The following is a 41,293-nucleotide window of genomic DNA, read 5'->3' as shown; positions in this document are numbered from 1 at the left end:
TGGAAACTTTTCGCACCTACAGATTAAATGATGAAGGTTATTTCCAGATAATTAAGGAAGAACAGAAAGGAGAATCTGAGTTTTAATAAGTATATTTTTTGTGTAAAAAAGTAAATAAAGAGAAAATGACATGCACCAAAATACATAATAATATTATACTTTTTTAAATTGGAATATGGGTTTAAAAATAAGTCAAATGAAGTTTTAATGAACGGCACTGTATGGTTTACATAACCATCTGTTTAGCAATCACCTTCGGTCGTTCCTTGCTACGACAAATGGAAAGCGAAAAATTTATGTATTTTTAACCGTCTGTAAAAAAGTCCGATTAATAGGGGTCCAATCCAGCCTTCGTTAATTGCTAAGCGTTATTAAATATAACCGAACCAAAATTTTATAAAATGGACAGCATTAAATTAAACGACATTTTACGTCTTGAAGAGCTTAATAATGTTAAGATCCGTTTCAATTTGGTGTTTCGCCAAAACTGGAATCCGATAGAACTATTTAGAAATGCTGATGTATCAGCGATGCTGGAAGGGCAGTATTGGAATTACAGCAAACAAAAATCCTACAAAGTTGGAGACATAACCATTGGTCTGGTTAAAATAAAGCCGAATGAAGATCTGTGGTTGTTGTTTCATGTTGGAAAAGTGACAAAGGACCTGAACAAACTCAATGGTGTTGGTTACGAATTTGAGGACTTGCCTGAGTACAAAAAATATATCGGGCGTCTGATTGTCAAATTTAAGAACAAGGCTCAGGCGTTGATCCGCAAAGCAGAATCTGTGATGGACGAATGTTATGTTTCGCAGATTTTACCCGACACGTTTGACAACGACATCTTCCCGGGGTACGAGAAGGTGCATTTAACCTGGGAAGAATTGAAACGGGTTTTGGACAAGGACAACTGGAAAACAGCACTGCAAAATCAAAAAGGTGTTTACCTGATAACGGACAAATCAAATGGTAAAATGTATGTTGGCTCGGCGTACGGAGAAAATATGATTCTGGGCCGATGGAAATCGTATATAGAAACAGGGCACGGTGGTAATGCAGGTCTGAAACAACTCTCCTTCGAACACATACAACAGAATTTTTGCTACTCAATCCTTGACATTTACAAGTCAACAACTGACGACCAGATAATAATTGAAAGAGAGACCTGGTGGAAAGAAGTACTGCAAACCAGAAAATTTGGATATAATGAAAATTAGTAAAAGGCAGTGATACTATTTGAAAAAAGCCAGAATAAGGGGGTCAAACCCTTATACAAGGGTTCTATTCTTCAAGCGGCATAGTTTCCAATTTGCGCTTAAAAGTTTTGCAGGGAATTGCTATTTTTGCCAGCACTAATTTCCCAATGCCATGAATGACAAAAAGAAAATCCGGTCGGCCCTGATTTCGGTATTTTACAAAGACGGGCTGGAACCGGTTGTTCAGTACCTTAAAGAACTTGGTGTTACCATATATTCTACCGGAGGCACCCAGACCTATCTTCAGGAGCTTGGAGTACCTGTTACTGCGGTGGAGAATCTTACCGGGTATCCTTCCATCCTTGGAGGCAGGGTGAAAACACTGCATCCGAAAGTTTTCGGGGGCATACTGGCCCGGAGGAACAACGTTTCCGACCAGAGGGAGATGAGCGATTACCAGTTGCCTTACATTGACCTGGTGATTGTTGATTTGTATCCGTTTGAAGAGACTGTCCTTTCCGGTGCCGGTGAGGCAGAAATTATTGAAAAGATTGATATTGGCGGGATTTCGCTTATTCGGGCTGCCGCCAAGAATTTTCAGGATGTGCTGGTTGTTTCTTCACGCAGTCAGTATGGTGAACTGCTCGAAATTCTGCAAAACGGGGAGGGGGAAGTTACTCTGGAAGAGCGCAGGCGGTTTGCCATCAGGGCATTCGATGTAAGTTCCCATTATGATACCGCAATTTATCAGTATTTTTCAAAGGAACTTGAACTGCCTTCGTTCAAACAAAGTATTCCTCAGGGGGTTTCCCTTCGGTACGGGGAAAATCCTCATCAGAAAGGATATTTCTATGGGGATTTTGAAAGAATGTTCGAAAAGCTCAACGGAAAGGAAATTTCGCACAATAATCTGCTCGACATTGATGCGGCCGTGAATCTGATCAGCGATTTTGAAGAAACCTCGGTAGCCATTATCAAACACAACAATGCCTGTGGTTTTGCCAGCCGTACCGATCTGGTGCAGGCTTGGAAAGATGCTCTGGCCGGAGATCCTGTGTCAGCCTTTGGCGGGGTGATTATTGCCAACCGGCGCATCGATAGCCTGACGGCTTCAGAAATTGACAAGATCTTTTTCGAAGTGATCATAGCTCCTTCGTATGATGAGGAGGCACTTGCCATCCTGCGGCAGAAAAAGAACCGGATCATTCTGGCCATGAAAAGTATTCTCCTGCAGGACGTGCAGTTCAGAACCGTGCTGAACGGAGTGCTGGTGCAGGACAGGGATAAGCACATTGAAACCCGGGAAGATTTGAAATACGTTACAGAAAAGAAGCCAACGGATGATCAGATTACGGATCTTCTGTTTGCCAACAAGCTGGTGAAGCATACCAAGTCGAATGCCATTGTGCTGGCCAAAAACAGGCAGATGCTGGCCTGCGGGGTGGGCCAGACGTCGCGGGTTGATGCCCTGCGGCAGGCCATTGCAAAGGCCCGTTCTTTCGGTTTCGACCTGAAAGGGGCTGTGATGGCTTCCGATGCCTTCTTCCCGTTTGCCGATTCGGTTGAAATTGCCCATGAGGCAGGCATTACTGCTGTCATTCAGCCGGGCGGGTCGGTGCGCGATAAGGATTCTATTGACTTCTGCAATGCCCATGGGCTGGCAATGATTTTTACAGGTTACCGGCATTTTAAACACTAATTTATCTTCCTGTGAACCAGAAAACATCAAAATTTTATTAACATTACAGCCAAATTGAGCCAATATGAGTTTTCTTTCCTTATTTCAGGAGATTGCGATAGACCTGGGAACGGCGAATACCATTATAATTCACAACGACAAAATAGTTGTTGACGAGCCGAGTATTGTTGCCATTGATCAGACCACCGGAAAGCTGATTGCCATCGGTGAGAAAGCCCGTCAGATGCACGGCAAGACGCATGAGAATATCAAAACCATACGTCCGTTGAAAGACGGGGTTATTGCCGACTTCAATGCCGCCGAACTGATGATCAGGGGCATGATTAAGATGATCAACCCCCGTCAGCGTTTGTTTACCCCCTCTCTCAGGATGGTGGTATCCATTCCCTCAGGAAGTACCGAAGTAGAAGTGCGTGCCGTGCGTGACTCGTCGGAACATGCCGGAGGCCGCGATGTTTACATGATCTATGAACCGATGGCCGCCGCCCTTGGAATAGGACTTGATGTGGAAGCTCCTGAAGGCAGCATGGTGGTGGATATCGGTGGAGGAACTACGGAAATTGCCGTAATTGCTCTGGGAGGAATTGTCTGCAACGAATCCATCCGGATTGCCGGTGACGGATTTACGGCCGACATACAGACCTACATGCGCCACCAGCATAATATCAAAATCGGCGAGCGTACAGCCGAAGATATCAAGATCAATGTCGGGTCAGCCCTTCCAGACCTCGATAATCCGCCTCCTGATTTTGTGGTGCGGGGGCCCAACCTGATGACGGCTATGCCCATTGAAATCCCCATCTCTTACCAGGAAATAGCCCATTGCCTCGATAAGTCGCTCTCCAAGGTCGAGTCGGCTATTATTTCGGTGCTGGAAAGAACACCTCCGGAACTCTATGCCGATATTGTAAGCAAGGGCATCTATCTGGCCGGGGGAGGTGCATTACTGCGCGGTCTTGACAAACGTCTTACCGATAAAATCAATATTCCGTTCCATGTTGCCGAAGATCCTCTGCATGCTGTGGCCCGTGGCTCGGGTATTGCCCTCAAAAACCTGGAACGTTTCTCTGCTTTTCTGATGCGATAAACCGCTATATTATGTTCTGAAAGAATGAGAGAGCTTTTCCTGATACTCAAACGCTTTTCGCAGGTATTTCTCTTTATTTTGTTTGAGTCGGCAGCTCTTGTAATTCTCTTCCAGAAAAATGATTATCACCGGCCTCTGGCAGTGAATGCACTGCAGAGGATGTCCTTTCGGTATTATTCCAGGGTGAACAGACTCCGCGAATATTTTGCATTGCGCGAAACCAACCGCCAGCTGGCGGAAGAAAATGCCAGACTGCGCAGTATGCTGCGAAGTGCCTTCCGTGAACCGGGCCGAGGGTTCATCCCGATGGCTGATTCGGGAAGCCTGCGCCAGTATGAATACATGCACGCAAGGGTTGTGAGCAATTCCGTTACCAGCCAGTACAATTATCTTACGCTCGACAAGGGAAGTGACGATGGAGTAGCACCTGATATGGCGGTAGCCACCGACAGGGGCGTTGTGGGGATCGTTGTATCGGTTTCCCCCCACTTTTCCCTGGTCATTTCGTTGCTGAACCGCGACCTGAAGGTGAGCGGAAGGCTTAAGGGCAGCCGCGAACCGGGTACGGTTGAATGGCCCGGACGTTCTTATAAAAAGGTGGTGCTGAAAGATATTCCTCACGATACCCGCATCATGCCGGGAGATACTGTGGTTACAAGCGGCCTTTCTTCCATTTTTCCTGAAAAGCTGTGGATAGGATTTGTTGAAAAATACCGGATTGAAGGAGGGAGCTTTTACTCGGTTGATGTATTGCTGGCCAATGATTTCAGAAAACTGCAATGGGTTTACATCATCAGGAACCGCTTGCGCAACGAACAACTTCAACTTGAATCATCTTTCGGGCGATGACACGAAACATCCTTTCATACGGCTTTGCGTTTATTCTGCTGGTTCTCGTTCAGGTATGGATTCTCAACAATATCCAGTTGAGCGGGTATATCAATCCGTACCTTTATATCATGTTCCTTTTGATTCTTCCTTTTGGCACTTCCTTCTGGCTGTTGATTCCCGCAGGTTTTCTGCTGGGTATTACGGTTGATATGTTCATGCATACGCCGGGCCTGCATGCTGCGGCCGCCGTTTTTGCCGCTTTTGTCAGGCCGGGTGTTCTTTCCCTTATTGCTCCGGGCGACGGATACGACAGCAGTCAGCGGCCCCATATAACCAACATGGGCATCGGCTGGTACCTGAGGTATGTTATCATTATGGTGCTGCTCCATCATGCCGTGCTCTTTTATCTGGAAGTTTTCCGGCTGACGGACTTTTTTTACACCCTGGCCCGGGTTCTGTTAAGTTCCCTGTTTACTGTGCTTCTGATAGTAATAACCGATACATTGGTTTACCGTAAATAATTATGGATCCGTTCAGCAACAGGAAGAAGTTTATTGTCATTCTTGCAGCGGCCGGATTCCTTGCCCTGTTCGGTAAACTGTTCTACATACAGATAATTGACAGTTCCTACAAGGTATCGGCTGAGAGCAACAGCCAGCGGATAGTAACCCGTTATCCTGCCCGCGGCTTGATTTACGACCGGGCAGGAAGGCTGATTGTCTCCAATCAGGCGGCGTATGACGTGCTGGTAAATCCGTCCCAGTTGCAGGCATTTGATACAGCGGCTTTATGCAATATGCTGGGAATCACGGTAGATGGGGCAAAACGCGCTATTGACAGTGCCTTTCGGTTTTCCCGCTACCAGCCATCGGAATTTGTACGGCAGATTTCCGTTCAGGAGTATGCGGTGCTTCAGGAACAGCTCTATAAGTTTCCCGGATTCTTCGTTCAGCCGCGAACCCTCCGTAAATACCATACCTCCGGTTCAGCCCATCTGCTGGGGTATGTGGGTGAAGTTGACAAATCCATAATTAAGAAGGACCCTTACTACAGGATGGGAGACTATATAGGCATCAGTGGAATAGAGAGGGCTTATGAAGAAGACCTTCGCGGCAGGAAAGGGCAGGAAGTTTTGCTGGTAGATGTGCACGGACGTGTGAAGGGTTCGTTTGCCGACGGGAAATTTGACCGTGAGGCGGTAGTGGGAGAAGATCTGTATGCTACTATTGATCTTGCCCTTCAGGAATATGGCGAAAAACTTATGCAGAACATGCGGGGCAGTATTGTGGCCATTGAGCCGCAGACAGGTGAGATCCTCGCTTTGGTTTCATCGCCGGGATATGATCCGGCCCTTCTGGTCGGAAGAGCCCGTGCCGGGAACTATGCCCGGCTGGCGAAAGATACACTTAAGCCACTTTTTAACCGGGCCCTTATGGCCAAATACCCTCCCGGTTCGACGTTTAAAATCATGAATGCTCTGATAGGGCTTCAGGAGGGTGTAATAAGCCAGCAAACCGAATTTGGCTGTAATATGGGGATACAGATAGGAGGGATGTTCAAACGGTGCCACAGTCATGCCTCGCCGCTTGCCCTGCGCGGAGCCATCCAGAACAGCTGCAATTCGTACTTCTTTTTGACGTTCCGGAATATCATCGAGAACCGGAATTACAAAAATTCGACCGAAGCTTATAATGCCTGGCGGAGGTATGTAACCTCGTTCGGATTTGGAAATGTTCTGGGGAGTGACCTTCCCAATGAGCTGGGCGGATTTGTGCCGGCTGAGGACTATTATAACCGGTATTACGGGAAAAACCGATGGAATGCCTATACCATCATTTCGCTGGGAATTGGTCAGGGAGAACTGGGTATTACGCCCCTGCAGATGGCAAATTATGCGGCCATCATTGCCAACCGGGGATTTTACGTCATTCCGCACAGTGTTAAGGCAATTGAAAACAAATCATTGAACAGGAAGTTCAGGGAAAGGCACTATGTAGCCATTGATTCATCCCTGTTCGGGCCTATAATTGACGGGATGCAGGGGGCTGTTAATGGCCCGGGTACAGGCACAGCACTGATTGCCAGGCTTCCTGATATCATCATTTGCGGGAAAACAGGTACTGCCCAGAATCCCCATGGAGCCGACCATTCCATATTTATTGCCTTTGCGCCCAGGGACAATCCGAAGATTGCCCTTTCGGTGTACGTTGAAAACGGCGGGTTTGGAGCAACCTATGCAGCTCCCGTTGCAAGCCTTATGATTGAGAAATTTCTTACTGATACCATTACCCGCCCCTGGCTTGAACAGCATGTATTAAACGCAAATCTTCTTTACTACAATGCCCCAAAGAGGAAAAATATGGTCGAAGATTGACTGGCTCACAGCAGCCATTTATCTGATCCTTCTGATAATAGGATGGCTGAATGTTTATGCGGCCGTGTACACCGAGAGCTACCATCCCCTGTTTGACCTTTCCACCCGGTACACCCGTCAGTTTCTGTTTATCCTGCTGGCTTTGTTCCTTGCCTTCTCGGCCGTTATGATTGAGGTCAACTTTTATACGTTTTTTGCCTACGTCATTTACGGGCTGGGGATGCTGGCACTTGCCGGTGTTCTGGTAGCCGGAAAGGAAATCAACAACGCCCGGTCGTGGTATTCGTTCGGATGGTTTAACATCCAGCCTTCGGAATTCGCCAAACTTGCGGTATGTTTTGGTTTGGCTAAGTTTTACAGCACCTTTAACCTGAAGCCCGATACGCTGAAGACAACACTGATTGCCGGAGCTTTGATCCTCCTTCCGATGCTCCTGATCCTTATGCAGCCCGATACCGGATCGGCAATAGTGTTTCTGGCATTCCTCATTCCCATGTACCGTGAAGGTATGCCTCCGTTCATACTGATCATTGGCATTCTGGCGGGAATGCTCTTTTTCCTGGCCCTGGTTCTGGATAAGCTGACCATTATATTGCTTCTGGCCCTCCTCTCGGCTGCCGGTTATTACTTCTGGCAGAAAAAATGGAGAGAAGTTGTTGCTGGCTTGTTTATCCCTGTTGTATTCTGGATCATCATTAGCCTGATCAACCGAATCGGACACCTGGGGATTTCTTCCTTCCTGCAATGGACTGTAAGCCTTGCGGCCGGACTGGTAGTAATTGCCTTTCTTGCCTTTCGCTACCGGCTCAGAAAAGTCTTTGTGGTTCTTGGTATCCTCGTTGCCTCCATCCTGTTTACCTTCTCGGTGGAGTATGTTTTCGACCATTTTCTGAATACCTACCAGAAGCAGCGTGTCCGCATTATGCTGAACCTTGAGCAGGACCCTCAGGGGGTAGGGTATAATCAGAACCAGTCAAAAATAGCTATTGGGTCGGGTGGATTTTTCGGGAAAGGTTTCCTTAAGGGTACGCAAAACAAAGGGGAGTTTGTTCCCGAGCAGAGTACCGATTTTATTTTCTGCACCATAGGGGAAGAGTGGGGCTTTCTGGGATCACTAATAGTGCTTGGTTTGTATGCAGTGCTGATTTTTCGTCTTTTTCAGATGGCCGAGAAGCAGAGGTCGCGTTTCGGGCGTTTCTTCGGATATAGCGTTGCCTCGGTGTTCCTGTTGCATGTTATTGTAAATATAGGAATGGCTATAGGCCTGCTTCCTGTGATAGGAATACCCCTTCCCTTTATCAGCTATGGGGGATCTTCGCTCTGGGCATTTACCATGATGTTGTTTATTTTCCTTCGTCTGGATGCCAGCCGTCTGGAGATGCTGCGCTGAGGCTGGTCAGGCGCGGTTTTCTTTTGGGGAGATAATCCCTACCGAAAAGTTGTTTTCCACATAATTGATCAGATCGGGGAAGAATTCGAAAAACTCGTCGGCAATCTGGTCGCTTTGTGTGCGCAACAGGTTCATGGCAAAATCGGTTTCATCGGGCAATGAGGTTTTCATGCTCATTCCCCGCAGGACCCGCTCAATGCCCGGGAGGGTGCTGTAGGCCATCAGCCAGTCGTTTTTCAGCAGGGAAGTGATAAAACCCTGCATTCCCCTGGGCAACTGATTGAACCGGGATTCGACCAGGTAATAGAAGCGTTCTGTGTACCAGGTAAGCTCTTCCGGATAAAACTTGTTCCAGTTTACCGCAAGAATGTGATCGTACAGAATATCGACGATGACGCCGGCATATTTATGGTAGGCATTGGCAAAGCGCAATTTGCTGCGGCGCACCACCGGATGGCTGTCGGTGAAAAAATCAATGGCACGGTGCAAGAGGATACCTTTCCTTACTTCGCTGGAGTAATGGTTATAGTCGGCTCCTTTAACGTAATCCCCGATAAAGTTTCCGAATTTTACGTCATCCGAATCACCCGATAAGTATATGTGCGCCAGAAAGTTCACCTGTGGCTTTTATTAAAATACGCAAAAATCATACCGTAATTAACAAAGGTAACATAGTCTGTTTATTTATTAAACTGCTTTTTTCTTTTTTACGTTGCGTTCCATAATATGTTTCTTAACATGAAGGAGATATTGTCAAGTTTTATTGTGAACGCCTATTTTTGACGACTGTTCAAAAGTGCTAAACATATGAAGGCAAGAAATGTAATCATTATTGGAGCCGCAGGCCGCGATTTTCATAATTTCAATGTATTGTTCCGCGATCATGAGGCATACAGGGTCAAAGCGTTTACGGCAGCCCAGATTCCCGATATTGACGGGCGCAAATATCCTGCTGAGCTGGCAGGGAAACTCTACCCGGAAGGAATTCCGATTTACCATGAGTCGGAACTTCCCGAACTGATCAAGAAACTCGATGTTGATGTATGTCTTTTTTCATACAGTGATGTGCCCTATACAAGAGTTATGTCGCTGGGTGCAATTGTCAATGCAGCCGGCGCTGATTTTGTGCTGGCCGGATGGAAAGAAACCATGCTGCCTTCCTCCAAACCTGTTATTGCGGTTGGAGCGGTAAGGACAGGGTGCGGAAAGAGCCAGACTTCCCGCAAGGTTATTGAGATTCTGATGAAAAAGGGATTGCGGGTTGTGGCAGTGCGGCATCCTATGCCTTACGGCAATCTGGCAGAGCAGAAGGTGCAGCGTTTTTCCTTGCTGGAAGACCTTGAAAAGCATCATTGCACCGTGGAGGAAATGGAAGAATATGAACCGCATATCATCAGGGGGAATGTTATTTATGCCGGTGTGGATTATGAAGCTATTCTGCGTGCGGCTGAAAATGACCCGCAGGGATGTGATGTTGTGCTCTGGGACGGAGGGAATAATGACTTCCCCTTTTACAGGCCCGATCTGATGATTACTGTGGCTGATCCCCTGCGTGCCGGCCATGAGGTATTGTATTATCCGGGCGAAGTAACATTGCGGATTGCCGATGTTGTGGTAATCAACAAGATCGACACCGCTGATCATCAGGATGTGCTTACTGTGCGCAGAAACATAGAAAAGCTGAATCCACGGGCGGTTGTGGTGGACGGTGCTTCGCCCATCCGGGTTGATCATCCGGAGATGATCAGAGGAAAGCGTGTTCTGGTGATCGAGGACGGGCCAACCCTGACGCACGGTGAAATGAAAATTGGCGCCGGAGTGGTAGCCGCCAGGCGTTTCGGTGCTGCCGAACTGGTTGATCCAAGGCCTTACATCGTTGGCAAGCTCAAAGAAACCTTTGCTACCTACCCCGGCATAGGAACCCTGCTTCCCGCCATGGGATACGGGAAACAACAGCTTGCTGATCTGGAAGCTACCATCAATAAAACCGATTGTGACAGCGTTGTTATCGCAACTCCGATTGATCTGAACCGGATTATTAAGATAAAGAAGCCCAGTACACGGGTTTACTACGACTTACAGGAAATCGGCAAACCCGATCTGGAAGAAGTCATCACAGAGTTTCTTACCCGGAAAGGACTTTTAAAGTGAGAGGTTTTCACTGATTTGCGGGAAGGTGCCAGGCAAAAAGGCACTTTCCCTGCAATTTTACAACCTCTTTTTCAGGAGCTTTGATAATTCTTCGAATCCCGGTTTCCCCAGCAGGGCAAACATGTTTTTCTTGTAGGCTTCCACTCCCGGCTGATCAAACGGGTTGACACCCTGCAGGTAACCGCTGATTCCGCAGGCAATTTCAAAAAAGTAAATCAGCTCGCCGACAGAAGCCTCATTGAGGGCGGGGATGGAGATACGGATATTGGGGACTCCGCCGTCAACGTGAGCGAGCAGGGTGCCGAGCTCGGCCATTTTGTTTACCTGGTCGATGCGTTTGCCGCTGATGTAATTCAGTTCGTCAAGGTTTGTCTCGTCGCGGGGTATGAAAAGTGTTTTCCCGGGATTCTCCACTGTTATAACCGATTCAAATATCGTGCGCATGCCTTCCTGCACGTATTGCCCCATGGAATGGAGGTCGGTTGTGTAATTTACGCTGGCGGGGAAAATTCCTGTATTGTCTTTTCCTTCGCTCTCTCCGTAGAGCTGTTTCCACCATTCGGCAAACCAGACGAGTTTATGATGGAAGCTGGCCAGGATTTCAATGGTTTTGCCATGCCGGTACAAGGTATTCCGTGTGGCGGCATACAAAGCGGAGGGATTGTTCTCAAAGGCTGTATCGGGCGAAGTGGCCTTTTCCATGAGGCGTGCCCCGTTTACCAGGGCATCAACATCATGCCCGGCAACTGCCAGGGGAAGCAGTCCCACCGGCGTGAGGACCGAATACCTTCCTCCCACATCGTCAGGAATGACAAAGGTTTTGTAGCCCTGGGAATCGGCCAGCTGCTTCAGCGCTCCTCTGCGTGCATCGGTAATGGCAACAATGCGGCGTGCAGCAGCTTCTTTTCCCGCCTTCTTTTCCAGATGCTCTCTGAGAATGCGGAAGGCAATGGCAGGTTCGGTTGTAGTGCCTGATTTGGAAATAACCGCAATCGCGTATGACTTGTCTTCCAGAATTTCAAGAAGTTCGGCCATGTAGTCCTCACTGATGTTTTGCCCGGCATAAACCAGACGCGGAAAACCGGTTTTTTTCAGCCAGGGTTGAAACGAATGGGAGAGGGCTTCATCAACAGCACGGGTGCCAAGATACGATCCGCCGATCCCGGTTACTACCAGAATTTCAGCTTCGTTACGAAGTATATGGGCTGATTCTTTGATTTCCTGCAAATGCTTGTCGGTAATGGAAGAGGGAAGGTGCACCCATCCCAGAAAATCGTTTCCTTTGCCGGTTTTGTCGTACAGTGCTTTCAGCGCTTTCAGTGCTTCGTTGCTGCGGCTGAAAACAAGACGTTCCGGCACATAGTCAAAAACCTTGCTGATGTCAATCTTCAGTGTTGTTGTCATATGGCGTGAATTTTACAAATACAAAGGTAGGAAATTCATCCTGATTCGAACAGCCGTGGAGCCCTTCGCGTCAGTAAAGCATGCGGGCGCGAATGGTATGTTTAACCGCTTTCAGTTCCTTCAGAATGGTGTCATCAATCTCACTGTCCGTATCGATAATGGCATAGCCAACATAGGCATCCGTCTGAAGGTACTGGGCGGCAATATTTATGCCATGGGATGTGAAAACGTGGTTAATTTCCTGCATAACTCCGGGCAGGTTCCGGTGGATATGGAGGAACCGTTGTTTGTTTCCGTTGGGGGGGAGGGAGATTTCGACGAAATTAACTGCACCGATGGTGGAACCGGTATCGCTGTATTTAACCAGTTTTTCGGCCACTTCGGTGCCGATGTTGGCCTGGGCTTCGGCGGTGCTTCCTCCGATGTGGGGTGTGATAATGGTATTGGGGAAGTGTTGCAGTTCGCACCGGAAGGGTTCTTCCTCCGAGGAAGGTTCTTCAGGGAAGACGTCTGCGGCGGCGCCCAGAAGATGGCCTGATTCAAGGGCTTTTGCCACTGCCTTGTAATCCACCACATCGCCCCGGGAGGCATTGATCAGGTAACTGCCTTTTTTCATGCGGGCTATCTGAGGGGCGCTGATCATTTTATGGGTCAGTTCGGTAGAAGGCACATGGAGGGTGACAATGTCGGCCTGGGCGAGAAGTTCATCGAGTGATGCAACCGGACGGGCATTTCCCAGGCTGAGTTTTTTCTCAATATCGTAGTAAATAATGTTCATTCCCAGAGCTTCGGCCAGTATAGAAACCTGAGAGCCTATGTGTCCGTATCCGATGATTCCCAGTGTCTTTCCCCGTATTTCGTAACTGTGTTTTGCACTTTTTACCCATTTCCCCTGGCGGGCCAGGTGGTTTTTTTCAGGAATTCTCCTGATCAGCATAATGGCTTCGGCAATCACCATCTCGGCCACTGAACGGGTATTGGAAAAGGGAGCATTAAATACCGGAATGCCGGCAAGGCGGGCGGCCTGAAGATCAACCTGATTGGTGCCGATGCTGAAACAGCCGATGGTAATAAGTTTGCGGGCTTCGGCAATGATGTCGGCGGTGAGCTGGGTACGGCTCCGAATGCCGATAATATGTACATTGCGGATTTTTTCCCTGAGTTCCTCTTCTGACAGGGCCGTTTTAAGCCAGGTTACATTGGAATAACCCGCATTCTGAAAACAATGAACGGCATTTTCGTGAATTCCTTCCAGCAGAAGGACTTTAATTTTGGACTTGTCGAGTGAATATTTATGCATTCAGTATGATAGTTTTTGCAAAGTTTACCCGGCGAATTTACAAAAATATGCCATGCAGTGGTTCATATAATCTGTTTTTTTACTTTGTTAGTATTGTTCAGGATTTTAAAATGATTATTGATAATGCATTTGGGTTTAAGGTACCCAGTTTCTGGTTATTATAAAACCGTTTAAGTTGTGTTTTTAACATTTTAAAGTGATTTTCAGAAATTTAATAACAGACAATTTTCCGGGAATGCCTCATAAAGAAATCACCTTCTTTACGGAAAAAGCGTAAAGAAGGTGATATTAAAAATCTTGAATAAACTGCCCCTAAAATCAATGTTTGATTATCAGCTTTTGCTGAAATTTTGCTTTCCTGGTGCGCAATTCAACGAGATAAATGCCCTCCGCAAGATATCCTGTTGGGATTGTAAAGCGCCTGGAATATTTAATATCTGAATATATCTGCAATCCGAAAGAATTTGAGATGGTAACCTCGTAGTATTCTGAACGGAGGAATTCTGAATATATGGAATCTGGCTGGGCTAATGTTTCTGCCGAATACATACCCTCATTGCCGATCTGGACATCAACACTTTCGTTTGCAGGGTTGGGTTTAAGCGTAAAGCCGTAATTTTGAGAAGATACATAGACTCCAATACCTCTGGGAGTGCTTGTTCCACATTCATTATGCGCCTGGGCGAGTACGAATCTCTCCTGAGGTGCAGGCATCGGTGGTTATATCAATGCTTTCCTTGGTGAACAGTTCGCAGGGCCCCGGATGAGGGGTGGAAGACAGGTATTCATAAGCTGTAATTCCCGCCGGAATAACCCATTTATAATCATTCACATTTTTGGAACTGTTTGGAAAAATCATTTTGGGTATGCTCAATGTCGTTCTCGGAGGGGTAACTCCATATACCCAGGTGATACTATCATTGATGGCGGGATAAAGAAACGGGTCGGGTGGAAAGTTGTTTAATGAGAGAATTGTTACTTCTAAAGGTGATAAAGATCCGCACTCTGTACCCGCAAACGTCACAGTAATTTTGCCTTTCGGCATTTGTTTATTAATGTTATCAAATGCAACATTTTGCCATTTAACTGTTACTTCAGTTAAATTTGAATTGTTAATTTCGGGTACCCAGTATCCATTGCTGTTTAGTATATACCCATTTTCAATTTTCCAATTAATCAAACATGTGTTGTTTTTGCGAGAAATTGAATAAATATAATAACTGTATTGAACATAATCATCAAGAGTTGGACAACACTCTGTGGGTTTGTTAATCCATGTCTGACTCTTACCTGAATATGAAAAAATTAGAAATTCTATTATGGTAATCAAAAGTATAAGCTGTGAACCTGGCTGAAACCTTTCTTTTGACAATTTATTCATAAAAAACTGAGATTAAAAATTTAACAAAATGTTTACTGTACATAAGGGTACAATCCCGATCTTTAGACTGTTGTTAAAAGGTTCAAGATACTTTCTTTTAATGACTGATCCATCCAAAAAATGTTCTTCTTCAACACCCCAGAATCTGTTTAATCTGTATTGAAAAGGCAATTTTGCTTCTGTTTCAAGCCTGAGGTTGGGACTTAACTGAAAAAGTATTCGGCATGAGGGATAAAATGAAAAGAACTGAGTTTGATTGTGTTGGTTAAACCATACCAAGTATGCTCTTTCTCCTTCTACCCCGGAAGCATAATTTTTTGCTCTCAGATTAAAAGCCTCTATTTTATACCCTATTCCAGCGCCGCAGGCAAAAGAAAACCTTTTCAACGTCCTTAGAAAATAATATCCAACATTGATACCGGTAATAACACGTTTTCTGAAAAATTCAGTTGCCCAAATAGCCTCATCGCTTTCATGCTGATGGTTAAAATAGAGATCAGTTTCAACAACCAGCTCTCTGTTGTTATTGAGCATTCTTTGATAGATTATTGTAAAAGGGGAGAAAGTATCTCTTTTTGCAAGATTTTCCCATAGAGGAACTGTGTTAATACCAATATAGTTTTTCCCGGTTGGAGCATTTTGAGCCCGAAGGTACCAACACCCTGCTCCGGACAAAAGAACAATAAAAAGAATCAATTTTTTCATAAATAAAAGATTTAGAAAGATTTATGATTAATGATATACTGAACTAACTGAACCCGTACTTATAGTTTTAATATGGCGGGCTTCGTTTTGATTCCGATGTATGATTCCGGCATTTACCCGTGATTCTTGGTATTGCCTGGGTCATGTTCTCTGCTCCGGTATTTTCCTTTTTTTTATAAGGGAATAAAATGCCTGCCACCTATTAGTTCCTTCCGGAGTGGATTTGTGACAAAAAATGATGGTAAAATCTTCAACAAAATATCAACAGCAAGCGCCTGATTGAGCATTTCTGCCAAGCCCATTTTTAAAATTTTATTTACCCCAATTACATCAGAAAAATTCTAATTCAGTGCGATGAAGAAGAATAAACCCAACTTTGCGCAGCAAAACCTGCTCAAAGTGACCTGCGGGCCGCTTTCACTTTGTTTTAGCGGGGTTTGCCCGGATGCCAGCGTAAAAGACGAACACACTGCGCATTAGTTCGTTTTCACTTCCAATGCGCAATCCGGTTATAAATAATTACCTTTACAAGAACGACAAAAGATACGTTATGGAAAAAGAGGTGCATCCGGTAGAGGTTTTTGCAGGAACGTCTGCGCAGGCTACCATTGTTAAAAGCATTCTGGAAAGTGCCGGCATTTATTGTTTTCTGAAAGATGATATAATGGGTACCCTCTTTCCATGGTACACTTCTGCCGGTGGAGCCGGCGCCGTGAAAGTTTTTGTATCAGACGCTGATTTTGAGGAAGCAAAAGCCATTGTGGAAGAATATGAGAAGAACATTCAGTAACTTTTATAAATCTGACCGCTGATCTGCAAAAAGCAGAATGAAATTTTTGTCCCTGCGGGATTCTGCAATGAACATTCCCTGCAGGTGTAAAGGAAAATCTAATTACCGATAATATTTTTCATCGGTATTCTCAAAAACCTGGCCCGGTAATTTTCAGCATTCCTGTAAACATCCCTCACGTGGAATGAGTTGACGCAGTATGAAACCAGCAGTTTGTCGTTCCTTATGTATTGAGGGTGTGCCAGAGCATTATAAACAAAAATTCTTCCGGTGGTATCCTGTCCGGGTTCAGGAGGACGATACTGGAATTTTTTATTGGTAAACACTCCTGTTGGCGTATCGGCTGTGTAGGTGTAAATATCCGTTCCCGCACGCTCCATGGTTAGCAGGACGTATTTATTGCGGTATTTAAAGATGCTGAATTGTTCCGAAACGGAGATATCGGTTTCAACAGGAGCCGAAACTGCAATACTGGTATCCCAACCTGAACCGTTGAAGAATTCCCAGTTTTTATACAATACCTTGCTGTTCAGAGGAACCCTTGCCACATGAATCCTGGAAAAGTGCGGTTCATTTTTTGTGCCGTAAATGTAAACGTACCCATTGTCAATCATCACGCAGTTGCCGAAATCAATCGGGTATTTCCTGTAATCATATTCCACTTTATGGGTTGCAAGATGAACAAAGCCGGGGAGTTTGTATGACAGCAGGTCAATTTCTGCAATTCTGAACGCAAACATTTCCGCCGCCATTTTGTCCATTTCATCTTTTTCTTCTTCTGATTTTGCTGAAGTTTTAATTGCGGAGGGGTCATTATAAAGGCTCAGGGCAAATACAAACAGAGTGTCTCCTCTTGTAAATCCATGGCCGGGCCAGTACCAACGGTAAATCGAGTCGTTTTCCAAACGGGGAGGCACCATAAGAGTCTGTGGTTCTGACAGGGTTCCTCCGATAATTGCCTTTGCCCCGTCCATGTTTTTGTCGATGAGGTTAAAGGCATTTCTCAGCATCGGTGTTTTCGGATCAATGCCGCCGTTCATCAGTTTGCCCACAAAACAATCACCAACAAAAAACACAGAGGATCCATCCGGCAGGGGTACGGAGAAAATACCGTCGGCACATAATATTCCTCCGGAATCAGCGTAAAACATAGAAGAAAATTCTTTGTCGGGTTGTACTGTTACCTCTCCCCGCTGGCAGGAAGCAAAAAAGACAACTGAAAAGATGATAAGAAATTTCCCTGAGGTTTTTATGGCCATAAGAACGTGTTTCATAATTGAAATGTTGATGGGGTAATGAAAGGGTGAAGAGCAAGGCGGCAGGGTGGTAAAATTATTCAACTAACTGATACTTAATTTTAACAAACCTGGGATGATAAATGGTTGCATCCTTCTGGATATCTTCCCAGAAATTCAGGGTAATGGTATTATAACTTACCAGAAGTTCGCCGGGTTTGGAGAGATGATAATGAGCCTTTGCGTTATAAGTGAGGAGGCCCTTTTCCTTGTATTCGGGGCAGGTATAGACTTCCTTTGTGTCTCCGAAAGGGCCTGCAGGGCTTTTCCCAACAGCGATACCGATTTTCTCTGATATTCCAAGAATGGTAAAGGTGAGGAAGTATCTTCCATCCTCTGTCGGGGTCACGCTGAGTTCGTTCGAAACGCCGTCAGTTATTGGGGCAACAGAATGTATATTTTTACCCCAGTCAGATCCGTTCCAGAAAGTCCAGTGGTCAACATCCTCAAATTCTTCCGGCCTCACCCTTGCTGCCAGAAGAGATTTTTTGCCTTCGGCTATGCCATAAATATATACGTAGCCATCCGGGCAGGGAGCTTTTGCTTTTTCTGTATTTACCAGAATTCCGCTTCCGAAGTATATTCTTCCCAGGGCAGGGTGGACAAATCCGAGGCCGGTGGGTATCTGCTGATAATCTGTTATGCCTTCGGGGGTGGGATTTTTGATTTTAAGAATGGTTACATTGGTGGCTTCAAAGTCAAAAACTCCCGGTCCTGTTTTGTGCACATGGTAGGCAAAAAGGTATAGTGTGTTGTTTTTTTCCTGGTTGATAAACCCGTCTCCCAGCCAGAAATATTCTCCCGGTTTGCTGTTTATGTTATCCGGAACAAAGAAGGCTACAGGTTTTCCGGAACGGTCCCTGTTGTATTCAAATACGATGGCTGATGTGTCGGGTGTAAATCCCTTCATCCAGGCCAATGAATTGTTTACCATCACATTGCAGGGCAGGGGGACCCGGTTGACAACTTCGCCTACATACGTATCGCTGAAGATGAAAAGCGTTTTCTTGCCGGCGATTTCCTGTTCTTCCACACCGTCGAGGGGAATGGAAAAAATACCATCCGCCCCGAACCAGCCTGAGGTTCTTTCCATCAGGGCAGTCCATTCAGGAGCCGGTTCTGCACTAAATTGAAAAGGAACATCACTTGGCTCTGAGCAATGCCTTTCCGCAACCGTTTTCTGCCGGCAACTGCCTGCAGCCAGACTGCAAGCCAGAAATATCCAAACGGGCATTGTGTAATTCATGATTTTTCTTTTTGGTATTGCCTCAATTGTCTTCATCAGATAATCAAAGCCAATGTTCAGGATTTTACTTTGGCAATATATCAGTACGTTAACGTTACAGGTTCTTTTTTCTTTTTTGATGGTCTGAGGGGATCTTAAAAAACGAATGTTTTAAAATATCCTCTGTAACACAGCGGCTGCAATTATTCCCTGACGTACCGGGCAATCACGTCTTTCCAGAGCAGATATCCTTTTCCGTTCAGATGCAGTCCATCCAGGCTGTATTCCCTGTTCAGCTTATTGTTTTCCGTCTTGAAAGCACTAAAAAGATCGATGTAAGGGAGTGAAAATTCCCGGGCCAGTTTTTCCAGCCCTTCATTTATCAGGATGATGTCGGTATTTTTACGGTTGGTGTGGATAGCATCATCGGTTGGGAGAACGCTCTGAATATAAATCTTTGTGCGGGGTGATTCCTGACGAATCCGTGTGATAATTTTCCGGTAATTGGCAATAATGTAATCTACCGTTTTACCAAAGGCGAGATCATTGGTTCCGATCATCAGAAAAATTTTGGCGGGCTGGCCGGAGGTAATGTCGCTGAGCCTTTCGAGGATTCCCTCGGTATCATCCCCTCCGATTCCTCTGTTCTTTATATGCGGATTGCCAAAAAGTTCAGCCCATTCGCAATTGTCGGTAATGCTGTTGCCCAGAAAAATTATGTCTTTCTTTGATTTGGGCAAGGTTTCAAAATGTTCTTTTTTGTGATAGTAATAAGCTTTCAGGGCTTTATTCCATTCTTCCATGTCTTTGGCAAACTTTTCCTCAGCGCTCAGCTGGGTGGTATCTTTTACCTGCATTGGAGCAAAGGAAGCAGCAGAAAGAATATCTGGTTCATTTGCATTTCCAGGGAATGATCCTGTTATGAACAGGAATATAAAAGCGGTAACAAGGACTGTTTTTTTCATGGTGTCTGGTGTTAAATCAATATGAAATGATTTTTCTGGTTTCAGAACCCCATTTTCCCTCGAGCCGGACAATAAAAAAGCGGGAGGGCGACATGGGAACCGGAACAAACGTGTCGCCTGAAATGTAAACCTGCATCAGTTTTCGTCCATCAGAGCTGTAGACTGACAAAACGGAAGGGGAAGGAACATCTGTTATATGAAGGGAGTGGGTAAAGGGTGAATAGGAAATTCTCCCCTGTTCCTTCACCTGAATGTTGTCAGCTAAGCTCGGATAAACATCATGCAGGGACAAGGTGTCAGGGATGACAGCAGAAGCCGCATTTTCGACATCAAGCCAGTAAAAACGGGCGCGGTAATTTCTTGTGTCATTGTAAATGGAAAAGAAATCAGAAGTGTTTACATTAAAGGAAATCAGTATTTTCCCGTCGTTAGTAAACTGTGGATGGGCGAAGAGATTATAGCTGAACAGGTTGGGATAGGGTTTAATAACCGCGAACAGGGTTTCTTTACCGCCCGAGGAAGCTCTGTTCCAGGGGCCTGTTATTTTATCCGCTTCCAGGATGTAAAGTTTTCCCACCAGCCATATTTCATGCATTATCAGGTAGAAGGTACCATTTTTTTCATATACGTAAAAGGATTCACTCATGGGCCTGTCTCCCAGAGGCCGGGCGTTCCGGCAGTCTCCTGACCAGGTATCGGAACCTGTATAAAATTCCCATGGTTCATCCACGCTTTGCCTTACTCGTGCCATATAAAGCAGAGGCCATGTCATTCCGCTGGAGGTAGTGTCTTTCACACCGAATATGTAAGTATATTCACCGCTTCTGATGATGCAGGCGCCAAAACGCATGGTCGTGTCGGTTAGGGAAGGAATTTTTTTTGTGGTAATGTATGCCAGTCCGGGGTATTTGTAATATGCAATGCAGGTTGTTCCTACCTTGAAATTAAAGCCCGGATTATTGTTGTTAAAATAGGTTACTCTGACGGCAAATACCTTCAGGGTATCGTTTTCAATTACCGCGTGCTCTGGCCAGAAAAAGGCATTGCCGTCAGCCGGAATAAAAGAGGAGGGGTTTGCCAGAGTGCCCTGGTAATAGGCGGTCAGTGAAGATGCATCTTCCAGAACAACCGAATTGTTGATCATATGTGAGCGTGACGGATTTATGCTGAAGGTGCCGGTTTTTTCCCCTATAAAGCTGTCGCCAAAAAGCCACAGAGTTTTTCCGTCAGGCAGGGGCAGGGAAATGGTAGCGTCAGAAGCACACCATCCGTTTTCTACCTGATTGAATTTGTCGAACCGTTCCTGGGCAAGAGTCAGGGCATACTGGGCTGAAATGGCGGGTCCGAAGGCTATGGTGATAGCTACGGCCCCCGGAGAGATCAGATAAAACCGATGGAGAGTAAAATGTGTATGTTTCATTCCGGTTTTGTGCTTGCGATGATTAAAATTTTTCCCTGATCATTCTGGGTTTTCCGTTATCCAGTACAAGGGTATAATAGGTATTTTTATACAGAACGTGGTACAATTTTCCGCTCAGTTTCAGAGGACCGTGAGTCTGCAAAGCTTCCCCGCCAATTTGTGGATAGAATCCGAAGAAATCCTTCAGAACGACCTGTGAAAGGGAAACCCCGCCCGAGGATTCCCTGTTATGCCAGCCTCGTTCGGCAATCCGGACTTTGGCATGACTGGTTTTTTTGTTTTCTCCCCAAAGTTCATGCGCCTGAGCCCAGATTCCTTCATAGGTAACGGGCTCAATGGCATGGTAGAAGTCAAGGGCTTTCTGAGGATAACCCATCTGCGTGAGGGCATCCATCGTTTCAGCCGGCCAGCCATCGTAGGCTCCCAGAGGGCCATGGTCAGGCCTGTCAGATTGTGCGGCGGCAACATCGTCTACCGACTGGGCCCTCATCCAATGATCAGCCATCAGTTCACGGTAAAGAAAATCAATCATTTCCTTTCTGATATTCTCAGGGACATCATTCGGAATGTATTTGCCAATGAAGAAGAAATCGAGGCAATGCCGTACTTCAATCTTTTTACCGTTTGGATACAGGCTGTACCAGACCCCGTTTCCTGCATAGAGTTTGAGGATACGCTGAATCATGTCAGAGGCCAAGGTGTCCATCTCGGCAGCTTTTTCCCGGTTTCCAAGCTTTTCATATATTCTGGCCATTTCGCGCATCATCCATGCATATCCTGCATTGAATGAAGGGACGATATGTTTATATGTAGGAACGCATTCCAGAAGATTCCATTCATCATCGCCAAAATCGGCCAGTTTATATACGTCATCTGTACAACCTTCCTGTCCGTACAATGATATTTTTTTCCAGTTCAGGGCATACTCTTCAAGGTGCCCGAGGACTGTCTTTCCGTTGATGGTATCCTGCAGGAACCCTTCATCGCCTGTTACGGCAATATAATCGCGGATCATCTGGAAAAGCGCCCAGTAATTGGCCGAATAGCCGTTTCCGACGCCCTTGCCTCCGAAATTGTCTTTCCCGTAATATTTGCTCGGGTCGATCTTTATCCAGGAAGAAAGGTGTTCTTTCATCATTACGGGGTCGACAACGGCCCAGAGTGTTGACCATAGGGTGATATCCCAGAAAAAGGTTATCGAGGCGCCCCACCGGGGTCCGCCGGTAAGAAAAACTTTTTTATGCTGGGGCAGGTTTGTATTTATAAGGTACAGCATGGTCAGTGGACCAGCATAGTAAACCTTTTTTACTTTCTGGTCGTTGGTTTCAAGTACAGGGAAACATCCTGAAATCAGAGGATTATTGGGTCGGAAAATCATATTCCATTTTTCTTCCCACGCTTTCTGAACGCTGTTAAATGAAGATTCAAAGTCGGCAGTCCATTCATTCAGATTTTTCTGCAGTGATTTTTCATCATCTCCGTATGTCATTACGTACCGGATGATTTTTGTTTCACCCGGAGCCAGGGTCCAGTTCCAGGAAGCTGTACCTCCGCTGTTTCTGGCAATGAGTTTATCGGGCGCTGTTACCAGTCTGAAAGCTGTTTTTGCCTCTGTTTCACGATCATAAACATAAATGTCATTATTTATGTTTTGGGCATGGTACTTCTTTGCATTCAGGATTTCTTCATCTGTGGGCCATTTCAGCATAGCTTTCACAAGGGCTGGTTTTCCGTTTACCAGTTCCCACTGATAGCCTTCTTTCTGATGAACCGCTTCACCCAGATGTTTTCTCACATTTTCCACTTCCTCATCGCGTTTGGTAACGCTGCCGTCCATTTTGGGATAAGGGTACCACCATTGCCAGTCACCTCCGTACTTGCTGATAAAACCGATAAGGTCAAGATCCACTTGTACGTTTTTGGGTTCACTGGTTGAATTTTTCATCTCAATCTGCCACATAATGCCGTCTTTGTCAAACAGCATTCTGGTGGAACTCATCAGGTCGATGCCGTCAAATTGTCCTTTTCGTAAAGCCTGGTAAGGTTGCCAGCGGAAGGCATTCACCCTGGGTGTTTTTCCGTTAATCCGCAAAGTGCCTGTATGATACCCTCCGGAATAGGGGGCTGAAACAAACCAGCTAATTGAGGCTAAGTCTCTGTTGACAAGCGCCTGACCACGGAAGTTCCTGATGGAAGGTTCCATTTCTGCCGTGTCGGTAGATACCCATAGGCCTGAAAGATCTTCGAGCGAAGGAATGTTTTTGTATACATCTTCTTTTGGCGCTTTTCCGGTACATGCTGCCACCATTGCTAAAATAGCTGCAGAAAGGAATAAGGTGCGATACTGCATGGCTGATGGTTTATTAAGTTAATTGAAAATTGCAGGCATATAGTTCTGAATTATTGAAGTTGCTGAAGGGCAAAGGCATAAGCTCCGAGTGCTATGGCCCGGCTGGCACCAAGCTTTGACAAACCTATCCCAACTCTGGCTCTTTCGTCATAGGTAACGATACGATTGCTATAAGGCACCTTCAGTTCCCGGATGTTTCCCATGGCAAATTCGTTGAAGATGCTTTCATCTTCCAGGTTGTATACCTTTACATCAAGCCTTTTTGCAGGAGTTCCGTCCCAGCGTTTGTACGGCCGGTTAATTTCACTGAACATGGCAGGAGCAAACAACTGCCAGGCTCCTGTAATTCCTCCTCCGATAACTACAATTCCGTCGATCAGCGTGAGGATGTTGGCTATGGAACTTCCCAGCGCTTCTCCGAACTGACGATAGGCTTCAATGGCTGCTTCTTTGTTTCCGGGCAACTTTCCCGTGGCGATTTCAAAAATGTCTTTTGGAGTGATTCTGCCGGAAAAAGGCTGACCGGAAGCCTGGGCATAAACCCGTTGCAGGGCGCGGGTACTTACGCTCTCTTCTGCGTTCCAGTCGGGATTGAATTTATTGAGGGTATTATGGATACCTGTGTCGTTTGAGTTGTCACCAATCAACAGGATATTATTGATAACCACCCCGCATCCAAAACCTGTTCCAAGCGTCAGGCCAATCAGATTATGAAATTGTTTTATACCTCTTCTGCTCAGAATTCTGGCATTCAATTCCGGCAGGAAACCACATAGAGCTTCTCCGTAGGCAAAGAGATTGCCGTCGTTGTTGATGAAAACCGGTAGGTGAAACAGGTCTTCCACCATGGGACCAAGGGCAACCCCGTTAGTAAATGCCTTAAAGTTAGGAAGGTCGCCAATAATTCCTTTTTTGTAATCCGCCGGTCCGGGGAATGCAAAACTGATAGCTGTGGCTTTTCCGGGAATGCGCTGTTCCACTTCTCTGAATCCCTTGATGATGGTTTTCAGGCAGGCATCAAGATCTTCTGAAGGAGTAGGAAAGGTAAATGGTCCTGCAATTTCGCGACCACCCTGCAGAGCAGAAAAAACCAAGTTTGTGCCGCCTGCATCCAGTGTCAGAACAATTCTGTTGTCATTGAAGATATCGGTCATAGCATAACAATTTATCTGTTATTGGTTAGTTGCAGGTTTCTGGCGTAATAAATAATAGGTTGCAAACAGTGTGTAAAGTGTGCAGAAAATAAGAACGTAAATGCTTGAGGTTACACCATATTTTTCGGTCAGTATGCCGGCTATCGGAGGAATAACTGCTCCACCGCTGACCGCCAGAATGACAAGGCCCGAAATTTCATTAGCGTAGGCCGGTTTACGCTCTACCGTAAGGGCAAATACCAGCGGGAAGATATTGGAAAAACCCAGCCCTGTGATAAATATAAGAATCCAGGTAAACCGGAGCGTTGGAGAAGCCAGAATGCCCAACAACCCGGCAGGGGTAACCAGCGTACTGGTGATAAGAAATATCTTTGTATTGACCTTTCTCAGGAGGATAGAGCCGAGTAACCGGCCGGCCATAAGGGAGGCAAAATAAATACTGATTCCCAGGCTTGCTGTTTCAAGGCTTATGCTGTACCTGGTTTTAAGATAATTGGCGATATTGGAGTTCATGGAAACATCAAATCCAACCTGGAAGAAAATGCTCAGAACCATAATGAGTACAAAAGGATTTTTGAGAATTTGTACAACGGTTTTGAGCGAAGCCGGTTCTTTTTCCGGCCGGGATTCTTCAATTTTTATTGAGTATAACCAGAAAGCTGAGAGGAATGATATGACGGCATATAGCGGGAATACCAGCCTCCAGTTTCCGGTATATTTAGCCAGGCCGGCTACTATCACAGGACCGAGCATGGAGGCTATGGCTTTGATAAACTGCGACAAACTTAAATTTGCTGCCTTGGTTTCATCGGAAGAGTAGTCCAGTAGTAAGGGGTTGGCCGAAACCTGAAGAATCGTGTTTCCGATACCGATAATCATAAACCCGATCACAGCGGTAAAGTAGGAATAATAAATCAGAGGCGGGATCATCCCGAGGCCGGTTATCATCATGGCAAGAATAACGGTAAATTTTTTCCCTTTCCTGTCCTGAAAAATGCCGGTAGGTATGGAAAATAAGGCAAACCATATAAAGACAATGCTGGGCAGAAGCTGGGCAACACTGTCAGAAAGCCCAAAATCGCGTTTAACATATCCCGTGGCAACACCAACAAGATCAACAAATCCCATGACATAAAACGACATGAAGATTGGGAGCATGTACCTGAGTGACCGGTTACTTTTCATACAAAGAAGTTTTATTGATTGATACAGGTTCTTACATAGGCTTTGATGGTAGCGCACTGTTTGCCTTCTGATTCGCCGTAGGGACGGATAGTGTATTCGCCTACGCAGGCCGGAACAATGAAGGTTTCGGCAAAATGAACAATAAATGGTTCAAATGCTCCGGAAGGACTTTCAACGATAGCTTCACGGCCTTCTACAAGATTCAGCACGTTAACACCCCCGTTGGTATTATGGGGTACTTTTCCGGTGAACCAGTGTCTGCGTGTTTCAATAAATTCCCGTTCATGAAGTCCGGTGGCTTCTTCATACCATCCGTTGCCTTCGCTGATCTTTCTGACCCGGTTTATCAGGTTTTTTTTCGTCCAGTTGGTTGTTCTGTCCCACTGAATAACATGGCGGCCGTGTTCAATATTAATGGGTCGTGGCTTTCCGTCCAACCCAAGCCTTCCCCAGTCCCAGAGCTTGAAAGTAAAAATATATGGGGTAGAACTGATTTCGAGGACAAGGCAGTTTTTCCCCGAACAATGAACTGTTCCTCCCGGAATAAGGAAGTGGTCGTGCTTCTTTGCAGGCCAGCGCTCCACGAACTTTTCCGCATCAAAATACACACCTTCTTCCTGGGCTTTGTAAAGCTCCTCAATCATGGCTTCGGGATTGATTCCTTCCCTGAGACCAAGGAAAACAGATGCATCTTCTGCTGCGTCTATCAGATAATAGCTTTCATCCTGCGTATAATGGATGCCGAATTTTTCCTGAATGTATTCGGTCAATGGGTGCACCTGGAGCGATAGGTTCCCTCCTTCCATGGTGTCAAGAAAGTCAAAGCGGATGGGAAATTCATCACCGAAGCGCGCGTGGACAGCTTCTCCCAGCAATTTACGCGGGTAGGCAAATACAAGATTGATAGATGGGGTTTCGAAAACGGCTTCGCCATAAGTCAGGAGCAAACTGTTCTCCTCCGGAACACAATTGAAACACCAGGCATAGTTCTCTGGTTCCGGATCAAGTCCACAAAACCTTTTCATCCACTGGCCGCCCCATGGCCCCTGATCGAAATAGGGCATAAGACTGAAAGGCCGGGTGAGGGTTTTCTCCAATCCATTGCGGAAAGCTTCGGCGGTAAGCAGCACAGGTATTTCCATGTTCGTTGAGTCAAGGATAAAATCCCACCGGTGCATCAGTTTCTTTTTCAGGCGGTCACATATTCTCCAGTCAACAAAAAATCCTCTTTTGTACTTTTCTTCAATGGAATCGTCTTTGTTTTCCATTCCGAGGTTGTCCACTTTGTTGGCCCGCATCCTTAACTGAATCTCCCACCGTGGCATATCAGCATATACCAGAACGGAGGGCCGGTCTGAAATGAGCGATGACCCATAACCAAAGATAAGAATCAGCCCCTCGCCGGCTTCTTCGACTTCCTTTTTCAACTTACTGACTTTTTCCATGTCCACCAGATCGGTCATATTGAGCCTTGTCAGATAGCCAAAGATGCGGTCATCAGTAACATCGGGGAAAGTAATCCTTTCAACTTCCCCGGGGGGAAGGAAATAGTCCCTGCTGGTAATGATGCGCCGGGGTTTTAAATGACTGCCAAAAATGCTCAGCAGGTCGTCATAATAAACACCCTGATAGCATTCAACCACTACAATTTTTTTTGGATGGTTAGGTTCCTTCAGTTTAGCTTCCAATGTTTTGAAAATAGCATTCCATCCGCTGAAACATCCGTTACTGTCTTCTGTCACCCTTACGGAGGGTCTCTTGTTAAAATTCGGTTTCAAATCAACGCAGTTTAAAAATACAATCAAACCATGATGCTGAACAGAGAGCTGAATCAATTATATCCCTGGTTCTGAACAAGTTTAGGATTATAATAAAGTTCCTTTTGTGGAATAGGGAAAAGTACATGGTACGATTTGACGTTGGCTGAAGGTTTTGCCAGCAGCACCTGTTCCTGCAACTTGTTCATGCGAACCAGGTCGTACCAGCGATGTCCTTCCATGACAAATTCTTTTTGTCTTTCCTGAAGGACAGCATTTTTGAATGCCTGATAATCCAGACCGGGTGTCAGATCATCTAGGCCGGCACGGTTTCTCACCTGATTTATTGCATTGTATGCCTCTGTAGTGGGGCCATTATTGATTTCGTTGAGTACTTCGGCATACATCAGCAAAACATCGGCGTAGCGGAGGTAAATGAAATCAGCGTCCGATTCCCCATTCTGCCTGCCTCCTTCTGCTTCCTGATCCCAGTATTTTCTGATGTACGGCCCGTCGAACACTTCTCCCTCAAATTCGGTGATGAAGGTTGCCGCTTTTCGTTTATCATTGCTGGCAAAAAGATTATAGAGGTAATTGGTTGGTCTTTCCCATCCCTGTCCGTTTCGAACCCCTTTATCTGATTTGGTGGTGGGCATCAGCCGCACAATGAACTGATTGGTAGTCCATCCTTCTCCAAGAGTGGCACTGAAGTTTACAGCCCAGATAATTTCACCCCTGTTGGAATTGCTGATTTTGAAAATATCGGCGAATTCAGGTTCGAGGGTATATTTGCCGAGAACCTTTTCGAGTTGGGTCTTGCAGAGGTTAAAATCGCTCTGGCTTTTGTTCATTGCGCCCCGGGTAAGATAAACTTTTGCCAGCAGGGTTGATGCGGCCAGACTGGTTGGCATTCCTTCCTTTCTGTTGGGAAAAGGGTTGGTTGCCAGATAAACTTCTGCCTTTTTCAGGTCGCTAATGATGGAATCATATACTACCGCTACAGGAGTGCGGGGAATGATGGTGCTCTGCACGCTGGTTGTTGCCTTAAGCTGAAGAGGTACATCTCCGAAAAGCTTTGCCAGTTCAAAATACAGCATTCCTCTGAGGAAGTAGGCTTCTCCCTGCAGATGGTTTTTTACGGCTTCGCTCGAATACTTTTTTATTTTTTCAGATTCCTTCAGCAGAACGTTGCATGAGTTGATAACACTGTACGATTGTTCCCACACGAAAAACTGAGGAGCATTGTTGGCATCAAAGGTGAAGTTAGACAGATCGTGCATGTCGATGGAAGGTCCTGTTTCGTAAGCATTATCGGAGGCCAGATCCTGAATTACCCAGAAATTATTGAAGAATAATCCGCCTCCTTCCCATGTCCAGGTAATCAGACCCCCAAACATGCCGTTGGCAAAGGTTACGAGGTCTTTTTCAGTCTGAAAATAATTGTTGTAATTAAAATCAGACCGTATGTCCGAATCAAGAAAATCGCTGCAGCTGGTAATTGCTAAAAGGAGCGCGGAAATTGCTATGAACATCTTTTTCATGGCGGAAGGAATTAAAAAGTAACGTTGAGTGAGAAAAGATATGTTTTGGCCATAGGATATGGGCCATAATCGGCACCTTTCCCATAAACACTGCCTCCGAAAATTGAGACTTCGGGATCATAACCTGAGTACCGTGTAAGGGTGTACAGGTTACGGCCACTGAGAGCAAGCTGAACGCTTCTGATGTGCAGTTTTCCGAGAATTTTATCCGGAAGGGTATAGGAAAGAGTCACCTCTTTCAGGCGTGCATAGGAACCGTCTTCAACAATTACATCCGACATAACATTGCCGTGAGGCGAGGCATTCGCCCGCGGATATTTATTGGTCGGATTGGTTTCTGTCCATCGCTGCAAAGCTACCTTTGAGTTGTTCTGGAATCCGTCAAAGCTTTCAAGGAAGAACCGGTTAAAATTAACAATCTTATTGCCGTAATCTCCCTGAGTGTAGATGTCGAGCGTAAAATTCTTATAAGTGAAAGTGTTTTTAAAACCCCATGAAAAATCAGGATTCGTATTGCCAAGTTTGAAGTAATCATCAATGGTCAGCTTCCCGTCATGATTTTTATCAATATACTTCCTGTCGCCGTACCGCGGTATTTTTGACGGGAAGAAAGGAACAGACGAGGGATCCTCATTCAGTTGAATGATGCCATCTGACTTGTATCCGTAAATATTGCCTATGGGTTCTCCTTCGCGGATCATCGTCCAGTCAACAATATTCATGATGGAATTTCCGTAAATGGTACTCGATTTATCCAGGTTGGTGACCTTATTCCGGTTGAATGATATATTGAACCTTGTGTTCCATTTGAACTGTTCTTTCAGATTGACAGAGTTGACCGAAAATTCCATTCCTTTATTCTGTAAGTTGCCAACATTGGCCCAAACAAACTGAAATCCGGAGGAAGTATTTACAGGGATATACAGGAGAAGATCGGAGGTGTTTTTCAGATAGGTTTCGGCGATGAATTCAATGCGTGACTCGAAAAGGCTGAGGTCGAGCCCCGCATCATACTGTGTTGTTACTTCCCACTTCAGATCCTGATTTTCGAGAGAGTAAACATAGGTTCCGATAACTTTGGCATTGGCTCCTTCGCCGAAAAAGTAAGGGCGGTTGGCCATCAGGCTCAGTGAACTGCCCGGAGGGATCCCCTCATTACCGACCGTTCCGGCACTTATTCTAAATTTGAGATCATTAATGGCGGTGACTGATTGCATGAAAGGCTCTTTGCTTATTCTCCAGGCGGCAGAAACCGAAGGGAAGAATCCAAATTTATGCAGTGCACCAAATTTCGAAGATCCGTCAGTTCTTCCCGAAGCGGTCAGATAATATTTGTTGTCGTAATTGTATATAACCCTGGCAATTCCTGACAGCATACTCCATGTGTTGTACCCGGTGAGAATGGTTTTATCAATGGCTGCTCCCAGGTCGTAGTATCCGAGACGGTCGTCATTGAACCGCTCAACAGCGATTTCGGCCGATTCCGAGACGTATCTCTGAGCGGTTTGCCCCAGAAGGAAATTGAACCTGTGTTTCTGAACTTCCAGGTCGTAGGTGAGCGTATTCTCAATCAACCAGGTGTACCCATCAATATTGACATTATTGCCTTTCCCTTTTTCCTGTCCCCTCTTAATAAAGCTGGGGATGTACTGCTGTTCTTTGTTAAAGAAAGCATCCATACCGAATTTGAACTTGTAGGTCAGGTTTTTCAGGACCTTCCAGTCAAGATACCCGTCAGAAATCACGCGGCTTGTGGTAATACGTGTTTTGGTTTCGTTGATTTCGGCCACCGGATTGCCTACTTTATTAATGGTATTGCTTTCATAGGTATACCCTCCTTCCTGATCGGGATCGTAAACATTTTGTCCCGGGTTGAAAAGAAGAGCCATGGTTACCACATTCGACAGGGTATTGGGTACTCCGGTTGTTACTCCGTTGTTGACACTGCGCGAAAGGTTGATATTGATTCCTGTTCTGACTTTTGCTGATAGCTGGTTGTCGAGGTTCAGGCGAAAGGTGCCTTTGCTAAAATCGGAGTTTTTGATAATACCTTCCTGTTCTACGAGGTTGCCTGACAGATAGTAGGAGGTTTTGTCACTTCCACCTCTTAATGAAAGCTGGTAATTGGTCATGGGGGCAACCCTGAAGATTTCGTCCTGCCAGTCGGTTCCTTTCCCGAAACGGCTTGGCAGGGCAAAGGCAGTATTATAGGCTACATCGGGGTAGTATTTGCGGGCTTCGGTTACGGCAGCATTTCCCAGTTCTGCCAGTTCCCGGGCATTGAGCAATTCCAGCTTTTTGGTAATTTGCTGCAAGCCGACCGAAGAGTTAAAGGTTACCTGCATGTCGCCTTTGGTGCCCTGCTTGGTTGTTATCAGAATTACTCCGTTTGCGCCACGGGCACCGTATATGGCCGTAGCAGAAGCATCTTTGAGAATCTGTATTGATTCAATGTCGTTCGGGTTGATCGCCACAAGCGGATTGATATCCGATCCCTGGATGGTCCCGCTGGTCAGATCAGAGGCATTGGTAATGATAGGCACCCCGTCAATCACATACAACGGTTCATTCAAACCGTTAATGGAAGTGGTTCCTCGTATGCGGATGGATACCGGTGCCCCGGGTTTTCCTGTCGATTGTGACACTACTACACCTGCTGCCTGTCCCTGCAGTGACTGATCAAGCGAAAGCACGCTGGGAGAGGCAACGTCCTTGGCCTTTACCGACGATATGGAAACGGTTACATCGCTTTTACGCTGAGTTCCGTAACCTATTACAACAATTTCATCCAGATTGGTGATTTCCGGCGTGAGCATGATCTGATAATCTGTAATGCCCTCGGAAACAGGTTGCCTGACTTTGTTGTACCCGACAAAGGAAAAGGTAATATACTTAACGGTGGCCCTGTCAATGGAAAGGGTAAAGTTCCCATCCAGATCAGTTGTTGTTCCGATGGTTGTACCTTCCACAAATACGGATACACCCGGAAGCGGGGACTTGTTTTCGTCAACGACTCTTCCTTTGATGGTAACGGTTTGTGCGAACATTGTGCTGAAGGTCAAAAGCAGACCCAGCAGGAAAGTGATTTTTTTCATAATAAGTTGAATAAACACGGTGGACTTTGACGGTGGTCCGGGAAAATATTGCTACCCGCACTGTGGAATTCCTTGCAACTGTCTCTTGCTGCAGGTTATAACAGAGCCTTTCTTCACAGCGCAAATGGAACATCAGAACAGAGTCTGATGTCTGGCAGACTCTGTTCCGACGCCACAGGTTCAGGGAATGGTAAGAAGATTATTATCAACGGTACTGCAGCTTAGTACTGAAATATTGGCTACCGCGTTGGCCATCTCCACTGTTCCGTAAGGCTGGAAAGCTCCTTTTGGCTGGCTGGTGAAGGTGTTCTTAATGCCATACAATCCAAAAACCGGAATATCCCAGTACATGATCATCTGGGATTCAGTAGCACTGGTGATCTTGTAATCATAATACTCATCAACGCCTTGTGAACCGGATCTGAGCTTGCGTATCAACCTGAGAATGGCAATTGTATCGGCATTGTTGGGTGTTTCTTTATAAACCCAGTAACAGAAGTGGTGTGTACTGTCAGCATATTGTGCAGTCATATCAATATCATAAGTGCCATCCTGGTGGAAACGATATGTGTAGGCAGCATCGTGAGGAGCAAGAACATCAAACCCCAGCCATTCACTTGCCGTAACTTTCCAGTCGTATTTGACAAAAGAGGATTTAACAGAGAGTGATACATCAACAACAAGTGCCGTTGTCTTAACCTGATCCTTTTTGTCGGTCACTTCAAATTCAAATCCCAGGGTATGCAGGTCATCAAATTCCTGTACCGTGTAGGAAAAATTGTACGTGTAGGTATTCCCGTTCTTTACCAGCTGACTGGTAACGTCAACGGCTGTTCCCTTCACTTCGTCCACCACCTTGTAATACTTAAAGGCTTTTACTCCTTCGGCTACGATAGTAATGGTGGCTGTTGCTTCTTCCCCTACCTTCAGTTTGGGAGTAACCGTTTTGTCAATACTAATGGCAGTTGCCACAGGTTCTTCTTCATCTTTGCAGGAGGTCATTGCCAGGGCAATGAAAAGAGCAAAGACACTAAGTTGCAGCATGTAGTTGGTTAAACGTTTCATAAAAACTGGTTTAAGTGTTTTTGTTTTATTTTATATATGTTCAAATGTATGAACATATCATTACAAAGATACATTGTTAGGTTTGATAATTATGTGTTATAAAACATATTTTACAGAGAATTATTTCAGGATACCTGTTTTTAATGAATCGGGAAAACGGTTTTTCAGCGTTCGCTTTCAACTGTATAGACAAAGCTGTCGGCACGATAAAAGCCGATGTTGTATTCGATAGGTCTGCTTCCGGGATCAAAAACGTAGCGTTTGCGTTTTAAAATGGGGTCACCGGGTTTAAGCTGCAGTTTACGGGCAAGAAAATCGTCAGCCACAATAGCACTGATTTCCTCTTTTGAGAGCTTGGCTATCGTTGCGTAATTTTTTTCGAGGATTTCATAAAGAGGTTTGGTAAAATCTTCTTTTCCGGTGAGTCCTACCCGTGGATGAAACCATGAGATAAAATAAACAAAAGGTCGCTCAGGTCCTCCCCGCAGGCGTTCCAGCTTAAAAACAGGCTTTTTCAGCGGAATGCGGAAAAAATCGGCCAATGCCTGATCCGCTTCTTCCCATGAGGTTTTTAGTTCATAATTGGTGATTTGTATTCCGAGGGCTTTCATTTCCTGGGAAAAACTTAACCAGTTATTCAGGCGGGTATTCACCCGTGTATCGGCTACTACGGTACCGACGCCTTTTTTCCTGATAAGAAGTCCTTCATAGGTAAGCCTGTTGGTGGCCTGACGCAGAGTATTTCTTGAAATACCCAGCTTTTTTGCCAGTTCAACTTCGTTGGGCAGGAATTTTCCGTTTTTATATTCAGGCTGCTTGATCATTTCCCGCAGCAGGTTTTCTACCTGAATATGCAGTGGCACGGAACTCTTATGGTCTATTTCATATTCCATGGAGGATACTACCTTATAATAATGTGCAAATGTATATACAAAAATAAACATAACTGATCGTACCATCTCCATCAATGCGATCAGTTAACAGTATTGTTCCGGAAAGATACTTGCTTCAGAAAGCCAATTCAGTGGGGTAAGAAAGAATAGGATGTCAACTGATTTTTCCCAGCCATTCCCTTACTTCCTCCGGCTTTGGGTTCGGCAGGTCCAGTTTGTTTTTCTTGTTGTACCCGCACATATCCTGATGCAGTTTGTTGGGATTAAGGGTTTTGAGCATAGAAACCTGTACAAAGCCCATTTTCTGCAGTACAGGAACCCATGCTTCGGGTATGCCTGCTTGGGTATATTTTTCCGTGGGATCGGCCACAGACTTCTTTTCCGGCCGCATCTGGGGAAAGAAAAGAACATCCTGGATAGACGGCTGATTGGTCATGATCATGGTAAGGCGGTCGATGCCGATACCAAGTCCTGCCGTAGGAGGCATCCCATATTCAAGAGCTCTGAGAAAATCTTCATCGAGCACCATGGCTTCCTGATCACCGCGTTTACCCAGTTGTAGCTGGTCCTCAAAGCGGGCCCGCTGGTCAATCGGGTCATTTAGTTCAGAAAAGGCATTGCACAGTTCCTTTCCATTGCAGATGGCCTCAAACCGTTCCACAAGCCCCGGTTTGCTCCGGTGTTTCTTGGCCAGGGGCGACATTTCAATGGGATAATCCATGATAAAGGTTGGCTGAATAAGGAAAGGTTCCACCAGTTCTCCAAAAATGGCATCGATCAGCTTTCCCTTACCCATGGTTTCGTCCGTTTCGATATTCAGTTTTCTGGTTACCTCGCGCAACTGGTTTTCGTCCATTTCTCCGATATTGATGTCGGTTTTTTCCTTGATGGCATCGTACATGGTAATGCGTTTCCATGGCCGCCTGAAGTCAATCAGGTGCTCTCCCACCTGAACCTGGGTGGTGCCGTGGAGGTCTATGGCTACTTTTTCGATCATTTCTTCCACCAGGTCCATCATCCACAGGTAATCCTTATAGGCCACGTACAGTTCAATCTGGGTAAATTCCGGGTTGTGAAAACGGTCCATCCCTTCGTTGCGGAAGTCCTTTGAAAATTCATACACCCCGTCAAATCCGCCCACGATAAGCCGTTTGAGATACAACTCATTGGCAATTCTTAAATACAGGGTCTGTTCCAGTGTATTGTGAAAGGTTTTGAATGGGCGGGCGGCAGCGCCTCCGTAGAGCGGCTGAAGAATGGGGGTCTCCACTTCAAGGTATCCCCGCTTGTTCAGAAATTCGCGCATGGAATTGATGAGCCTGGTTCGCCTGACAAAAACCTCGCGAACATGCGGATTAACAATCAGGTCAACGTATCTCTGCCTGTACCGTAGTTCCGGGTCGGTGAATGCATCAAAAACTTTGCCGTCCTTTTCCTTGACAACAGGAAGCGGGCGCAGTGATTTGGCGAGGAGTTTCAGTTCCTTAACATGAACCGACAGTTCTCCTGTTTTGGTAATAAAGGTAAACCCACTGATTCCTATGATATCTCCTATATCGAGAAGCTTTTTGAACAGGGTATCATACAGGGCGGTATTGTCAGGAGGGCAGATATCTTCACGCCGCACGTAGAGCTGAATACGCCCCGTAGCATCCTGAATCTCCGCAAACGAAGCGCTGCCCATGATGCGCCGGCTCATAATCCTTCCTGCAAGCCGCACATCCTGGAAATTATTTTTTTCCGGGCTGAAGTTTTTGCGGATTTCATCAATGCTTGTGTTGACTTCAAACAAGGCTGCCGGATAGGGGTCAATACCCATTTTTCTGATTTCTTCAAGAGCCTGACGGCGAATTAGTTCCTGTTCGCTGAGTTCGGTATAATTCATGTCGAAAGATTTAATGGCTGCAAAGATAATATGTTAGGAATAAGTACAGTGCGTAAATGCTTCAAAACTTCGCTTTTCGATGCTTCCTGCAGAAATTTTACCTGCCAGAATAGGCCGGGACAGTTTCTGAAGAATGAATTACCTTTGCTTTTTCAAAAACAGCAATTGTGAATAACAATACCTCACCCCGGCGCCGGTTGCCTCCCTGGCTCAAAATGCGAAGGGCTTCAGGAGAAACGTACTCAAAAGTGCGGAATCTGGTCGACCGGAACCATCTTCATACCATCTGTACGAGCGGCAATTGCCCCAATATCGGCGAATGCTGGAGCAGAGGAACGGCCACTTTTATGATCCTGGGCGATATCTGTACACGGAGCTGTAAATTCTGCGGTGTGGCAACGGGAAGGCCCAATCCTCCTGATCCGGAAGAGCCGTTAAAAATTGCCCGGGCCATCCATACCATGCAATTGAAGCATTGCGTTATTACCTCGGTCGACAGGGATGATCTTCCTGACGGTGGCGCTGCATTCTGGGCTGAAACAATTCGTGCCGTGAAAACCATGAATCCTGGCGTTACCATGGAAGTGCTTATTCCCGATTTCCGGGGGAATACCGACAGCCTGGACCGGGTTATTGAAGCGGGGCCTGATGTGATTTCGCATAACCTGGAAACGGTAAGAAGGCTAACCCCTCTCATCCGCAGTGTTGCCCGTTATGATGTAAGCCTGTCGGTTTTGAAATATATAGCATCAAAAGGAATCACAGCCAAGTCAGGAATCATGCTGGGACTGGGGGAAACCCTGCCCGAAGTGCTGGAGACTATGGACGACCTGCTCGCAGCCGGGTGTTCAGTAATGACCATCGGACAGTATCTGGCACCTACGGCCAGTCATCTTCCTGTGGCCGAATACGTTAAGCCTGAAGTTTTTGAAGATCTGGCGCGGATTGCTCTGGAAAAGGGATTCCGGGCCGTAGAAAGCGGGCCGCTGGTGCGTTCCTCCTACCATGCAGAAAAACATATCGTGGGTTCGGAAAAAACGATACAAAATGTATGAGGTAATTTATACCGATCTGGGCCGAAAGGACTATAAAGAAACCTGGGATCTGCAGGAAGAAACCCTGAGGAAAATGAGCGAAAAGAAACTTCAGGGCGAGACCTCTCCCGGTCATTTGTATTTTGTGGAACACAATCATGTTTATACACTGGGTAAAAGCGGTTCCCGCAATAACCTGCTCATTGGCGATGAGTTTCTGCGGCAGATTGATGCCGTGTTTTATCAGATCAACAGGGGTGGGGATATTACTTATCACGGGCCCGGTCAGATAGTTGGTTATCCTGTATTTGACCTCGACCGGCTTGGTATTCTGGTAAAACGTTATGTATACCTTCTTGAAGAATCGGTTATTCAAACCTTGCAGCATTTTTCTGTGAAGGCAGAAAGGCTGACCGGAGCTACGGGCGTTTGGATCGATGCCGCTGATTCTTCCCGTGCACGCAAAATCTGCGCTATCGGCGTCAGAGTAAGCCGGGGAATTACCATGCACGGTTTTGCCTTTAATGTGAATACAAATCTCGATTATTTTCACTACATTAACCCCTGCGGATTTACCGATAAAGGAGTAACTTCCATGGAGAAGGAACTCGGTGAAATTCAGGATTTTAATTATGTAAAGAATGTCCTTCGACAAAAGATACAAACCGTATTTGAACTCACTTTTGTTTGAGTTCAGGCGGTAAGATATTCCCATGATTAATAAGAACTGGATAATAAAAGAACATGGAAATGAGGATGACGTCAGACGGTTAGCAGAGCAGCTCGGGATGGAGAAACCTATTGCCAATCTGTTGGTTCAGAGGGGGATTAAGACCTTTGAGGAGGCAAAAGCCTTCTTTCGTCCTTCCCTCGAAAACCTGCATGATCCTTTTTTAATGAAGGACATGGAAAAGGCGGTCGGACGTATTGAAAACGCAATTAAAAACCGCGAGAAGGTCCTCATTTACGGCGACTACGATGTCGACGGTACAACGGCTGTTGCCATGTTGTACCTTTTTTTCAAGAATCGCTTTGCTGCCATTGACTATTACATCCCCGACCGTTATACGGAAGGATACGGTATTTCTCTTCGGGGGATTGATTATGCCGCCTCGAAGGGGATGTCGCTTATCATAGCACTCGATTGCGGAATTAAGGCGGTTGAAAAGGTTGAGTATGCCAGAAGGAAAGGAGTAGAGTTCATTATCTGCGATCACCACGAGGCTGGAGAGACCATACCGGCGGCTGTGGCTGTACTGGACCCGAAACGTCCCGATTGTGCCTACCCGTATAAGGAACTTTCGGGCTGCGGTGTGGGGTTTAAACTGCTTCAGGCTTTTGCCCAGCGGAATAAAATTCCTTTTTCCGAACTGGAAGAGTTTCTGGATCTTGTGAGCGTCAGCATCGCTTCGGATATTGTGCCTGTGACGGGCGAAAACCGCATACTTACTTATTTTGGCCTGAAAAAGCTGAACAGTTCGCCCCGTACCGGCCTTAAAGCCATCATCAAAGTGGCCGGAATCGATGGCAGGGAAATCACGGTTGAGGATGTGGTATTTAAAATCGGCCCGCGGATTAATGCTGCCGGACGGATTGAATCAGGAAAACATTCGGTGGACCTGCTCATAAGTGAAGATCCTTTGACAGCCCTCGACATCAGTGATCAGATCAACGGGCTGAACAGCACCCGCCGGAATATTGACGGAACCATTACCCAGGAAGCCCTGCAGATTCTTCAGAACGATAAAAAACTTGCGGGCAGAAAAACTACGGTACTCTTCAATCCGGCATGGCACAAGGGAGTGATTGGCATAGTGGCTTCCAGGCTTATTGAACACTATTACCGGCCTACGGTGATTCTTACCGAGTCCAATGGCTTTGTTACCGGTTCAGCCCGTTCGGTACCAGGGTTTGACCTGTACCATGCGCTGGAACAATGTGCCGATTTGCTGGAGAATTTTGGCGGCCATATGTATGCGGCCGGTGTAACCATGCGGAAAGAGGCCCTTCAGGCCTTTATTAACCGGTTCGAACAGGTGGTAAGCGAAACCATCGAACCGGGGTTGCTGATACCTATCCTTGAAATAGATACGGAACTGAAACTGAAAGAAATTACTCCGAGGTTGTACCGTATTCTTAAGCAGTTCGAGCCCTTTGGCCCCGGAAACATGAATCCTGTTTTTATTACCGAAGATGTTGCTCTTTACAACGGGGATGCCAGGATTGTCGGTTCATCCGGTGGTCACCTCAAGCTGACCCTGATTCAGGACGGTTGCCCAGCCTGTATTTCCGGAATAGCCTTCAATATGGCACATTATTATGATGAAATCAAGGACGGGCGGGCCTTTGATATTTGTTACTCTCTCGATGAAAACACCTACCGTGATGTTACCACAATTCAATTAAAGATCAGAGATATCAAAACGTACTGATACGGATCCATTATAGGGAAAGAGAATTTCTCAGGAATTCCTTTCATATGTTTTTCTTGAAAGCATATGCATTTACGGCTGAAATAAAGGTAAAAAGGGATTAACCTGTCAGATAATTCCGGCTTTTTTCAGTACCAGCTCAATATTGGGATAAGTATTTGACAAGGGCTCCTGCAGACCGGAGGGGGCAAACCATCTGACTTCTGTAATGCCCTCGATGGTCAAAGGTTTTGTGTCGGAATTCCCGTTCATCTCCATGGTAAACCAGATGGTTTTTTTCAGAACAGGTTTGCCGTTAAGACGGTAAACATGAAAAGTGGTTGTCAGGCGCTGAGCGTGAGAGAGTCCCTTTATTCCACATTCTTCGGATACTTCACGGAGAGCGCCCTCCTGGTAGGTTTCCCCGCGTTCCAGTTTTCCCTTTGGGAGATCCCAAATCCCGTTCCGAAGAATGAACAGGATGTCTCCCTGCCGGTTTCTGACCAATCCTCCGGCAGCCTTGATGATCCTGAAGCAGGATTTCAGCGCTTTGCGGAGGTCTTTAAAATTCGGATGAAAGATGGTGAGAGAGGGAATATCCTCATATTTTTCGAACAAACGCAGAATTTTCAGAAGTTCCTTCCGTCCGGTGAACCGGAAATACAAGGATGCATCTTTGCCTTCATCCGGGTCACTGGTAATAATCACCGGACGCCGGTTAAAAAAAACTTCATACTTTTGGGGCATGGAAACCATTGCAACAAAAATTGCCGGATACTTACTGCAAAGTAAGGCAATAATCATCGAACCTGCAAATCCTTTTACCTGGGCTTCGGGCTGGAAGTCGCCCATTTACTGTGACAACCGGATTACCCTTTCGTATCCCGAAATACGTACTTTCATCCGGGATGCATTTGTACAGAAGATCAGGGAAGTGTTTCCTGAAGTGGAAGTTATTGCCGGTGTTGCCACGGGAGCAATTGCCCAGGGAGCATTGGTTGCCGAGGTTCTCGGACTTCCTTTCAACTATGTAAGGTCATCGCCCAAGGATCATGGGAGGGAGAATGTAATTGAAGGACAGGTTTTTCCCGGGCGAAAGGTGGTTGTAATCGAAGACCTTGTTTCTACTGGCAGCAGCAGTCTCAAGGCATACAATGCTCTCCGCGAAGCAGGCTATCACGTGCTGGGAATGGTAGCCGTTTTTACCTATGGTTTTTCTGAAGCGGCCGACAATTTCAAAAAGGCAGGCTGCCGGCTCGAAACGCTCTCCAGCTATGAAGTGCTGATTGATGAGGCGAGCCGAACCGGCTATATCTTGCCGGAACAGATGGAAGTTTTACGGCGCTGGAGGGAAAATCCTTCTCAGTGGACCCCCTGATTACCAGTTGAACAATACTATATGATCAAATTGCAAAGCCGCACGGGAACGGTGAGTTCTCCGCCACAGAATGTCTATTCGTTCCTTTCCGATTTCAGAAACTTTACGCATCTTGTTCCATCGGAAATGCTCACCGACTGGAAAGCAGAAGCTGATTCCTGCAGTTTCAGGCTCAGCAACCTGGGAATGGCCGGACTGCGGATGGTGGAACGGGAACCATTCCGGCTGATTAAAATTACCGGAGAGGGCCCTCACGCTCTGGCATTTTTTCTGTGGATCCAGATGAAGGAAGCGGAACCGGATGCAACACATATCAGGCTGACACTTCATGC

Annotated in this window: 34 protein-coding genes; 14 read left to right on the top strand and 20 right to left on the bottom strand. The window is 46.0% G+C overall.

Annotated elements, in window-relative coordinates; genetic code table 11:
* Positions 1–401: 401 nt before the first annotated feature.
* The 7 genes from GX419_11885 to rodA all read left to right on the top strand — a co-directional run bounded on the left by GX419_11885 (position 402) and on the right by rodA (position 8,577).
* Positions 402–1,217 carry a GIY-YIG nuclease family protein gene (locus GX419_11885; GenBank protein ID NLI25395.1) on the top strand — a complete coding sequence of 272 codons (816 nt, stop codon included), beginning with the start codon at positions 402–404 and terminating at the stop codon, positions 1,215–1,217.
* Positions 1,218–1,368: 151 nt separating this feature from the next.
* Positions 1,369–2,895: a bifunctional phosphoribosylaminoimidazolecarboxamide formyltransferase/IMP cyclohydrolase gene (purH, locus tag GX419_11880; protein NLI25394.1), complete on the top strand. Its 1,527-nt coding sequence runs from the start codon at positions 1,369–1,371 to the stop codon at positions 2,893–2,895.
* 64 nt (positions 2,896–2,959) lie between these two features.
* On the top strand, positions 2,960–3,982 hold the full coding sequence (locus GX419_11875) for a rod shape-determining protein (GenBank protein NLI25393.1): 1,023 nt from the start codon (positions 2,960–2,962) through the stop codon (positions 3,980–3,982).
* A gap of 24 nt (positions 3,983–4,006) precedes the next feature.
* The gene (gene mreC, locus GX419_11870) at positions 4,007–4,831 is read left to right on the top strand and encodes a rod shape-determining protein MreC (GenBank protein NLI25392.1); all 825 of its coding nucleotides are present in this window, start codon (positions 4,007–4,009) and stop codon (positions 4,829–4,831) included.
* Entirely contained in the window at positions 4,828–5,334 is a 507-nt protein-coding gene (locus GX419_11865; protein ID NLI25391.1) for a rod shape-determining protein MreD, read from the top strand. The genes mreC and GX419_11865 overlap by 4 nt, the downstream gene beginning before the upstream one ends.
* Before the next feature lie 2 nt (positions 5,335–5,336).
* Positions 5,337–7,187, top strand: a complete 1,851-nt coding sequence (gene mrdA, locus GX419_11860; protein NLI25390.1) for a penicillin-binding protein 2 — start codon at positions 5,337–5,339, stop codon at positions 7,185–7,187.
* Complete coding sequence (gene rodA / locus GX419_11855) at positions 7,153–8,577, top strand: rod shape-determining protein RodA (protein ID NLI25389.1); 1,425 nt, start codon at positions 7,153–7,155, stop codon at positions 8,575–8,577. The genes mrdA and rodA overlap by 35 nt, the downstream gene beginning before the upstream one ends.
* 6 nt (positions 8,578–8,583) lie before the next feature.
* Here the strand turns inward: rodA and GX419_11850 are convergent, their stop codons facing one another.
* Complete coding sequence (locus tag GX419_11850; GenBank protein ID NLI25388.1) at positions 8,584–9,195, bottom strand: DUF479 domain-containing protein; 612 nt, start codon at positions 9,193–9,195, stop codon at positions 8,584–8,586.
* Between the two features lie 189 nt (positions 9,196–9,384).
* On the opposite strand from GX419_11850, the gene GX419_11845 reads away from it, so the two are divergent.
* Complete coding sequence (locus GX419_11845) at positions 9,385–10,728, top strand: GTPase (protein NLI25387.1); 1,344 nt, start codon at positions 9,385–9,387, stop codon at positions 10,726–10,728.
* A 57-nt stretch (positions 10,729–10,785) separates the two neighbouring features.
* Here GX419_11845 and GX419_11840 read toward each other — a convergent pair whose 3' ends face one another.
* From GX419_11840 to GX419_11820, 5 genes are all read right to left on the bottom strand, one after another.
* The gene (locus tag GX419_11840) at positions 10,786–12,132 is read right to left on the bottom strand and encodes a glucose-6-phosphate isomerase (GenBank protein NLI25386.1); all 1,347 of its coding nucleotides are present in this window, start codon (positions 12,130–12,132) and stop codon (positions 10,786–10,788) included.
* 70 nt (positions 12,133–12,202) lie between these two features.
* Positions 12,203–13,432, bottom strand: a complete 1,230-nt coding sequence (gene serA, locus GX419_11835; protein ID NLI25385.1) for a phosphoglycerate dehydrogenase — start codon at positions 13,430–13,432, stop codon at positions 12,203–12,205.
* Positions 13,433–13,750: 318 nt separating this feature from the next.
* A complete protein-coding gene (locus tag GX419_11830) occupies positions 13,751–14,146 on the bottom strand; it encodes a T9SS type A sorting domain-containing protein (protein NLI25384.1) in 396 nt (131 codons plus the stop codon).
* Positions 14,103–14,813, bottom strand: coding sequence for a hypothetical protein (locus GX419_11825; protein ID NLI25383.1), 711 nt, complete (start codon positions 14,811–14,813; stop codon positions 14,103–14,105). The genes GX419_11830 and GX419_11825 overlap by 44 nt, the downstream gene beginning before the upstream one ends.
* Before the next feature lie 12 nt (positions 14,814–14,825).
* Positions 14,826–15,518 (bottom strand): hypothetical protein, encoded by a 693-nt coding sequence (locus tag GX419_11820; protein ID NLI25382.1) that lies wholly within the window; start codon positions 15,516–15,518, stop codon positions 14,826–14,828.
* A gap of 550 nt (positions 15,519–16,068) precedes the next feature.
* Between GX419_11820 and GX419_11815 the strand changes: the two genes are divergently transcribed.
* Entirely contained in the window at positions 16,069–16,308 is a 240-nt protein-coding gene (locus GX419_11815; GenBank protein ID NLI25381.1) for a DUF2007 domain-containing protein, read from the top strand.
* A gap of 98 nt (positions 16,309–16,406) precedes the next feature.
* Here GX419_11815 and GX419_11810 read toward each other — a convergent pair whose 3' ends face one another.
* From GX419_11810 to lysS, 13 genes are all read right to left on the bottom strand, one after another.
* Positions 16,407–17,582: a DUF4185 domain-containing protein gene (locus GX419_11810; protein NLI25380.1), complete on the bottom strand. Its 1,176-nt coding sequence runs from the start codon at positions 17,580–17,582 to the stop codon at positions 16,407–16,409.
* Positions 17,583–17,640: 58 nt separating this feature from the next.
* A complete protein-coding gene (locus tag GX419_11805) occupies positions 17,641–18,849 on the bottom strand; it encodes a DUF4185 domain-containing protein (GenBank protein NLI25379.1) in 1,209 nt (402 codons plus the stop codon).
* A 182-nt stretch (positions 18,850–19,031) separates the two neighbouring features.
* Positions 19,032–19,793: a hypothetical protein gene (locus GX419_11800; protein NLI25378.1), complete on the bottom strand. Its 762-nt coding sequence runs from the start codon at positions 19,791–19,793 to the stop codon at positions 19,032–19,034.
* Positions 19,794–19,809: 16 nt separating this feature from the next.
* On the bottom strand, positions 19,810–21,213 hold the full coding sequence (locus GX419_11795) for a hypothetical protein (protein ID NLI25377.1): 1,404 nt from the start codon (positions 21,211–21,213) through the stop codon (positions 19,810–19,812).
* Positions 21,214–21,235: 22 nt separating this feature from the next.
* A complete protein-coding gene (locus tag GX419_11790) occupies positions 21,236–23,563 on the bottom strand; it encodes a hypothetical protein (GenBank protein NLI25376.1) in 2,328 nt (775 codons plus the stop codon).
* Positions 23,564–23,613: 50 nt separating this feature from the next.
* Positions 23,614–24,717, bottom strand: a complete 1,104-nt coding sequence (locus GX419_11785) for an ROK family protein (GenBank protein NLI25375.1) — start codon at positions 24,715–24,717, stop codon at positions 23,614–23,616.
* Positions 24,718–24,735: 18 nt separating this feature from the next.
* Positions 24,736–25,902 carry a sugar MFS transporter gene (locus GX419_11780; GenBank protein ID NLI25374.1) on the bottom strand — a complete coding sequence of 389 codons (1,167 nt, stop codon included), beginning with the start codon at positions 25,900–25,902 and terminating at the stop codon, positions 24,736–24,738.
* Positions 25,903–25,913: 11 nt separating this feature from the next.
* Positions 25,914–27,680 carry a mannose-6-phosphate isomerase gene (locus GX419_11775; GenBank protein NLI25373.1) on the bottom strand — a complete coding sequence of 589 codons (1,767 nt, stop codon included), beginning with the start codon at positions 27,678–27,680 and terminating at the stop codon, positions 25,914–25,916.
* Positions 27,681–27,733: 53 nt separating this feature from the next.
* Positions 27,734–29,200, bottom strand: coding sequence for a RagB/SusD family nutrient uptake outer membrane protein (locus GX419_11770; GenBank protein ID NLI25372.1), 1,467 nt, complete (start codon positions 29,198–29,200; stop codon positions 27,734–27,736).
* 11 nt (positions 29,201–29,211) lie between these two features.
* Positions 29,212–32,295 carry a TonB-dependent receptor gene (locus tag GX419_11765; protein NLI25371.1) on the bottom strand — a complete coding sequence of 1,028 codons (3,084 nt, stop codon included), beginning with the start codon at positions 32,293–32,295 and terminating at the stop codon, positions 29,212–29,214.
* Between the two features lie 180 nt (positions 32,296–32,475).
* Complete coding sequence (locus GX419_11760; GenBank protein ID NLI25370.1) at positions 32,476–33,360, bottom strand: hypothetical protein; 885 nt, start codon at positions 33,358–33,360, stop codon at positions 32,476–32,478.
* Positions 33,361–33,524: 164 nt separating this feature from the next.
* Complete coding sequence (locus GX419_11755) at positions 33,525–34,253, bottom strand: GntR family transcriptional regulator (protein NLI25369.1); 729 nt, start codon at positions 34,251–34,253, stop codon at positions 33,525–33,527.
* Positions 34,254–34,407: 154 nt separating this feature from the next.
* On the bottom strand, positions 34,408–36,138 hold the full coding sequence (gene lysS, locus GX419_11750; protein ID NLI25368.1) for a lysine--tRNA ligase: 1,731 nt from the start codon (positions 36,136–36,138) through the stop codon (positions 34,408–34,410).
* Positions 36,139–36,305: 167 nt separating this feature from the next.
* Between lysS and lipA the strand changes: the two genes are divergently transcribed.
* From lipA to recJ, 3 genes are read left to right on the top strand one after another with little or no spacing between them, the layout of a single operon-like run.
* A complete protein-coding gene (gene lipA / locus GX419_11745; protein NLI25367.1) occupies positions 36,306–37,193 on the top strand; it encodes a lipoyl synthase in 888 nt (295 codons plus the stop codon).
* Positions 37,186–37,863 carry a lipoyl(octanoyl) transferase LipB gene (lipB, locus tag GX419_11740; GenBank protein NLI25366.1) on the top strand — a complete coding sequence of 226 codons (678 nt, stop codon included), beginning with the start codon at positions 37,186–37,188 and terminating at the stop codon, positions 37,861–37,863. The genes lipA and lipB overlap by 8 nt, the downstream gene beginning before the upstream one ends.
* 16 nt (positions 37,864–37,879) lie before the next feature.
* The gene (gene recJ, locus GX419_11735) at positions 37,880–39,604 is read left to right on the top strand and encodes a single-stranded-DNA-specific exonuclease RecJ (protein ID NLI25365.1); all 1,725 of its coding nucleotides are present in this window, start codon (positions 37,880–37,882) and stop codon (positions 39,602–39,604) included.
* A gap of 108 nt (positions 39,605–39,712) precedes the next feature.
* On the opposite strand, the gene GX419_11730 is transcribed toward recJ, so the two are convergent.
* Positions 39,713–40,339 (bottom strand): NUDIX domain-containing protein, encoded by a 627-nt coding sequence (locus GX419_11730; GenBank protein ID NLI25364.1) that lies wholly within the window; start codon positions 40,337–40,339, stop codon positions 39,713–39,715.
* Between GX419_11730 and GX419_11725 the strand changes: the two genes are divergently transcribed.
* Together GX419_11725 and GX419_11720 are read left to right on the top strand one after the other, a co-directional pair.
* A complete protein-coding gene (locus GX419_11725; protein ID NLI25363.1) occupies positions 40,329–40,961 on the top strand; it encodes an orotate phosphoribosyltransferase in 633 nt (210 codons plus the stop codon). The genes GX419_11730 and GX419_11725 overlap by 11 nt on opposite strands.
* Positions 40,962–40,982: 21 nt before the next feature.
* On the top strand, positions 40,983–41,293 hold a 311-nt coding region (locus tag GX419_11720), incomplete at its 3' end, for a hypothetical protein (GenBank protein NLI25362.1).

The organism is Bacteroidales bacterium, from assembly GCA_012517825.1.
Lineage (GTDB): Bacteria > Bacteroidota > Bacteroidia > Bacteroidales > JAAYUG01 > JAAYUG01.
Note: the sequence above shows the minus strand (reverse complement) of the source record. Positions and strands in the feature narration are given on the sequence as shown.

Coding starts and splice junctions, on each gene's coding strand:
- GX419_11885 (NLI25395.1), top strand. CDS start 402: ATGGACAGCATTAAATTAAACGACATTTTACGTCTTGAAGAGCTTAAT.
- purH (NLI25394.1), top strand. CDS start 1,369: ATGAATGACAAAAAGAAAATCCGGTCGGCCCTGATTTCGGTATTTTAC.
- GX419_11875 (NLI25393.1), top strand. CDS start 2,960: ATGAGTTTTCTTTCCTTATTTCAGGAGATTGCGATAGACCTGGGAACG.
- mreC (NLI25392.1), top strand. CDS start 4,007: ATGAGAGAGCTTTTCCTGATACTCAAACGCTTTTCGCAGGTATTTCTC.
- GX419_11865 (NLI25391.1), top strand. CDS start 4,828: ATGACACGAAACATCCTTTCATACGGCTTTGCGTTTATTCTGCTGGTT.
- mrdA (NLI25390.1), top strand. CDS start 5,337: ATGGATCCGTTCAGCAACAGGAAGAAGTTTATTGTCATTCTTGCAGCG.
- rodA (NLI25389.1), top strand. CDS start 7,153: ATGCCCCAAAGAGGAAAAATATGGTCGAAGATTGACTGGCTCACAGCA.
- GX419_11845 (NLI25387.1), top strand. CDS start 9,385: ATGAAGGCAAGAAATGTAATCATTATTGGAGCCGCAGGCCGCGATTTT.
- GX419_11840 (NLI25386.1), bottom strand. CDS start 12,132: ATGACAACAACACTGAAGATTGACATCAGCAAGGTTTTTGACTATGTG.
- serA (NLI25385.1), bottom strand. CDS start 13,432: ATGCATAAATATTCACTCGACAAGTCCAAAATTAAAGTCCTTCTGCTG.
- GX419_11830 (NLI25384.1), bottom strand. CDS start 14,146: ATGCCTGCACCTCAGGAGAGATTCGTACTCGCCCAGGCGCATAATGAA.
- GX419_11825 (NLI25383.1), bottom strand. CDS start 14,813: ATGAATAAATTGTCAAAAGAAAGGTTTCAGCCAGGTTCACAGCTTATA.
- GX419_11820 (NLI25382.1), bottom strand. CDS start 15,518: ATGAAAAAATTGATTCTTTTTATTGTTCTTTTGTCCGGAGCAGGGTGT.
- GX419_11815 (NLI25381.1), top strand. CDS start 16,069: ATGGAAAAAGAGGTGCATCCGGTAGAGGTTTTTGCAGGAACGTCTGCG.
- GX419_11810 (NLI25380.1), bottom strand. CDS start 17,582: ATGAAACACGTTCTTATGGCCATAAAAACCTCAGGGAAATTTCTTATC.
- GX419_11805 (NLI25379.1), bottom strand. CDS start 18,849: ATGAATTACACAATGCCCGTTTGGATATTTCTGGCTTGCAGTCTGGCT.
- GX419_11800 (NLI25378.1), bottom strand. CDS start 19,793: ATGAAAAAAACAGTCCTTGTTACCGCTTTTATATTCCTGTTCATAACA.
- GX419_11795 (NLI25377.1), bottom strand. CDS start 21,213: ATGAAACATACACATTTTACTCTCCATCGGTTTTATCTGATCTCTCCG.
- GX419_11790 (NLI25376.1), bottom strand. CDS start 23,563: ATGCAGTATCGCACCTTATTCCTTTCTGCAGCTATTTTAGCAATGGTG.
- GX419_11785 (NLI25375.1), bottom strand. CDS start 24,717: ATGACCGATATCTTCAATGACAACAGAATTGTTCTGACACTGGATGCA.
- GX419_11780 (NLI25374.1), bottom strand. CDS start 25,902: ATGAAAAGTAACCGGTCACTCAGGTACATGCTCCCAATCTTCATGTCG.
- GX419_11770 (NLI25372.1), bottom strand. CDS start 29,200: ATGAAAAAGATGTTCATAGCAATTTCCGCGCTCCTTTTAGCAATTACC.
- GX419_11765 (NLI25371.1), bottom strand. CDS start 32,295: ATGAAAAAAATCACTTTCCTGCTGGGTCTGCTTTTGACCTTCAGCACA.
- GX419_11760 (NLI25370.1), bottom strand. CDS start 33,360: ATGAAACGTTTAACCAACTACATGCTGCAACTTAGTGTCTTTGCTCTT.
- GX419_11755 (NLI25369.1), bottom strand. CDS start 34,253: ATGGAATATGAAATAGACCATAAGAGTTCCGTGCCACTGCATATTCAG.
- lysS (NLI25368.1), bottom strand. CDS start 36,138: ATGAATTATACCGAACTCAGCGAACAGGAACTAATTCGCCGTCAGGCT.
- lipB (NLI25366.1), top strand. CDS start 37,186: ATGTATGAGGTAATTTATACCGATCTGGGCCGAAAGGACTATAAAGAA.
- GX419_11725 (NLI25363.1), top strand. CDS start 40,329: ATGGAAACCATTGCAACAAAAATTGCCGGATACTTACTGCAAAGTAAG.
- GX419_11730 (NLI25364.1), bottom strand. CDS start 40,339: ATGGTTTCCATGCCCCAAAAGTATGAAGTTTTTTTTAACCGGCGTCCG.